This is a genomic window from Microlunatus elymi, from assembly GCF_007362775.1.
Taxonomy (GTDB): domain Bacteria; phylum Actinomycetota; class Actinomycetes; order Propionibacteriales; family Propionibacteriaceae; genus Microlunatus; species Microlunatus elymi.
Map to the genome: position 1 here is coordinate 5059460 of NZ_CP041692.1, position 57671 is coordinate 5117130.

Below are 57671 nucleotides of genomic sequence, written 5' to 3' on the forward strand. Positions count from 1 at the left end.
CCAGACGTACGTCGATGCCTCGGCCTTGTCGTAGCCGGCGATGGTTCCGCCGGCACCGATCAGCGCGGCGTAGAAAACGCTGAACCGGATGAAGCCGAAGATGCTGTTGGTGAAGACTCCGGCGGCCAGCGCCAGCCGATAGGTGCTCTGCCGCCTGAACTCTGCCGAAGCGAGGAGGAAGTAGCGGCGCACAAACGCAAGAACTTAGGACCTGCGGTTCCGGCCGTCAATGGCTTTGGCGTGTTGATGCGTACCACGGGCGTGTCCCCGGGCGGCCGAGCCCGAGAACCAGCGGCTCGGTCCCCGGCCGGGCCCCTAAGATCACCGCCATGCCGACTAGCCGACTCGAGGCGTTCAGCGACGGTGTACTGGCGATCATCATCACCATCATGGTGCTGGAGCTCAAGATCCCGCACGGCCCCACGGCGCACGACCTGCTGGCCGCCGCTCCGGGCCTGCTGACCTACCTGCTGAGCTTCGTCTACATCGGCATCTACTGGAACAACCACCACCATCTGTTCCAGTTGGTGTCGACGGTCAACGGTGCCGTTCTCTGGGCCAATCTGCACCTCCTGTTCTGGCTGTCGCTGCTGCCGTTCACCACCGCCTGGATGGACGACGAGCGACTCGCCCCGCTCCCCACCGCCGTGTACGGGGTGGACCTGCTGCTCTGTGCGATCGCCTGGTACGTCCTGCAGCAGGTGATCTTCCGGGCCGAGGGTGCGGGCTCTCGGCTGCGACGGGTCGTCGGCACGGACCTGAAGGGCAAACTGTCGCCGTTGCTCTACGTCCTCGGAATCGCCGCCGCGGCGTGGCAGACCTGGATCTCGATCGTGCTCTACACGGTCGTGGCGCTGGCCTGGCTGGTGCCCGACCGTCGGTTCGAGCGTGCGATCGCCGCTGCCGCCGATTCCTCCGACGGCGACGGCTCGGACCGGTAGCTCAACCACCTGGCGGAAATTCGACCACCGGTCTAAACTGTCGGTCGAACCGCAAGTCGAGGAGGCTGCTGATGAACGTGCTGATCGTGGGAGCCGGGATCGCCGGCCCGACGCTCGCGTACTGGTTGCTCCGGGCCGGCCACCAGCCGACTCTGGTCGAGCGCGCCCCGGAGCTGCGCCGCGGCGGATACCTGATCGATTTCTGGGGAGCGGGTTTCGACGTGGCCGACCGGATGGGCATCGTGCCGGAATTGCGCCGGCGTGGTTACGTGATGCATGAGGCGCGGTCGGTCGGCCGGGACGGTCGGCTGATCGGCTCGATCAAGACCTCGGCCATCATGGGCGCACTGGACCGATACGTGAGCATCGCTCGTACGGATCTGGCCGCGACGATCTACGCCGCACTCGACGGCGGTGCCGAGCTGATCCTCGACGACACGGTGCGGGCGCTGGATGACGACGGCGATCGGGTCCGGGTCACCTTCGAGAACTCGGCATCGCGGGACTTCGATCTCGTCGTCGGCGCGGACGGCCTGCACTCGCAGATCCGCCGGCTTGCCTTCGGCCCGGACGAGCAGTTCGAGCAGTACCAGGACATGGTCGTCTCGGTGTTCGACATCGAGGGCTATCGCCCGCGTGACGAACTCGTTGCGTTGATGCATGCGGAGCCCGGCTTCCAGGTCGTCCGGGTCTCGTTGCGTGACGACGTCACGATGGTGATCTTCACGGTCCGGCACGACGGACCGGTGCCACTGGGCAGCGTCGCCGAGCAGCAGGCGCTACTGCGCGAGCGTTTGCGAGGCGCGGGCTGGGAGACCTCGGCACTGCTGGACGCCATGCCGCAGGCGCGGAGCTTCTACTTCGATGCGGTCAGCCAGATCGAGATGCCGTCCTGGACGCGGGGCCGGGTCGCGCTGGTCGGCGATGCGGCGGCGTGTCCTTCCCTGTTGGCCGGGCAGGGCTCTGCGCTGGCGATGGTCGAGTCCTATGTGCTCGCCGCAGAGCTGGCGCGCTCTGCCGGTGATCATCAGCAGGCGTTCGCTCGCTACCGGGCGACGCTGGCGACGTTCCTGCAGTCCAAGCAGGCCGCGGCACGGCGGCTCGGCCTGGCGTTCGCACCCAGGAACCGCTTCCAACTGCTGGTTCGGGACACCACGATGCGGTTTATGGGGATCCCCAAGGTGACCGAGCTGGCGATGGGTCGCAGCTTCCGCGATGCCATCGAGTTGCCCGACTTCGCGGCTGTCTGAGGAGTCGATCAGATGGTGCGACCCCGATTCGCCAAGCTCCCTCCCGCGCAGCAGCAGGCCATCCTGTCGGCCGCGTCGGCGGAGTTCGCCGCGCACGGCTTCCACGACAGTTCGCTCAATCGCGTGATCGAGACGGCCGGCATCTCCAAAGGCTCGCTGTACTACTACTTCGACGGCAAGGAAGACCTGTACGCCCATGTCGTACGGGTCGAGCTCGAGCAGGTCTTTGCTCGGGTCGGCCCGTTCGATCTGCCGACCGACCCCGATCCGGACACCTATTGGGCGGCACTGGAGGCGTACTACCTGCAGCTGATGACCAGCCTCGAGGCAACTCCGCAACTGGCGGCGCTGATCCGCGGCTGGCTCGTCGCCTCGTCGACGCCGGCGATGCAGCAACTCCAAACCGAGCTCGAGCGGTCGGTCACCCCCTGGATGGAACGCGTTCTCGCCCGAGGACAGCAGATTGGAGCCGTCCGGACCGACCTGCCGTCAAGCCTGTTGATCGCGGTGGTCGGCGGGATGGGTCAGGCGATGGACGGCTGGCTGCTGACTCAATCAGCCGGCTCTCCCGACGCTGAATCTGCTGAGCGTCTACCCCGGCTGATCAGTGCGCTGGTCGGGATGATCCGTCGAGCACTGCGTCCGTGACCTCTCGGTCCGACTCCCAACGCAGAAGGTCACCCGGTTGACAGTCCAGGACCTCGCACAAGGCAGCCAGGGTTGAGAATCGGACGGCCTTGGCGCGTCCGTTCTTCAGGACGGCCAGGTTCGCCGGGGTGATGCCGATCCGTTCGGACAAGGTGCCGACCGACATCTTCCGCTTGGCGAGCATCACGTCGATGTCCACGACGATCGGCATCAGATCACCTCGTCCAACTCGGACTGAAGATGCTTTGCCTCCGAGTCGAGCGCCACCGCCTGCGCCAGGAGCACACGTAACACCAACACGATCAACGCGACGCCCGCCACCACCAGAGCAAGCCCACAGATGATGGCCACCAGTCCCGGCGCGATCTCGTCCCCGGGCGTCGTCCGGTTGCTGTATGCGGCGACCACCGCGACCCCGAACGTGAGCACCGACGCCGCGGCGATCGCGCCGATCACCACATCGACGTAGCGGAACGCCGCGTGAGAGAAGACCGTGCCGCGCCGCACCATGGTCAGCAGCCGCCAGATGCAGACGGCGGTGACCTGCATCGTGCCGACGCCGAGCACCACGATCACCACGAACGGCACGCGGATGCCGTCAGCCGTTCCTTCCATGTCCCGCCAGATCAGCGGTGCCATCACGCATTGCACCACCAGCGATCCCGCCAGCGCGACGACCAACACGATCCGCAGCGCCAAGATTGCAAGCCTGCCCATTTCAACCCTCGGTTGTCGTGAAACAGTAGTAATCTATCGATATTCGAGAGATTGAACAAGAACTAAGGCACTTTCCAGCTCTTCGACAAGCTCAGGGCCCCTGATCGGGAAGTCCGCTCAGAGGATGTCGCCGGGGCGGTAGGCGGCGGCCTCGGGGTGAGCCGCGGCGATGGCCTCGACCTCGGCGGCCAGGGTACGGATCTGGCTGACGGCGGTGCCGGCGAGCTCCAGCGGGTTGGCCAGCACGGTGTCAAGTTCCTGACGATTCAGACCCAGCCGCGGATCGGCGGCGAAGCGGTCGAGCAGATCGTTCTCACGCTTGCCCGTCTCGCGCATCTCCAGCGCGACGGCGACGGCATGCTCCTTGATCGCCTCGTGCGCGGCCTCCCGGCCGGTACCACTGCGTACGGCGGCCATCAACACCTTGGTGGTGGTCAGGAACGGCAGGTAGCGCTCCAGTTCGGTGTTGATCACCGCGGGGAACGGGCCGAAGTCTCCGAGCACCGAGAGGAACGTCTCGAACAAGCCGTCCAGGGCGAAGAACGCGTCGGGCAACGCGACCCGGCGCACCACCGAGTCCGAGACGTCGCCCTCGTTCCACTGATCGCCGGCGAGTTCTCCGATCATCGACACGTAACCGCGGATCACCACCGACAGCCCGTTGATCCGTTCGCAGGATCGGGTGTTCATCTTGTGCGGCATCGCCGAGGAGCCGACCTGACCCGGCCGGAAACCCTCGGTGACCAACTCGTTGCCGGCCATCAGCCGGATGCTGGTGGCGACGTTGGAGGGCGCTGCGGCGACCTGGGCCAGTGCGCTGACCACGTCGTAGTCGAGCGATCGGGGGTAGACCTGGCCGGTCGAGGTGAACACCTCGCTGAAGCCGAGGTGTTCGGCGATCCGGCGTTCCAGTTCGGCGACCTTGGCCTCGTCGCCGTTCATCAGGTCGAGCATGTCCTGGCTGGTGCCGACCGGACCCTTGATTCCGCGCAGCGGGTAGCGGTTGATCAATTCGGTCACTCGGGCATAGCTGACCAGCGCCTCGTCCGCGGCGGTGGCGAACCGCTTGCCCAAGGTGGTGACCTGCGCGGCGACGTTGTGCGAACGACCGGCCATCGGCAGCTCGCCGTGCTCGGCTGCCAACCGGGTGAGCTGCACGAGAGCGGCAACGATCCGATCGCGGATGATCCGCAGCGCGGAGACGATCTGCAGCTGTTCGACGTTCTCGGTCAGGTCGCGGCTGGTCATCCCCTTGTGGATGTGCTCGTAGCCCGCCAGCGCGTTGAACTCCTCGATCCGCGCCTTCACGTCGTGCCGCGTGATCCGCTCGCGGGCGGCGATGCTGGCCAGATCGACCGTGCCGATCACCTTCTCGTACGCGGCGATCACGGCGTCCGGATCGTCACCACCGAAGTCGACCCCGAGATCGCGTTGTGCCACCAGTACGGTGATCCACAACCGACGTTCGGTGATGATCTTGTTCTCCGGCGACCAGAGCTGCTGCATCTGGGCCGAGGCGTACCGGTTGGCGAGGACGTTCGGGACGCTCATGATCAACTTTCTTCAGATCCGTTGCGGTACGAGGAAATCGCGCCCTCGGCGGCAGCCCGGGCGATGTCGCGACGATAGAACGAGCCGTCGAGTTTGATCTTGGCGATCTCGGCGTAGGCCTGATCCCGGGCAGCGGCAAGATCGTCGCCGAGCCCGACCACGGTCAGCACCCGGCCGCCGGCGCTGACCAATCCGTCCCGGTCGGCGGTGCCGGCATGGAACGCCGGCGCGGCGAGTTGCTCCAGCCCGGTGATTCGGCGGCCGGTGATCGGCTTCTGCGGGTATCCCTCGGACGCCAGCACGACGCCGACGGCGGCACCTGGCTTCCACCGCAGCGGCGGGTGTCCGGCCAACTTGCCGGTGGCGGCCGCGTACAGCAATTGCCCCAGCGGGGTGTCGAGCTTTCTCAACAGGGGTTGGGTTTCCGGGTCGCCGAACCGTACGTTGAACTCGACCACTCGAATGCCGCGGGAGGTCAGTGCCAGACCGGCGTAGAGCAACCCGACGAACGGGCTGCCGCGTCGCGCCAACTCGTCCACGGTCGGTTGCAACACCGTGTCCAGCACGGTCTGCACCAGATCGTCGGGCGCCCACGGCAGCGGGGTGTAGGCGCCCATCCCGCCGGTGTTCGGCCCGGCATCGCCGTCGCCGACGCGTTTGAAGTCCTGGGCCGGTTGCATCGGCAACACCGTGCTGCCGTCGCAGATCGCGAACAGACTGACCTCGGGACCGTCCAGATAGTCCTCGATCACCACTCGCCCGCACTGCGCGGCATGATCAACTGCCGCCTGCAGGTCGTCAGTGACGATCACTCCCTTGCCGGCGGCCAGACCGTCGTCCTTGACCACGTACGGAGCACCGAACTTCTCCAACGCAGCCCGCACTTCGTCTGCGGAACTGCAGGCAACCGAGTCGGCGGTGGGCACGCCCGCGGCGGCCATCACGTCCTTGGCGAACTCCTTGCTGCCCTCCAGCCGCGCTGCTGCGCCGCTCGGGCCGAAGCAGGCGATCCCGGCAGCTCGTACCGCGTCGCAGACCCCGGCGACCAGCGGCGCCTCCGGTCCGACCACGACCAGGTCGACGGCCAACCGGCCGGCCAACTCGGCAACCGCCGAGCCGGAATTCGCATCGACGGGGTGGTTGGTGGCGACCGCGGCGGTGCCCGGATTGCCCGGTGCCACATGCACCGCACTGACCGCCGGATCGCGGCTGAGCGCGAGCGCGATGGCGTGCTCCCGTCCACCGTTGCCGACCACCAGCACCGAGATGCGTTCATCGTCCGTCGCCACGGCCGGAAGCCTACCGAGCGCGCGGGCAGCGGCAGAATCGATCGGCGGTCGGCATCGTCGGTCGGGCCACAGGTCACGGTTGATCACGTCTTGGCCACAAACGTTTGCAGACCCGGCGCTCAATCCGTACAGTCAGCCAGAACAGCAAGGTCTTGGCACACCCTGGGCCCGCTGCCCAGCCGCGCTCCGAGACGGAGCCGCCCGATCACACCGACCAATGGGGGTCGCAACATGAGTGGTTTCAATCGACGCACGCTGCTCTGGTCATCCGCGGTCGTGGCCGGCACGGTCGCCCTGGGGGCCTGCTCCGGCGGCGGATCGGACAACAACCCGACCGGTCAACCCAGCAACGGCAACTCCGCGTCCAACGGATCGGCAACCAAGCCGTTGCCGAAGCCTGCCAAATACCAACAGGCGCCGAGCCTGGACGGCAAAGGACTGCCGCCGGTGGAGGAACGGCTGCCGGACAATCCTTACGTCATTCCGCACAAGTGGGTGCAGCCGGGCAAGTACGGCGGCAACCTGAACATGATCACGTTCAGCAGCTCCGGCGCGGGCTCGGCCGACTCGGATCGGGAGTTCTACTACGGCCACTCGCTGCTGCGCTGGCTGAACGACGGCCAGACGGTCGGTCCGGGCCTGGTCGAGAGCTGGGAGACCAACGACGACGCCTCCGAGTGGACCTTCCACTTCCGCAAGGGTCTGAAGTGGTCCGACGGCGAGCCCTGGACCACCCAGGACATCCTGTGGTGGTGGAACGAGTTCGTCCTCAAGCAGAAGATGGCGGTGTCCCCACCGGACGAGGCCCGGTCCGGCAAGGGAACGCTGGCGAAGTTCGACGCGGTTGACGACGTCACGCTGAAGCTGACCTACGACACACCGGCGCCACTGACGGCCGACCGGCTGGCGGCGTACGTCAACGGCAACATCGGCAAGAACGGTTCCATCTGGATGATGCCGAGTCACTATCTGAAGCAGTTCTATCCCGGCACGGGCAAGAACGTGCCCAAGGACTGGGACGTCGTCGGCGGTCTGATGCAGACCAAGGCCGACTGGCACCGCAACCCCGACTGCCCGACGATGATCGGCTACAAGTGCAAGTCGTTCAACTCCGACAAGGGCGTGGTGCTGGAACGCAACCCGTACTACTGGGCGGTGATGCCGAACGGTGATCAACTTCCGTACATCGACGAGGTCCAGTTCACAGTCTTCTCCGACCCCGAGGCCGGCAAACTCCAACTCCAGCAGGGATCCGTGGACTACTGCCATGGTCCGTTCAACCAGATCACCCTGCAGGACGTCCAAGGTCTGCGCGATTCGGCGGACAAGGCCGGCACCGAGGTGATCTTGTGGGACAGCGGATCGGGCACGGGCTCGATCTTCTTCTTCAACTACGACTACATCGACGACGACCTCCGGGCGCTGATTCGTGAGCCGAAGTTCCGCCAGGCCATCTCGTACGCGTTCGACCGGGACGCAGTGCAGAAGTCCGTCTACTTCAACACCGGGGAGAAGACCACCGGCACCCATGGCACGAAGGCGGCCGAGTTCCTGGTCAACGACACCGGCAAGAAGCTGTATCAGCAGTGGCGGGACGCCTACGTCGCCCACGACCCGGAGAAGGCGAAGCAGCTGCTCGACGAGCTCGGAGTCAAGGACACCGACGGCGACGGGATGCGGGAGCTGCCGAGCGGCAAGAAGCTCAAGCTGCGGATCGACTACTCGGCCGATCAGTCGCCGGAGCACACCGCAAAGGACAACCAGCTCGTCGCCGACCTCAAGGCGGTCGGCTTGGAGATGACCCGCAATCCCGTTCCACCACAGGCATTCAACGACCAGTGGATGACCGGAAAGCTGATGGCACACTCCAACTGGGAGATCTCGAACGTCGGCATCTCGCTGATCCAGCCGATGTGGTTGGTGCCGATCGAGTACACCCGCTGGGCGCCGTTGGAAGGTCAGTGGTACCAGCAACTGGGCACCGGCACCAACGACAAGGAGACCGACGTCGACCCGTGGAAGCGGCACCCACCGCGGATGGAGGCCGAGAAGGACGGCCCGGTGGCCAAGCTGTGGGATCTCTACAATCGCGCCCGGGTCGAGCCGGACAAGCAACGCCAGTACGAGCTGGTCTGGGAGATCGAGAAGATCCACATCTCGGACGGACCGTTCTTCATGGGCTGTGTCGCCAACTACCCGCAGGTCATCGTTGCCAAGAAGGATCTCGGCAACATTCCCCGCAAGGAGAATCTCGCCACCGGCGGCCTGGTGAACCCGTGGGGCCACCCGACCCCGGCGGTGTACGACCCGGAGTGCTACTACTGGAAGACGCAGTCTTGATACGCGGTCGAGTCGCTGCAGCTGCCGCGATCTAGGTTGGCGGCTTGCGTTGCGGGGACAGTCCCCGCACCCCTTACCTCGGGTGCGTCCACAGACTCGTCGCGCCGGCACCTCCGCTACGCTGCGGTGCCGGTCTCGCGCTGGGGCGCTCGGCGGGCGTTCAATTCGACCTTCAAGCGATCGAGGCGCGGCAGCGGGGCCCGGCTTGTCGAGGGACCAGAAGGGTGGCCGAGTTGCGGTCCAAGGCGCGGGCGATGGGCCTGCCGGCGCCGATGAATGTGCCTGCAAGATGGCTGCGAATTTCGCCGGAACGGGTGCTTCTCGCCGGCAGATCCCGGCTGGCTCGGTGAGCGACGGCGCTGAGAGCTAGCGAACCCTGAGATTGAGGCGCCAGTTGGGCATTTCGGCGTTCTGGAGCCCGAATTCGCGAACTGGCGCCTCATCCTCAGGGTCAGAGGCTATACCTCGACCGCGTATTCAGTCAGAGCAGCTCGCGGAGCATCACGACCTCGCCGCGGCCGGGACCTACGCCGATGCCGGAGATCGGGGCGCCGACGAGTTCCTCCAGCCGCTTCACGTAGGCCTGGGTGTTGGCGGGCAGGTCGTCGAAGTCGCGGCAGCCGGAGATGTCCTCGGTCCAGCCGTCCATGAACTCGTAGACCGGCTTGGCGTGATGGAACTCGGTCTGCGTCATCGGCATCGTGTCGTGCCGGACGCCGTCCACTTCGTACGCGACGCAGATCGGGATCTGTTCCCAGCCGGTGAGCACGTCGAGCTTGGTCAGGAAGATGTCGGTGAACGAGTTGATCTTGTGCGCGTGCTCCACCACCAGCGCGTCGAACCAGCCGCAGCGCCGCTTGCGGCCGGTGGTGGTGCCGAACTCGCCGCCGTCGTTGCGGAGCTTGTCGCCGTCGGCGTCCAGCAGCTCGGTGGGCATCGGGCCCTCGCCGACTCGTGTGGTGTACGCCTTGGCAATGCCGATCACCCGATCGATTCGGGTCGGCCCCACCCCGGCACCGACGCAGGCCCCGGCGGCGACCGGGTTGGACGAGGTCACGTACGGATAGGTGCCATGATCAACATCGAGGTGATGCGCCTGCGCGCCCTCGAACAGGACGACTTTTCCGTTGTCCAGTTCATCATTCAGCAGTCGTGCGGTGTCGGCGACATGCGGTCGGATCCGATCGACGAAGGACAACAGATGCTCGGTCACCTCGGCCGGCTCGACCGCCCGGCGGTTGTACACCTTGACCAGCAGGTGATTCTTCTGATCCAGCGCTGCCTCGACCTTCTTGGCCAAGATCGACTCGTCGAAAAGATCTTGGATCCGGATGCCCAGCCGGTTGATCTTGTCCGAGTACGCCGGCCCGATGCCTCGGCCGGTGGTGCCGATCTTTGCCTTGCCCAGAAAGCGTTCGGTGACCTTGTCGATGGTCTGGTGGTAGCTGGTGATCACGTGCGCGTTGGCCGACACCAGCAGGCCCGAGGTGTCCACGCCGCGTTCGGCGAGCGCGTCGATCTCGGTGAAGAGCACGTCCAGGTCGACCACGACGCCGTTGCCGATCACCGGCCGGCAGCCCGGGTTCAGGGTGCCGGACGGCAGCAGGTGCAGGGCGAATCGCTCACCGTTGACGACGATCGTGTGGCCGGCGTTGTTGCCGCCGGAGTAACGCACGCAGTAGTCCGTGCGGTCCCCCAGCTGGTCGGTCGCCTTGCCCTTGCCCTCGTCGCCCCACTGGGAGCCCACCACCACGATGCCCGGCATGTCGTGCCCTTTATCTCTCGAAAGCGTGAAGTCCCGCGAGACGCAGGTCTCGGGGACTCTTGCGGCATCACTCTAGAGGATCACTCGGGCATGGATCGCGACCGCGCGAACCTACCCGGCCAGTTCGCGGTACGCGGTCTCCGACGAGTCGCGCAGGAATTGAGAGCAGCGGTCCTGTTCCTCGGCCTCGCCGATCCGACCGGCCGCCACCGACAACGCCCAGAGCGCGCGCAGGAAGCCACGGTTGGGTTCGTGCTCCCACGGCACCGGGCCGGAACCGCGCCAGCCCGCGCGGCGCAGTGCGTCCAACCCGCGGTGATAGCCGGTCCTGGCATAGGCGTACGCGATCAGAGTTTCGGCCGGGGTATCGGCAGCCAGCGACCGTTCGGCGAGGATCGCCCAGCCCAAGCTGGAGGCCGGATGCGCGCTGACGATCTCGACCACCCGTTCCGGACTCGCCGAGGCCAGTTCGGCGGCGGCGATATCGGTGGGCAGCTCGGTCTGCGGTACGCCGGCCGCGTGGGCCAGCAGGTTGCGATGCGTCGGCTCGGTCACGGGGCCATCCTGCCAGCAGCGTTGGGAAGTCTGGATCCGTGGTTGGGTTGAAGGTCCTTCGACAGGCTCAGGACTCTTGGCCAGATCGCGTCGCGCCGTACTCAGCAGCCTGGTCAGATCCAGGACTTGCGGCGGAAGACGACGTACAGGATCACTGCGGCGACGATCATCAGGGCCAGGTAGACGATGAAGCCGACGGTGGTGTCCTGCAGCCAGAAGTGCACGTTCATGCCGACGAAACCGGTGACCAGGGTGGGCACGGCGAGGATGCCTGCCCAGCCGCTGAGCTTCTTCATCACGTCCGACATCCGGGCGTTGTCCAACGCCAGGCTGGTGTCGAAGATCGTCTGCAGACTGTCGCCGAGGACCGCGACCGTGCTCGCCACCCGGTCGCCGTGATCAAGGATCAGCGTCCACCGCCGGGTGTCGATCTCGGTCATGTCCGCGGCACTGTCCAGCAGGTCCTGCATCGCTTCTCGGGTCGGATCGGCAACCCGACGCAATTCGGTCACCGCGCGCCGCAGCCGGAACGCGTCCAACTTCCCATCCCGGCTGAGCGGATCACCACCGAACAGTTGCTCGGCCAACTGATCGCTGGCCGCCTCCAGCTCGACTGCGATGTCAGCCAGTTGACTGATCACGTAGTCGATCACATGCCGGGCCGCGCCCTCGGCACCCACCGCAGCCAACCGCTTGCTCGCAGCCGCCAGCATCCGGGCCAGTTCGCTGCCGTACTGATCATCGACCAGAACGATCATGATCTGCTCGGCGATGATCAAGGAGACGTCGTTGCCGACCAGTTCCCGGCCCTGCAGCCGAACGGCCCGTAACCGGACCAGTCGAGTGCCGTCGATCTCGGCGAACCGCACCCGGTGGCCGGGCTTCAGCAGCTCGGCGAGGATCAGTTCGTCCAAGCCGAGCATCCGGACCAGTCGGCGCAGATCTCCCGTTTCGGTACGAGGTGCGATCGCCCAGGCCGACGCGTCGCCGTTCTGCTGCAACACGTCGGCCAGGTCGTCACCGTGTACGTCGTGGGCGATGATCCGATCGCCGATCCACACCTGACTCAGATCGACCGGACGACTCGCCAGGACGTCACTCATCTCCAACGGGGCATCTCCATGATCAAGTACGCGATTCCATGATCAACTACGTTCGGTCCCATGATCGCCACGGCCGGGTTCACCGCACGCGACACTGACCGGACGACGCCATGATCAACTGTTCGGCGAGGTGCCGGTGCTGCGCAGGTTCTCACACGCCGCGGCGACCCGTTCGGCCATGCCGGCTTCGGCGGCCTTGCCCCAGGCCCGCGGGTCGTACGCCTTCTTGTTGCCCACCTCCCCGTCGACCTTGAGCACGCCGTCGTAGTTGGTGAACATGTGCGCGGCGGCCGGCCGGGTGAACGCGTACTGGGTGTCGGTGTCGATGTTCATCTTGATCACGCCGTAGTCGACGGCGGCCCGGATCTCTTCCAGGGTTGAGCCGGAGCCACCGTGGAAGACCAGATCGAACGGACGCTGGATGCCGATCTTGGCGCCGACCTCGTCCTGGATCTGCTGCAACACCTCGGGCCGCAGCTTGACGGCTCCGGGCTTGTAGACACCGTGCACGTTGCCGAAGGTGAGGGCGGTGATGTAGCGGCCCTTCTCGCCGGCGCCCAGCACCTCGACGGTACGCAGCCCGTCGGCCGGGGTGGTGTAGAGCTTCTCGTTGATCTCGTTGCTCACCCCGTCCTCCTCACCACCGACCACGCCGACCTCGATCTCCAAGATGATCTTGGCCGCGGCGGTCAACTCGAGCAGCTCGGAGGCGATCGACAGGTTCTCCTCCAGCGGGACCGCCGAACCGTCCCACATGTGCGACTGGAAGAGCGGATTCTCGCCGCGCTGTACGCGTTCGGTCGAGATCGCCAGCAGCGGCCGGACGTAGCTGTCCAGCTTGTCCTTCGGACAGTGGTCGGTGTGCACCGCGATGTTGACCGGGTAGTTCTTGGCCACGGTGTGGGCGTACTCGGCCAGCGCCACGGCACCGGTGACCATGTTCTTGATCTTGGGGCCGGAGGCGTACTCGGCGCCGCCGGTGGAGACCTGCACGATCCCGTCCGAGCCGGCGTCGGTGAATCCCTGCAGCGCGGCGTTCAGGGTCTGGGAGGACGTGACGTTGATCGCCGGATAGGCGAACGAGCCGGCCTTGGCTCGGTCGATCATCTCGGCGTAGACCTCTGGTGTCGCAATGGGCATGGACGATCCCTTCGAGTGTTGCTTCGTTGCTTCGCCGACAGTCTTCCACGGCTGAGCCGCAGACGATGAACGGCGTGTCCTAACTGTCCAGCTCGCCGAGATCGACGCCGAACCGGCCGCCGGAGTAGGCACGCGCGGCAGTGTCCAAACTGGCCGGCCGGACCGGCAACTGCTCCAACGGCAGGGACACACTGGCGCCGTCGTGCCGGGTTGCCCGCAGCACCGGGCCGCCGGGCCAGGAGCCCTTCGCAGCGGCCAGCGATTCCAACTCGGTCCAGGCGATCGACGCGCCCGCCAATTCGACTCCGGTGCGATCGATCCGCAGGGCGAGACCGGTACCGACTCCGGCGGCTGCTCGCTGGGCGGCGCGGTAGCCGATCACCATCGCAACCACCCAGCCGATGCCGGCCAACAGCACCAGGCCGTAGATGATGATCATCGGCAACGGGTTGGCGATGAACCGGTCCCGCTGCCAGATGAAGATCACGATCAAGATCACGATGCTGATGCCGAGGCTGATCAGCCGGCTGCGTACCATCCCACGCCACCGGTCGACCCGCGCCCTGGTCTCGGTGCCGTCGTATTCCACGGACAGTTCGTCGATGACTCCGCTCACCCGGCCCATTCTGACCTACCGAGCCGGTCGGGTCGGCGCGGATCTTCGCGGCGCGCGAGTTCTCCCGACGCGTCAGTTCTCCCGGGCGCCGCGCGGGGTGATCGCCATGTGGATGCGGTACCGGTCGGCGCGATAGGCCGACGACGACATCTCGATCACCTGGTTGCCGGCGTAGGTGACTCGCTCCTGCACGAGCAGCGGGGCCCGCTTCGCGATGCCGAGAATCCTTGCCTGGTGGGCATCCGCGGCTTCGGCACGTACGGTCTGCTCACCGCTGGTGACCACCACCCCGTACTCGTGCGCGAACACGTCGTAGAGCGAACCGAGCTCGCGGTCGAGCAGGCCGGGGAAGAGCGCCGCCGGGTAGTAACCCACCTCGTACGCCATCGGGGTGCCGTCCGCGGTCCGCAGCCGCTCGACCCTGATCACCGCCCGCTTGGGCCGGATCCGCAGCGCGTAGGCGACGTCGTCGGACGCGAACTCCTCGGCCGCCGACAGCACCACCGTCGCCGGGATCAGGCCGCGGTCGCGCATCTCCCGCGAGAACGAGGTCAGGTGCAGCCGAGAGTCGACCTGCGGTCCGGTGACGTAGGTGCCCTTGCCGTGCACCCGTTCCAACGCGCCGGCCTCGACCAGATCGGCGATGGCCTGCCGGACCGTCACCCGGCTCACCCCCAGGCGGGTGACGAGGACGCGTTCGGACGGGATGGCGTCGCCGGGATGCAACTCGGAGTCGATCAATCGCTCCAGGATCTCCCGGACCTGGGCGCGTTTGGTCGGGGCGGGACCGGCCGGCCGGTCGACCCGGTAGCGCTCGACGAATCCGTCGGAGTTGCTGACCTCGCTGAACGACACGTCGTCGGGCACGTCGCTCCCTCCTTTGCTCTGCTCTGCTCGGCGCGTCGCCTGCCGCGTTGCTTGCCGCCGATGCGGGTTTGCGACGGCCGAAGACTCGGTGCTGAGGTCCCATCCGGATCCACCGGAAAGAGCCTGTCGACCCCTGACACCACGACCCGGGTCGACCATTACGATGATGGCGGTCCGCTAGACCAGTCCATACCAGTATGACGGAGGGTATTCGTGCCCAACAACACCGATGCGCCCGACGCTGCAGCCAACACACCTGCAGCCGACCCCACAGCAGACAACGGGGTTGGGCCATCGACGAACGATGCGCAGACGCTGATGTCTGCCGAGATCGGCGAGCAGCCCGCGGCACTGGAGGCGACCCTGGCCGGGTTGCTGCCGATGCGCCCGCGGATCGCGCAGTTGGCGGGCGGCCGCAAACGGGTGTTGCTGGTGGCGCGAGGCTCCAGCGACAACGCGGCCATCTACGGCCGTTACCTGGCCGAACTGCATGCCGGCATCTCGGCCTCGTTGGCCGCGCCCTCGGTGGCCACGCTGTACGACGCCCGGGTCGATCTGTCGGACACGCTGGCCATCTGCGTCAGCCAGTCCGGTTCGACCACCGAGATCGTCGAGACACTCGAATGGACGCGGCGCTGCGGAGCGATCACGATCGCGATCACCAACGTGGAGGACTCGCCGCTGGCCAGTGCTGCGGATCTGGCGTTGATCACCCGCGCCGGGATCGAGCGCGCGGTGCCGGCGACCAAGTCGTACACCACTCAGGTGGCCGCGTTGGCAGTCGCGATGGACGCGCTGGCCACTTCGGCGGGGAAGAAAGGCTTGCTGGACAAGGAATTCAGCCAGATCGGTGATCATGCTCGGGCGATGCTGGCGACCCCGGCCGAGACGCTGGACGCGATGGCCGGCGCACTGGCCGAGGTGGACGAAGTGCTGACCAGTGGCCGGGGCATCGCCTTCGGCACCACCCTGGAGACCGCGCTGAAGCTGGAAGAAACCTGCCTTCGGCCGGTACGAGGGTTGTCCTATGCCGACCTGAAACACGGCCCGATCGCCATTGTTGATCATGAACTGCTGACCGTCCTGGTGGCCGGTCCGAGCGGTCCGACCGTGCCCGGGCTGACCGAGCTGGCCGGAACCGTACGGGAGAAGCACAGCATGGTGCTCGGCATCGGCGGCGACGAGGAATTCCGCTCGGCTTGCGATCTGGCCGTTCCGGGCCCCGACGCCAGTGAGATCTTGGCGCCGCTGACCCTGATCATTCCTGCCCAGCTGATCGTCGAACGCCTGGCCCACAAGCTCGGCTTGAACCCGGACGTCCCGCGCGGACTGCGCAAAGTCACCCAGACCGACTGAGCCACCTGCGTACGCCCCTGCGACTCCCCCGCAGCCTCAGCCGCGCGCAACAGTTACCCCCGCGCGCGGAATATCCGGTGCGGGAGAAGGTTTCGCGCGCGGCCGTGTGGAGGCCCGGAGATTTCGCGCGCGGCTGTTCGGGGCGCGTTGGCTAGCGGGCGGTCTGCAGTTCTGCCCAGACCTCGCGGCGTTGCCGTTGCTCGTCCGGGTCGGCGACCGGTACGGCGGCCAGCAGCCGTTGGGTGTACGGGTCGACGGGCGAACGCAGCACGACGTCGGTCGGGCCGGACTCGACCTCTCTGCCGTCCTGCAGCACGACCACGGTGCGGGTCATCTCCGACACCACGGCAAGATCATGACTGATGAACAGCCAGGCGAACCCGTACTCGGCCTGCAGACTGCTGAACAGTTGCAGGACTTGATCTTGAACGGAGACGTCCAGCGCACTGGTCGGCTCGTCGGCGATCACCAGACTCGGCCGCAGTGCCAGCGCCCGGGCGATGGCGACACGCTGCCGCTGACCGCCGGAAAGCTCGTGTGGGTAGCGATCGGCGAGCTTGCCGCCCAGTTGCACCGCGTCCAGCAACTCGGCCACGCGGGTGGCCCGACCGGCCGACGAAGTGTCGGAGTGCAGTCGGATCGGTTCGCCGATGCTGCGGCCGATGGTGTGCCGCGGATTGAGACTCGAGGTCGGGTCCTGGAACACCATCCCCAGCCGGGTCCGCAACCGGCGCAGCTTCCGGCCGCGCAGACCCGACAGATCGATGCCGTCGATCCGGACCGTGCCGGCCGCGGGACTGATCAGCCCGGCCAGGGTACGGCCGATGGTCGACTTGCCGGAGCCGGATTCTCCAACCAGGCCTAGGGTTTCGCCAGGTTCGATCCGCAGCGAGACATCCCGGACCGCGGGCAGACCGCTGCCCAGTCCCCGACCGTGATAGACGACGCTGACATGATCAAGTTCCGCCGCCGGAGCCGCCGGGACGGTCTCGGCTGTCGGTGCGGCTGCCGATTCGGCGACCGGTGCGGCCCGCCTCCCGGTCTCGTCGATCCGCAGACTGGCCAACCGGGGCACGGCATCCAGCAGCCGACGGGTGTAATCCTGCTGCGGCCGGGCGAACAGCGCGACGGCCGGCGCCGCCTCGACGATCTCGCCGGATCGCATCACCGCCACGTCATCGGCCACGTCCGCCACCACGCCCATGTCGTGGGTGATCAACAACACCGAGGTGCCGAGCCGCTCGGTCAGGCCCCGGATGAGTTCCAGGATCTGCGCCTGCACCGTGACGTCCAGCGCGGTGGTCGGCTCGTCGGCGATCAACACGTACGGATCATTGCCGATCGCCATCGCGATCATGGCCCGTTGCAACTGACCGCCGGATGCCTCGTGCGGGTAGGCCCGAGCGATCCGACGCGGGTTGCGGACCTCCACCGATTCGAGCAACTCCAGCACGCGTTGCTCGGCCTGGGCACGGGTCAGGTCCCGGTGATGGGTCCGCAGCGCCTCGGCGATCTGGTTGCCGATGGTGAACACCGGGTTCAGAGCGTTCATCGGCTCCTGGAAGATGGTGCCGACCCGGCCACCGCGAACCGAACGCAGGGCGGCCGGATCCGCACCCAGCAACTCCTGGCCGGCCAGCCGGATGCTGCCGGTGACCCGAGCCGTACCCGGCAACAGATCGAGCACCGACATCGCGGTGACGCTCTTCCCGGAACCCGACTCCCCGACCAGCGCCAGCACCCGACCCGACTGCAGCTCGAAGTCGACACCGTGCACGACCTCGCGGGCCGGCCCCGAACTGCCGGCCCCCGCGGCGAACTCGATGTGCAGATCGGAAACGGCGAGCGTCGGGTCGTCGACCGGGGTGCGTTCCGGCCCTTCGACAGGCTCAGGACCCTGCTCGCGCTCAGTCACCTTCGTCGTCCGCTCTGCGCTCACTCATGATCAACTTCACTGCTGCTTCAGGGTCACCTTGAGGTAGTTCGGGTAGGCCGGGAAGGAGCCGATGAAGAAGTTCTGCACGTCGGAACCTCGCAGGAACGAGTTCTTGGCGTAGCTGATCGGGATCACCGGGGCGTCCTGCATGATCTGCTTGTCGATCGCCGCCCAGTCCTGCTGCGCCTTGGCTTGATCAACTTCTCCGGTCGCCTGCTGGATCGCCTTGTCCACCGCAGGATTGTCGTAGCGCGAGGTGTTGTAGCCTCCGCCACCGATCTGGCTGGAGTCGAACAGCGGCTGGATGTTGGCGTTCGGACTCGGGAAGTCCGGCTGCCAGCTGCCCAGATACATGTCGTAGTCGCCCTTCGATCCGGTGACCTTTTCCGACACCGCATTCGAGTCCAGCGACTGGATCTTGATCTTGACCCCGGCGCGCTCCAGGCCCTGCTCGACCGCCTGCGCCTGCGAGGTCGACATCGAGGTGTTCGAAGTGACCAGGGTGAAGCTCAGATCGGAGGCGTGCCCGGCTTCCTTCAGCAATTGCTTGGCCTTCGCGATGTTGCCGCTGTCGCCGGCCGGGTACAGGTCGTACTCCTGCCGACCCTCGATCCCCGGCGTGATCAGGGTGGTGGCCGGCGAGCCGGAGATGGCACCGCCGGAGGCCGCGATGAACGCCTTCCGGTCGATCGCGTACTGCAGTGCCTGCCGGACCTTGACGTCCTTCAACGCACCGCGCTGCGTGTTCATCGCGACGAAGTTGACGGCGCCCGGCTGCGAGGTGACCAGCCGATCCTTCACCTGCGGATTGTTCTGCGCCTGCGCCAACTGCGCGGCCGGCACGAAGTCGGCCCCGAACGAGGTCTTGGCGTCGCCGTTGTCACCGATCAACGCCTGCGCCGCGACCGTGTCGTCCTGGCCGAGTTTGAAGATGATCTTGTCCGGACCGCCGGTCCGCGCGGTGTCGGTGGAGGCTTTCCACTGCGGGTTGCGGACCAGGGTCATCTGCACGCCCTGCTGGTAGGAATCGACCTTGTACGGACCGGAGGCCGCCGGATCCTTGCCGTACTCTGCGGGCTTGGTGTCCTTGGACTTCTCCACCGGCGCGAAGGCCGGCATCGAGACGATCCACGGCCAGTCACCGTACGGAACCTTGAGCTTGAAGACGATGGTCTGATCATCCGGCGTCTCGATCGAGTCGAGTTCCTTGCCCGAGTACGGGCCCTTGTAGCTGTCGCCGCCGATCAGCAGTCCCTTGTGATATCCGAGGCCGCCGGACAACTCCGGCGCGAACGAACGCTCGACGCCGTACTTGATCGCCGCACTGGTGATCGGAGTTCCGTCGTCGAATTTCAAGCCCTGCTTGAGTTTGTACGTCCAGGTCTTGCCGCCGTCGCTGGGCGTGCCGGTGTCGGTGGCAAGGTCACTGACCACCTTGGACGGCTGTCCGGGGCCATTCTGCCAAGCCGTCAGCCGGCGGTTGACCAGGCCGTTGGAGGTGATCGCCAGGCTCTGGCTGGTGGCCGGATCGAAATTCATCTCGGTGCCCGAGGACAAGATCGTCAGCGTGCCACCCTTGGTCGACGCGGCGGTGTTGCCGCCGGACGAGTTCGACTGTTCGGGGTTGGCATTACACGCGGCGACCGCCAGCACGGTTGCCACTGCGGCGATACCGATGGCGATGCGTTTCATCGTGGTGGATCCTCTCGGGTTGAGCGGTGCGGAAACAACAGATCGGTGATCACGAATCGATCACCTTGACGCGTGGGTCGAGCAACCCGTAGGTGACGTCGACCACGAAGTTGGCGATGATGATCAAGAACGCGGAGAACAGGGTGACTCCGACCAGCACCTGCAGGTCGAGATTGCCCACCGCGTCCAGCAGCAGGGATCCCAAGCCCTGCATGGAAAAGACCTTCTCGGTGATCACCGCACCACCGAGCAGTCCGCCCAGGTCCAGGCCGAACACGGTACTGACCGGGATCAGCACATTGCGGAGCGCGTGCCGGCCGATCACCCGGCGTTCCTTCAGGCCCTTGGCCCGGGCAGTTCGGATGTAGTCCTCGCCGAGCACGTCGAGCATCTGGCCGCGGGTCAGCCTGGTGTAGATCGCGGCGTTCAGTAACGCCAACATGATCCAGGGCAGGATCAGGTGCCAGAGCCAGTCGACCGGGCTCTGGCTGAACGGCACGTAACCGCTGACCGGCACCATGTTGAGGGTGAAGCCGAAGATGAAGATGCCGAGCAGTCCGACCAGATAGGACGGCGCCGACACACCGGCGACGGAGATCGTGGTCAGGGTCCGATCGACCACAGTGCCGCGTTTCAGGGCCGCGATCACCCCGGTCGACACACCGAGGATGAGCCACAGAATCGCTGCCCCGATGGCGATCGAGAAGGTCACCGGAATCCGGGTCAAGATCAACTCGGTGACCGGTTCGTTCAACCGGAACGAATAGCCGAAGCACGGTGCCGAACACTGCACGGCGGCCGCCCCGGAGCCGAACGTGCGACCGGCGACGATGCCGCCGAGGAAGGTGAAGAACTGTCGCCACCAGGGCTCGTCGTATCCCATGAAGGCCCGTGCCTGTTCCAGCCGGTCGGGTGTGCAGGGCCGGCCGCAGGACAGCTGTGCCGGGTCGGACGGCAGCACGTAGAAGATCAGGTAGCTGATCACCGCGATGATCAACAACACCAGCAGCATGCCGCCGAACCGGCCGACGAAGAATCGTGCGTACGCCCACGCGCGGCGACCGGAGGTGATCGCCGGGGCGGTCGTGCGGGACCGTTCGGCCGGATTCAGGCCGGTCGAACGGGAATCGGTCGAGTTGGGCGCGGTCATCGGCCCGCCCCCGAACTCCGCGGATCCAGTACGTCGCGCAGCCCGTCGCCGAAGATGTTGAAGCCCAGGGTGACCAGGAACAGCGCGCCGCCGGGGAAGACCAGGAACATCGGGTCGACCGAGATCCAGTTGATCGCCTCGCCGATCGACCGGCCCCAGGCCGGCGTCGGCGGCGGCACTCCGACGCCGAGGAAGGACAGCGCCGCCTCGGTGCCGATCTTGCCCGGGATGGAGATGGTGGCGAACACGATGATGGTCGCGGTCAGGTTGGGCAGCAACTGGACCCAGAGGATGTGGCCCGGACCCGCGCCGGACGCCTGGGCCGCCACCACGTAGTTGCGTTCCCGCAGGCTGAGTGTCTGCCCGCGGACGACCCGGGCGATCGCCGGCCAGCCGAAGAAGCCGATCACGATGATGATCAACAGCGACTTGGGGAACGACGCCGGCACCACCGCCCCGAGGGTGATCATGAAGATCAGCCCAGGGAAGCCGAAGACGACGTCGGTCACCCGGCTGATGATCCGATCGGCCCAGCCGCCGAAGTAGCCGGCGATGATGCCGATGGCGACACCGAGGATCAGCGACACGACGGTCGCGGCGACGCCGACCAGCAACGACGTCCGGGCGCCGTACACGACGATGGAGAACAGGTCCCGGCCGGTCAGCGGCTCCACCCCGAACCAGTGATCGGCACTGATGCCGCCGAATCGTCCCTTCGGTGCGGTGTCCGGGCCGAGCTGGTCCAGGTGATAGGTGTACGGATCCTGCCCGGCCAGCTTGGTCAGCAGCGGCGCGAAGATGGCCGCCAGCACGAAGATCAGGATGATGATCCCACCCGCGACCACCGATGAGTCGGCCATCAACCGGCGCACCAGCGAGCGGCGCGTCGGCTCGGCTTCGACCACAGCAGTCGTCACGAGATGCGATCCTCCCAACAGTTCGGTGCCACGGCAACGGGTTCTCAGCCGCCCGGCGAGCCATGTTGACACCCGCCGACGGCATCGGCGGACAACAGCCAGCAGCCGGACAGCTATTCCCGGCCGGCGGAAAATGATGCTAGAGCCCGATCATCCAGAGCTCGACACGAACCCTACGCCAGGGGTAGGGAATGCGGCGATCCCGGACAGCCGCCGTCGCACCCATCAGCCGCGCGCGAGATCGACCGCCGCTCCCGAAGTATCGGCTGCGGGAGCCGGTTTTGCGCGCGGCTGTTCGGACAACCCGCGACCGGGCGATCAGTGGGCGACCACGACGGCACGGTCGATGCGGACCGCGTAGGCCAGCAGGGGTATGGCGACCAGGACGGCCATCAGCGACAGGCCGCCGAAGCCGACCAGGGCGAACAGCGGTCCGGAGATCAAGGCCGCCAATGCAGCGAAGCCGTTCATCGCGGTGTCGACCATGCCCTGAGAGGAGGTACGGACGTCGGCCGGCACCGACTCCGACAGCAGGATCGAGCCCGGCACCGTACCGCAGGACCAGCCGAGCCCGAGCAGGAACAAACTGATCATGGTCCAGCCCTCGTTGCCGCCGGAGATCATCGCCGCGACCGAACTGCCGATGAAGATCAACTGGCCGAGCATGATCACCCGCACCGGCCCGACCCGATCGCTGGCCCAACCAACCAGCGGCGACAGCGCGAACATGCCCAGAACGTGAATGCTGATGGTGATTCCGACGATCGTCAGGCTCGACCCGTGATGATGCATCTGTACCGGCGTCATCGTCATCAGGCTCACCATCGACAGGTGTGCGCCGATCACCACCACCAAGGCGAACCGCGCCGGCCGGATCGACCACAGCGTGCCGAACACCTGCCGGATCGAACGCCGCTTGATCGGCCGTCCGTCGCGATGCTCGTGCTCCGTGGCGGTCAGCAGCGGATCCGGCCTCAGAAAGATCAAGATCAACAAGCCGGCGATGATTAACATCACCAGCGCGATCACGAAGGCGCCGGCCAGCGGCGGCAGCCCGAGCCGGCGGGAGACCACCGTGCCGGGTTCACCGAGATTGGGCCCGAGAACCGAGCCGAGAGTGCCGCACCAGACGACCAGCGAGAGCGTACGTCCTCGGTTGAGCGGCCGGGCCAGGTCGGTCGCCGCGAACCGGGACTGCAGCATGGCCGCGGTGCCGGCGCCGAAGAGCAGCATGCCGCCGATCAGCAGCGCGATGTTGTCCGTCACCGTCGCGCAGATCAGGGCGACCGCGCCCAGCGCTGCCAGGAACCAGCCGGCCGAGAGTGCGATCCGGCGGCCGCCGCGGGTGGCCAGCAACGCCAGCGGGATGCCGAGCAGCGCCGCGCCGAGCGTGGCCGACGTGCGCGCCAGCCCGGCCAGCGTCTCGCTGCCGGTGACCTCCTCGGCCAGCAGGATCCCGACCGACGGTGATGCTCCCATCCCGAACGAGCCGAGCACCTGACCGACGATCAGCAGCACCAGGCTGCGCCGTTGCAGCGAGACGATCCGCGGCTCGTTCTGCCATTCGGAGAGGGAGCTGGATTCGGCGACAGAGCTGCCGGCCGGGGCGCCGGACTCGCTGGACTGATGCACGGTGAGTTTGCTGCCTGTTCTGCTGAGCGCGCGAATTTGTACTGGCAAGGAAGGAATCCGGGGGCAGCGTATCCGTTCCCGAGGCGCGGACGCAGTTCGATATCCGGGCGGTCGCGGCGCCGTCGGGCGGTCGATATCGTGGCCAGGTGAGTGACTCGCCCTACCCCGACAAGATCGACTTCGACACGATCGACGTCGACCGACTCCGCCGGATCGGCAGCGTCAAGTGGACGGCCAACGGCGACCGGCTCGGCGCGTTCATCGCCGAGATGGACTTCGGCGCCGCACCGCCGATCACCGAGGCGCTGCATCGAACGGTCGACGACGGCCTGTTCGGGTATCTGCCCGATCAACTGGCCGCGTCGATGTCGCGAGCCTGTGCCGGGTGGCAGGCCGACGCGTACGGCTGGCAGGTCGACCCGGGGCGGATCCATCCGCTGCCCGATGTGCTGAAGGGGTTGGAGATCGCCATCCAGCACTTCTCCCGGCCGGGCTCACCGGTGATCATGCCGGTGCCCGCCTACATGCCGTTCCTGCTGCTGCCGCCGGCGCTCGAACGGGAGATCATCCGGGTGCCGCTGCTGGAGCAGGACGGTCGGTACGGCTTCGACCTGGACGCGCTCGGCCGGGCTTTCGAACAGGGCGGCGATCTGGTCGTGCTGTGCAACCCGTACAACCCGGTCGGTCGGGTGTTCAGCGCCGAGGAGTTGACCGCGTTCAGCGAGGTGGTGGCCGCGCACGGCGGACAGGTGTTCGCCGATGAGATCCACGGTCCGTTGGTCTACCCGGGTGCCCGGCACATCCCGTACGCGTCGATCTCGGAAACCGCCGCCGGGCACACGCTGACCGCGACCGCCGCGTCCAAGGCCTGGAATCTGCCCGGGCTGAAGTGTGCGCAGTTGATCATCAACAACGATGCCGACGCAAAGATCTATGCCGGCATCAGCCCATTCCTGACCCACGGCGCCAGCAACCCCGGCGTGGTCGCGACCATTGCCGCCTACACCGCCGGAAAGCCCTGGCTGGACAGCGTTGTGGACTATCTGGACGGCAATCGCCGGTTGCTCGCCGAGCTGCTGGCCGACGAGCTGCCGATGATCAACTTCACCCCGCCGGAGGGCACCTACATCGGCTGGTTGGATTGTCGTGATCTTGGTCTGGAGTCCAGCCCGGCCGAGTTCTTCGCCGAGCACGCAGGCGTCGCACTCACCGACGGCGCAGCCTGCGGCACCCCCGGCTTCGCCCGGATGATCTTCGCCACTCCGCGCCCGATCCTGACCGAGATGGTCCACCGGATGGCCGACGCCGTCAGAACGCACCTCCGCTGACCCACGACGGACCTGCGCACGGCGAGCATTCCGCCGCCCACCGACCCGCCGCACCGACCCGCCGACCCGCCAGATTCCGTTCCCGCGCACCTGCGGTACTCGCGCGCAAGTACGAACCTGCGCGGCAGCGCCGCAGGTGCGCGGGAAGCGATGTTGGAGGGTCGGGCGGAGGCATGCCAGGACGACAGCGGGCTCAACTCCAGGAAAGGGACCAGTGGTACATCGCGATCGCGGCGGCGGCGCCGGCGTTGATCGAACGGGTGGATCCGTACTGGCTGATCGCGACCAACTGCTCACACTGCGCGACCATCTCGTCGGTCAGTCCGGGGCCCTCGGAGCCGAAGATCAAGCAGCTTCGCTCGGGCAGTTTCGCGGTCTCCAACGGCACCGAACCGGGCAGGTTGTCGACCCCGATCGGATGGTACTCCTGCTCGGCCAGGAAGTCGGTGAAGTCCGCGACAGTCGGGTGACGGTGGACGTGCAGATACTTGTCGGTCACCATCGCACCCCGCCGATTCCAGCGGCGGCGGCCGATGATGTGCACGCCAGCCACGTTGAAGGCGTTGGCTGTCCGCACGATCGAGCCGATGTTGAAGTCGTGCTCCCAGTTCTGGATCGCGATCCGCAGCGGGCGGCGACTGCGATCCAGGTCGGCGACGATCTCGTCCAGCTTCCAGTAGCGGTAGCGGTCGACCACGTTGCGCCGGTCGCCCGCGGCGAGCAGCTCCGGATCCAGCCGGGGGTCGTCCGGCCACGGCTCGGGATGCGGTCCGACGCCCGGTTCGGTGTCCGGTTGGGCGGCCCGCGCCAGCTCATCTTCGCTTAGGAAACCCACGGACAGCGACGGTACTCTCGCAGCTGTGATCCCAACCATTGACGCACCTGTCCAGCAGATCGCTGCGCTGGCTCCGATGCTGCTGCCGTCCTGGCTGGATCCGGAGAACCTGATCCATTGGTTCGGCCCGTACGCCCTGTGGGGTGTCGCCTTCATCATCTTCGCCGAGTGCGGACTGTTCGCGATCCTGCCCGGCGACTCGCTGCTCTTCACCGTCGGCATGTTCGTCGGTGCCGGTGTGATGCATCAGCCGCTGTGGTTCGTGATCGTGGTGCTGACGGTGTGTGCAGTGCTCGGCAACGCCTGCGGTTACTTGATCGGCTATCTGGTCGGGCCGGCCCTGTTCAAACCACGTAAGGGATTGATGGGCAAACTGTTCCAGCAGAAGCACGTCGATCGCACCCACACCTTCATGGAGCGGTACGGCAGTCGGGCGTTGATCCTGGCCCGGTTCGTACCGATCATCCGCACCTTCGTCACGTTCGTCGCCGGGGTGAGCCGGATGAGCTTCCGCAAGTTCATCGTCTACACCGCGATCGGCGGCGTGATCTGGGCGCCGGGCGTGACCCTGCTGGGATATTTCCTGGGCAACAACGTCCCGTTCGTTCGCCAGCACATCGACCTGGTGCTGGTGCTGGTCGTCTTCGTCTCGCTGATCCCGATGGGGTTGGAGTTCGTGCACGCCCGCCGCAGGCTGAAGTCGGCGCGGACGTCGACCGAGGAGCCCGTCGCCTGACCCGGGTGCCGGGCTTAACTCAGGAATCGACACACTCGTTGGGATTTCCGCGACCGCCGACCGCTCAACCCGGCGGATTCGGCCGAACGAGTGTGCCGGTTTCTGAGTTATTCGCGTCTCCCGAGCCCGGCTGAGCTGAGGTAGCCGCACTCCTGGGGTGCGATGGCGTGAGTTATCCACACAGTGTTGGACGGCCGAAGCGTCATCCACAGGGCCCGGCCACTTGGTGCTCGTCCGGCCCAATGTCCAGGTATGAGGCAGTTGTCGCGCACGCGCCTGAACGAGATCGCCCTGGCCATCCAAGCGGGCGGTGGAGTGATCCGGATCCGTGACCATCCGCAACTCGAAGGAACGATCCGATGGCTGGCCCGCGATGACAGGCTGGTCGCGATCCTTCCGGGGATCTTCACCACACCGGACACGCTGCAGGATCCGATCGTTCGGATCACCGCGGTGTGCGCCTGGGCGTCCGATGGAGTGATCGTCGGGCCTGCGGCCGCCCGGATCAGTTTCTGGCCGACGATCCGGGTCGACGACATCGGGGTTGCCCTGCGATCGGGTCGCGCGCATCGTGCCGGGATCCGGATCGAGCGCCGGACGATACCGCCGGACTTCGTTCGGAGGACAGGTCCGTTGGCCTACACCTGCCCGGCGCTCACGGCGATCGATCTGGTGCGGGCGACCGGGGTCGCCGATGCCTTCGACATCGTCCTGCGCGAACGATCGACCACCCTGGCCGAACTCCGGGAGGTCTTCGATCAACTGCCCAACCGTCGCGGCAACCAGCTGTGCGCCGAACTCATCGAGGACTCCCGGGACGAGCCTTGGTCGCCGCCGGAGCGAGACCTGCACCGGCTGATGCGCACAGCGGGGATCACCGGCTGGGTCGCGAACAGGCGCTCGCGGATCGGCACCCACACCTACGCCGCCGACCTCCGGTTCTCCAGGCTCAAGCTGGCTATCGAAGTGGACGGGTACGAGGTGCACAGCCGCCGAGACGTGTTCGAGAACGATCGTGCCCGCAACAACGACTTCGTCCTCGAAGGCTGGACCGTGCTGCATTTCACCCCTCGGCAGATCGCCGACCGGCCCGACTGGGTGATCGGTCAGATCCTCCGCGCGATCGAGATGCTGGCCGCGGCGTGGACGAGCGGAATCAGGCGGTGAGCCGGACCAACTCGTTGAGGTCGTCGTCAGTGGGCTCCCAGAGGCCGGCGGCGACGTTGGCCTCGATCTGCTCGACCTTGGTCGCGCCGGCGATCACCGACCCGACGGTCGGCATCGTCGCCAGGCCGCCGATGGCCACCTGCAACAGGCTGATGCCGCGGTCGTCGGCGTACTTGTGCAGCGCCTCGATCTTGTCGAAGTCCGCGGCGGCGAGCCGACCGGGATTGCCGGCCAACCGGCTGCCGTCGGGCGCCGCCTGATCCCGCTTGTACTTGCCCGTCAGCAGCCCCGAGGCGAGCGGGAAGTACGGCAGCAGCCCCTGGCCGGTGTGCTCGAGGGCCGGCACCACCTCGGCCTCGACCCCTCGCTTCAGCCAGGAGTACTCGTTCTGGGCGGAGATGAACGGCTCGTAGCCGCCGGTGTCTGCGGTCCAGTCGGCGTCGATGATCTGCCAGCCGGCAAAGTTGGACGAGCCAATGTATCTGATCTTGCCCTCGGCCACCAGCTCACTGAGCGCAGCCAGGGTCTCCTCGATCGGGGTGTTCGGATCGGGCCAGTGCAGCTGATAGAGGTCGATCCAGTCCGTGTCCAACCGTCGCAGGCTGTTCTCCACGGCGATCCGGACGTAGCGGCGCGATCCGCGCGCGCCCCAGTCCGGTCCGTTCTTCCCCTTCATGTCACCGCCGAACTTCGTGGCGACAATCACCTCGTCCCGTCGGCCCGCCAACGCCTTGCCCAGCAGGGTTTCCGAGCCGCCGCCTCCGCCGTACACGTCGGCGGTGTCGAACAGCGTGATGCCGGCGTCGATGGCGGCGTGCACCACCTTCGGCACATCCTCGTCGGGCATCCGGCCGGCGAAGTTGTTGCAACCCAACCCGACGGTGGAGACGGCCAGCCCGGACTTGCCGAGCTGCTGGTAGGTCATATCCGACACGGCACACTCCTGCAGAAGTTGATCATGAACGACCAAGATCGACTTCGCGATCGCGGCCACCCGATGATCCTAGGCCGCGCCCTTGGTGTGCCGACGAGGGCCGTCCGGCAACCGGACGAACGTGCCGACTACTGCCCCTGGTGGGGCGGCTGTTGTCCCTGCTGCGGCGGGTACTGCTGTTCGGTCTGCGGGTACGGCTGCTGCGGCGGATACTGCTGGCCCGGTTGCGGGTACGGCTGCTGCGCCGGTTGTTGCTGATAGTTCGGCGCCGTCGGCTGCTGCGGCGCGGGAGTCTGGGCCGGATTCGGTGTGCCGAAGCCCGGCACGGGATTGGACTGCTGCTGCGGCAGTTGCTGCTGGCCCTGCTGCGGCTGGACCTGCGGATCGCCGCGATAGGCGATCTCGCCGAAGTTGACACTCGGCGCGGTACGCGCCTGGGGATCGGTGACCTCAAAGTAGGTCGCCTTCTCGAAATGGAACAGCCCGGCGATCAGGTTCGAGGGGACGCTCTCCACTCGGGTGTTGTACTGCCGGACGTTGGCGTTGTAGAAACGCCGCCCGTTGGCGATCCGGTCCTCGGTCTCGGCCAGCGCGCGCTGCAACTCGAGGAAGTTCTGGTTGCTCTGCAGATTCGGGTAGGCCTCGACGCTGACCATCAGACCGTGTACGGCGCCGGTCAGCTGGTCCTCCACCGCCGCCCGCTCCGGGGTCGGGTTGCCGCCCTGGGCCAGCGATCGCGCCTGACCGCGGAGCCGGGTGATGTCCTCCAGGGTGTTGCGCTCGTGCGCGGCGTAGGCCCGTACGGTCTCGATCAGGTTGGGCAGCAGCTCGTACCGCCGATTCAGCTCGACGTCGACCTGCCGCCAGGACTCCTGGATCCGGTTCCGGTCGCGGACAAACCCGTTGTACGACGTGACCAGCAGCACCGCGACGATCGCGAGCACGATCAACACGATGATGATGACGATGGCGGCGTTCATCAGCTCATTCCTCGCAGTTCGACGACTCCCGGACCCGCCCGGGTGGTCTTGACCCTATGTGATCAAGGGTGATGTCAAGCCCAACTCGATCAGGCCAACTCGATCGGGCTCGATCAGGCCAGCCCGAGTTCGCTCGCGCTGATCGCGTAGCGGTACTCCAGCCCCTCGGCCGCGATCTTCTCCGCGGCGCCGGTGTCCCGGTCGATGATCACCGCTACCGCGACCACCTCGGCACCTGCCTGGCGCAGCGCCTGGACCGCGGTCAACACCGAACCGCCGGTGGTGCTGGTGTCCTCGACCGCGAGCACCCGCCGCCCGGCCACGTCGGTGCCCTCGATCAACCGCTGCAGCCCGTGCGCCTTCTGCGACTTGCGCACCACGAACGCATCCAGCCGTCCACCCGCCGCGGCCGCTGCATGCAGCATCGAGGTGGCGACCGGATCGGCGCCCAGGGTCAGCCCGCCGACCGCGTCGAAGTCAAGATCACGGGTCAGCTCCCGCATCACCCGGCCGACCAGCGGAGCCGCTGCCCCGTCCAACGTCACCCGGCGCATGTCGACGTAGTAGTCGGCCTGCCGTCCCGACGACAGGGTGACCTGCTGACGCACCACGGCAAGGTTCTGGATCGCCTCGACCAACTCGGCCCGATCCTGCTCGATCGTCATAGCCGAACCCTAACGGCTCTCAGCTCTTCTTCCTGCTGTCGATCAGATGGCCGAAGCCGACCGAGCGATCCGGCGAATGGAACAGGTCCTGGCAGGTGGTGAGCGTGATCAACTTCTTCGTCGGCTCGGCGTTCGGCTTGCCCGGCACGGGATCGAGCACCCAGCTGTCGGTGTCGGTGACGGTCAGCTTCTTCGGCGCATTGTCGATGGCGTAGGTGTAGATCTTGGTACGAGTTTCCACCACCACCTGATCGCCGCGGTTCAGTTCCAGCAGCTTGCTGAACGGCTCGCCGTGGGTGATCCGGTGCCCCGCAACGGCGAAGTTCCCGACCTGCCCCGGATCCGCGGTCTGGGAGTAGTGCCCGATGCCACGCGCCAGCACGTCGTCGGAAGTCCCTTCCAGGACAGGGATCTCGTGCAGACCGATGGCCGGGATGGACAGCAGCGCGATCGCATCGCCCGGGATCACGGTGTCCTTCTTCGACGTTCCCCCCTGCTGGGGATCGGCCGATGTCGCTGGCTGCTGCCACTGCCGTTTGAGCTGCTCGCGTTCGGAGTCGTACGCGTGCCGGGAGGTGATGTTGGTCCCGTACAACTGGTAGCCGACATAGCCGAGCACGCCGACGCCGAACGCGATCAACAGCACCCCGACGACGGTGAGGATCCGGCTGCCGCGGCGCCGCGGTCGGTCGCGCCGAGACGGCGTGGTCGGGTCGGCTGGAGAACTCACCCGGCCCATTTTGCCTGCTCGGCCTGATCTTGCCTGCTCCGCATGGCCCGCGGCGGACGCGGTTAGGCGGTTCGTCAGCCGGGGACGTCGGCCGGCCGCGTGCTGGTGCACCACTGGCTGACCGCCGGCGTCCACAAGATCAAGCAGGCGAAGGCGATGTAGGCGGCGCCGGGCAGAATCCAGATCAGTTCGTTGCTCAGCAACGCACCGGCCAGCACGATGCTGACCACGCCCACCGCGGAGATCACGATCCGCGGCCACGGTGCGCGTTTGAGCAGGAAGAAGCTCATCACCACCGCAACCGCAGGGGCCCCGAACAGCACCGCCGCCAGGCCGTTGATCATCCGCAGATGAAAACTCTCCAGCATGTGGTAGATCGCACCTTCGGCCCCGCCGTAGGCGAACGAGCCGCGGGCGACGTAAGCGAAGATCCAGGTGAAGCCCAGCGCCGCCATCCACAGTAGAGAACCGGTGATGATCATCACCAACGACAAGGTGATCATGGCCGGTCGTTGATCAACCTGGCGAATCGGCTCGGCGACCCGATACGGAAATCCGGCCACCCCGGGTCGCTGCGGTTGTTGCCGGGGCTGCTGCTGCATGCCCGGTTGCTGGATGCCCGGCTGCTGAGCACCGACCGGGCGCGGCCCACCCTGCGGAGCCGGGGCCGGGTAGCCCTGCGAGGGTGTGCTGCCCGTCGGCGGGCCGAAGTACGGTCCGGCACCCAGTCGGGAACCGGCGCGCGGATCCTGCGGGGCAGCGAACTCGGGATGCGGCTGCGACCCGTACTGTCCGCCCGTCTCGTCGGTCACCTCGCCCAGGCTAGTCTGACCGGCGCCCTCCTACTGCATCCCGATCCACAGGCTCGTCTCACCCTGGGATCGTGATCTCACCGCGCTGAAGGTCGCCGCCCGAGCGCCGCGAACTCAATGCAGCAAGGCGTCCAGCCGGTGGCCGGCAAGATCAAGTACGAGTTCGCACATCATCGCGTTCGCCCAGGAGAACCAGGCCCTGCTGAAGCGGGTCGGGTCGTTCGCGTCGAACGACTCGTGCATCTGGCCGGTGCCGCCGGTTGTCTCGACCAGCAGCCGTACCATCGCGAGCTTCTCCTCGCGATCGGTCGCGGTCAGTCCCTGCACCGCCAGCGCGATCGGCCAGACGTAGCCGGGAAAGGTGTGCGGGCTGCCGATGCCCTGGGCGTACCTGCCCGCATAGAAATACGGGTTGGCCGGGCTCAAGATCATCTTCCGGGTGCGCAGGTAGGCCGGATCGTCGGCGGCCAGGTAGCCGGACAGCGGCAGCGACAGCAGGCTCGGCATGTTGGCGTCGTCCATCAGGACGTGGTGGCCGAGCCCGTCGGTCTCGTAGCAGTAGACGTCGCCGAACTCGGCATGATCAACAACGCCGTACTTCTCGATCCCGGAGCGAATCGAGTCGCCGAGACGGGCGGCCCGCTCGGCCAACCGCGGATCACCGAGCAACTGATCGGCGATCGCCTCCAGGTAGCCGAGCACGACCACGGCGAACATGTTCCCGGGAACGTTGTAGTTGTACTGGCAGGCATCATCGCTGGGCCGGAACGCACTCCAGCTCATCCCGGTCGGACCGACCGGTTCTCCCCTGCCGCCGCGGGACAGCGTCTCGCTGGCCTGTTCATGATCACGTTCGAAGAAGTAGACCGAATTCTCATGATCGAGTTCGAGCTCCCAGACGTCCAAGATCAGCTTCGCGATTTCGGCGAACCGCCCGTCCAGGTGATCGGTGCGGCCGGTGATCCGCCACAACGCATAGCCCAACTCGATCGGGAAGCACAGCGAGTCGATCTCGTACTTGCGCTCCCACACCTGCGGCGGCGCGTCCGACCGGTCGGCAGCATGCGGGCTCGGCTCCGTTCCCCGCTTGAAGGAATTGGCGTAGCGGTCGATCGCGATGAACTCGACCTGCCGGCGAAACACGCCCACCAACGTCTCGGCCAGTGCCGGATCTTCGCCGCACAAGATCAAATACGGCCTGATCTGCGCGGCCGAGTCACGCAGCCACATGGCCGGGATGTCGCCGGTCAGCAGGTAGGTGGTGCCGTCGGCCGCCAACTCGGCGACCGCGGGCAGGTTGTCGGCCATCACCGACCGGAACAACCCGGTCACGGTCGCATCCCCGACCGCCGCATCGACCTCGGCGGTGATGGATTCCAACAGCACCGGGTCGATGCGAGCAGACGGATGGGCGGTGGAGATCATGCAGTGTTCCTCGGGAATGGTTTGGCTGGGGAGAGTCAGCCGGCCAGCAGGACGGCCGGGTTGGTGGAGAAGGTGTGGTCGAGCACCAGACTGGCGGCGCCGACGGCACCGACGTCCTCGCCGATCCGAGTGCCGGAGACGGTGATCGGCTGAATTGATTGCAAGGCGTGCCGGCGGTAGAGCTCGGAAAATCGTTCCTCGGTGAAGAACGGAGACAGGGTGCGCCAGTGCGGTCCGCCGAAGACGATCCGATCAAGATCAAGAAGCAGGGTGATGTCCTCGCAACCCTTCAGGATGCCGCGGACCATCTCGTCCATCACCCCGATCGCCTCGGCCCGTCCGGTCAGGGCGTTGTCGGCGAGTTGAACCAGCGCGGCCTCGACCTGCAGCCGGTCGTCCAGATCGACGTCGTCGTCGAGCGCGCCGACCGCCAACCCGTGCTGGACCAGCCGTCGCGGATGACTTCCCTCGCCGAGGCAGCCGGTGTAGCCGCAGGAACAGGGCAGACCGTCGTTGCTGACGATCATGTTGCCGATCTGGCCCGAGTTGTGGGTCTTGCCGCGGAAGACCTCGTCGTTGAGCACCAGTCCGGCTCCGACACCGGTGCCGAGATAGAAGAAGAGGAAGTTGCCGCCGCCGCCCTGCCACTTCTCCGCGCTGGCCGCCGCGGTGACGTCCTTGTCCAGCAGCACCGGCAGGTCGACGGCATCGCGGACCGCATCGCGCAACGGCACCGACTGCCAGCCGGACAGGTTGGGCGGGTCGACGAGCACGCCCCGATCGACGTCGATCGGGCCCGGGGCCGCCATTCCGACCCCGACGATCTTGCCCCGGCTCACCCCGGTCTCGGTGATCAACTCCTCGATCTGCGCGACGATCTCGCGGGTGGTGAGCTCCGGATCCGGGTCCGCCGGCGTCGGCCTGCTGGCGTGGGCCAACGTCTCACCGACCAGGTTCAAGATCACGTAGGTGATCACGGCCGGATCCAGATGAACGCCGATGGCGTACTGACCGTCCGGGTTGAGGTTGAGCATCGTACGAGGCTTGCCGCGGGCGATAGGTGCTCGGCGGCCCTCGGCGATCAAGCCGGACGCCAGCAATTGGCGAACGATGTTGGTGACCGCCTGAGCCGACAGCCCGGTGGCTGCGGCGAGTTCGACCCGGCTGACCCCGTCGGGGCTGCGACGGATGGCGTTGAGGATCACCGTCTGGTTGAAGTCGGCAATCCGACCCTGACTGGCCGCACGGCGGGTCGCCACTGACGAGCTCATCGGCCACTCCTTCCGTTCGCGAGCCGGACAGGGTGAGCCTGGATCCAGGCTCACCCCGAATCCAGGTTCGACCTGGTTCAATCTGCCTCATCCGGGTCCTACTGACAGCCGGATTTCGGGACCGTAATGGGCACAGGTTAGTCAAACGGATTGATTAATGTGGCCCGATATCAGATTTTGTCTGGATCGGCGGGTAGATCGCCGTCAGCGGAAGTGCGTGTCGGGCGGTTCGGGCGAGGGAGCGCTGTCGGCGTCGGTGAAGGGCGCGGCGCCGCCGATCAGCTGAGACAGCCGATCGCCGGTGACGACGCGGTAGGGATAGGCCGACTGGGCGGACCGGCGGGCCAACGCGTCCACCGGCAGCCGGTGATCGGCGGCCGCAAGCACGATGTTGCCGAACCGCCGCCCCTTCAGAGTCGAGGACTCGGCGCTGAGAGTCAGCTCGGTGAAGGACTTCGCCACCGCCGCGGCGACCCGACGCGCGTACTCCAGGCCCTTGTCGGTCAGATTGATCAGCAGCACACCGTCGTCCAGTACTCGGCGGACGTCGGCGAAGAATTCGGCGGTGGTCAGCTCGGCCGGCACCTGGGAGCCGGCGAAGGCGTCGATCACGATCGCGTCGGTGTAGTTGTCGCGCAGTGCGGCGATCCCCTCCCGGCCGGCGACGCCACGGACCTTGATCCCGCTGCGTTTGGGCAGCGGCACGTGTTCGCGGACGAACTCGGTCAGTTCGGTGTCCGGCTCCAGCACGATCTGGGCCGACTGCGGCCGGGTGGCGGCGACATAGCGCGGCAGGGTCATCAGCGCGCCGCCGACATGCACGACCCGGATCCGCTCGTTGGCCGGCGCGATCTCGTCGATGGTCTCCGCCAGCCGCTGGACGTAGTCGAACTCCAGACGCAGCGGATCGTCGAGGTCCACGTACGACTGATCGGTGCGGCCCATCCGCAGGGTGAACGCCCGCTCGTATGCGGCGTCCGGCACCAGGAACACCCCTGCGGCCCCTCGCCGCAACACCAACTCGTCCACCGTCACTCCCCTCTCCGGGCCCCGGAACCCTACCGCCGCCCACACAGCCGCGCGCAAAATCTGCCGCCGCGCCCGGAATACCCGGTGCGGCGGACGATTTTGCGCGCGGCTGTGGGTGGTCGGCCCCGGACGGCGGCGAACAGTAGGCTCGGCGGCATGTCTCGACCCCTGGTACTGATCGTCGGTCGATGGTCCGATCGGATCGGCAACGACACGCGCGGTTGCTACGTCCCGCAGAAGATGATGGACGCGGTGGCGCGGGCCGGCGGCGAGCCGATCATGGTCTGGCCGGACACCGACGAACGAGCCCGGCGCTTGGCGGACCTGGCCGACGGGGTGGTTCTGCCCGGCGGTGTTGATCTTGATCTACGTCCGTTCGGGATTGCCGAGGTGCATCCTCGAGAGACGCATGCGCCGAAGGAACAGGACGCGGCCGATCTCACCGTCGCCCGCGCCGCATTGTCTGCAGAGCTGCCGATCCTGGCGATCTGTCGCGGCATGCAGGTGCTCAACATCGTGCTCGGCGGCACCATCCACCAGCACTTCGACGAGACCACCGTCAGCCACACGAACAACCCGCATGAATTCGACGTGGTGCCTGGAACGCTGACCGAAACGATCATGGGCGGCCCGCGGATCAGCGGCTTCAGCAATCATCATCAGGCCTGCGACCGATTGGCGGACCGGCTGATCCTCAGCGCCAGCAGTGACGACAAGATCATCGAGGCGTTCGAGTCGACCGACGGCCGGATCCTCGGCCTGCAATGGCATCCCGAGGTCGACGCCGCGACGGACCCCGCCCAGCAGAGTCCGTTCGACTGGCTGGTGCGTGCCGCATCATGATCAAACTCGAGAACGTCGGCATCGCGGTACGCGACCTCGAAGCGACCATCGCATTCTTCACCGACCTGGGGCTGACCGTTCTCGGTCGGGACACGGTCAGCGGCGAGTGGACCGACACCGCGGTCGGCCTGGACGGCAATCACGCCAAGATCGCGATGCTGCAGACTCCCGACGGCAGCGGGCGGCTGGAGTTGTTCGAGTATCTCCATCCGGGTGCGATCGAGACCGAGCCCACCCGGCCGAACGAGATCGGCATGCACCGGGTCGCGTTCTCGGTCGACGACCTCGACGAAGCCCTTGCGATCGCCGCCCAACACGGCTGTTATCCGTTGCGCGGTGTGGCGACGTACGGCGACCTCTACAAGCTGACCTACCTTCGCGGCCCGAGCGGCATCCTCGTGATGCTCGCCGAGGACCTGACGCAAGATCGCTGATCTCGCCGGCGACTGAGCTCCCGGGACACTGATCAGCCGTGCCCTCTTTTGGTCGGTGGTTCGAGTACCCACCGCGGCCCAAAATCCCGCACGTGCAGGGACATCGGCGCACGATCAACCGCGGCCCCAAAATCCTGCACGTGCTGGAGAATGTCACCCGGTCGTCGACGCGTGACGGCCCGGGATCAGCGTGGATCCCGGGCCGTGTTGCGATCAGTTGATCTTGGTCAGATCGTGGCGACCTGCCGACTGGGCACGATCACCAGTCCGTCGGATTGATCTTCGACGTCAAAGGTGACGGTGTCGCCCTCGGCGATCCGACCTGCCAGCACCTCGCGAGCCAGTTGATCTTCGATCGTGGTCTGGATCAGCCGACGCAACGGGCGAGCGCCGTAGGTCGGATCGAACCCGGTGAGCGCCAGCCAATCACGGGCACCGTCGGTGACGTCCACCTTGATCCGCCGATCCGCCAACCGCTCGTTCAGCCGGTTGATGTTGATGTCGACGATCTTGGACAGTTCCTCGGTGCCGAGCGCGTCGAACAGCACCACCTCGTCCAGCCGGTTCAGGAACTCCGGCTTGAACGAAGCCCGGACCACGTTCATCACCGCCGTCTCCTTGGCCTCGGCGTCCATGGTCTGGTCGGCCAGGAACTGCGAGCCCAGGTTGGAGGTGAGGATCATGATCACGTTGCGGAAGTCGACCGTACGACCCTGGCCGTCGGTCAGCCGTCCGTCGTCCAGCACCTGCAGCAGGATGTCGAAGATCTCCGGGTGTGCCTTCTCCACCTCGTCCAGCAACACCACCGCGTACGGCCGACGCCGTACGGCCTCGGTCAGCTGACCGCCTTCCTCGTAACCGACGTAGCCCGGAGGAGCACCGACCAGCCGAGCGACCGAATGCTTCTCGGAGTATTCGCTCATGTCGATCCTGATCATGGCGTGTTCGTCATCGAAGAGGAACTCCGCCAGCGACTTGGCCAGCTCGGTCTTGCCGACACCGGTCGGACCGAGGAACAGGAAGGAACCCGTTGGCCTGTTGGGATCCGAGATCCCGGCCCGTGACCGACGAACCGCATCGGAGACGGCGCGAACGGCCTGCTTCTGGCCGATCAGCCGCTCGCCGAGTCGATCTTCCATCGACAGCAGCTTCTCCGATTCTCCTTGCAGCAAACGACCAACCGGGATGCCCGTCCAGTTCGACACCACCTCGGCGACGTCGTTGGGTCCGACCTCCTCGGAGACCATCGGCCCGTTGCCGGACTCCTCGGCCACCTTTTCTTCCTCGTCCGCCTTCTCCAATTGCTTTTGCAGGGCAGGGATCCTGCCGTACAGCAGCTCGCTGGCCCGACCAAGATCACCTTCGCGCTGCGCACGTTCGGCCTCGCCGCGCAGCTCGTCGATCTGCTTCTTCAGATCGCCGACCTGGTTCAGGCCTTCCTTCTCGGCCTCCCAGCGCTGCTCCAGGCCGCGGAGTTGTTCCTCGGAGTTGGCCAGATCCTCGCGGAGTCGATGCAACCGTTCGGCACTGCCCGGGTCGGTTTCCTTGGCCAGCGCGAATTCCTGCATCCGCATCCGTTCGACCTGACGGCGAAGTTGATCAATCTCCTCCGGTGAGGAATCGATCTCCATCCGCAGCCGGGACGCCGCCTCGTCGATCAGGTCGATCGCCTTGTCAGGAAGTTGACGCGAGGTGATGTAGCGATTGGACAGGCTGGCCGCGGCGACCAGGGCACCGTCGGTGATCGCGACCTTGTGGTGCGCCTCGTACCGCTCACGCAGCCCGCGCAGGATCGCGATGGTGTCCTCGACGCTCGGCTCGCCGACGAAGACCTGCTGGAAACGTCGTTCCAGGGCAGGATCCTTCTCGATCCGTTCCCGGTATTCATCCAGCGTGGTGGCGCCGATCATCCGCAGCTCGCCGCGGGCCAGCATCGGTTTCAGCATGTTCCCGGCGTCCATCGCACCCTCACCGGTCGCACCGGCTCCGACGACGGTGTGCAACTCGTCGATGAAGGTGATCACCTGACCCTCGGCGTCGCGGATCTCGGTCAGAACCGCCTTCAGCCGTTCCTCGAACTCGCCGCGATACTTCGCACCGGCCACCATCGAAGCAAGATCAAGAGAGATCAGCCGGCGACCCTTCAGCGAGTCCGGAACGTCGCCGGCGACCAGGCGGTGCGCCAGCCCTTCGACCACGGCGGTCTTCCCGACACCGGGTTCGCCGATCAGCACCGGATTGTTCTTGGTCCGGCGAGCCAGCACCTGGACGACCCGGCGGATCTCGGTGTCCCGGCCGATCACCGGGTCGAGCTTGCCCTCGCGGGCCTGCTCGGTGAGATCGACGCCGTACTGATCAAGGGCGGACGAGGTGCCTTCGGCCTCGGCGCTGGTCACCCGCTTGGAGCCGCGGGACTCGTTGAACGCAGCCACCAGCTTGTCCGCATCGACCCCGTCAGCGGAGAGGATCCGCTTGGCTTCGGAGTCGACCGCGGCGAGCGAGATCAGCAGGTGCTCGGTGGCTACGAAGGAGTCGCCGAGCTGCTCGGCCCGGGACTCGGCGTCGGCCAGCACGCGGGCCATCGAGCCGGACAGGCCGGGCTGGCTGACCGAGTTGCCCTTGGCCGACGGCAGCTTGGCGATCGCCTCCTGGGCCGATGCGTTGATCTTGGCGGGGTCGGCTCCGACCGCACTCAGCAGCGGTCCGACGGTGTTCTGCGGCACCGACAACAAGGCGCTCAGGAGGTGCTCCGGCTCGGCGTTCGGATTGCCGGCCAGCAGGGCGCTCCGCAGTGCAGCCGAGACGGCGTCACGGCTCTTCGTGGTCAGTTTTTCAGCTTCCATCTCTGGTCTTGGTTCCTCCGTTGGCGTCGATGGCGTGGTTGAGTCTACTGTGCTCAACTTTGATCCGTACGCCCGTATTCCAACTTGAGCGCACCTCGCTCAACTCTTCGGTGGACCGCGACAGCCGCACGAGCTGGCCACGCCGAGTGGTCGCCGGACGAGATGCGCTCCGGCACTTCTCCAGGCGACGGATTGCAGGAGGGTTAGCACCCATACCGGGCCGTTGAACGACCGGAGCCTCCTGAAATCCGGGATCCAGGTCGCGTCGGCTCCAAGCAATCAACCGCCGGGCCGCATCGCAGGAGGGTTCGCACCCATACCCCAACCCGAATGACCGCAAGCTCCTGAACTTCCGATGCCGGGTGCATTCGGGGTCTTACCGGCCCACCTGTGCGGCGCGCAGCCCCATCCGCGCCGCTCCGACAACGAGATTCCAGGAGGGTGTGCACCCATACCCGGATCCGAACGACCGGAACCTCCTCGAATCGTGTGCCGAGTCCTCCGGTCCACCCGACCTACCTACTGGCCGGTCACCAGTCCTGACGAGTCCATCGGGGCGAACTGCGGCGGGGCGTCACCGAACAACCCCGCCGCCCACAGGGTCCCCTCGGCCACCGCGCCGGCCCGCCCGGCACAGCCGCGCGCAAGACCGACCGCCGCACCCGATATTTCGCGCGCGGCGGCCCACTTCGCGCGCGGTTGTGGTGCCGGGCGGGAGATTTCGCGCGCGGCGGTAGGTATTGGGCGCGGCGCGGCTACGCGTGGCCGCGGAAGAAGCGGAAGTAGAAAGCACCGACGAGCAGGACGATGCCGATGTTGGCGGCGAGCCGGGGCCAGAAGTAGTGCCGGAAGAACACCACGTCGACGAAGATGATCAAGACGGCGACCACCCCGACGAACAGCAACGTTGCCGGGAACTTTCCCATGATCACCGTCATACCACCGCCGCTCATCGGGGTGGGCGGATGCTGAGCGCCCGTTCAGGATCGCGGCGACCTGACACCCTGCCGCAACCCGTTCTTCAAATGTCTACAACTTCGGCGACGCGTCCTTGTAGGTGTCCGACAGGCACAATCTGGCCCCGGCGTGAAAGGGTCGGGGCGTGTCGAGCTTGAGCAGAATCGCCATCGTGAATCGCGGCGAGCCCGCAATGCGACTGATCCACGCCGTACGCGATCTGAACGCACGCAGTCGACCCGACGGCCGGGCGATCCGGACCATCGCCCTCTACACCGATGTCGATGCTGGCGCCGCCTTCGTCCGCGAGGCCGACGAGGTGTACCTGCTCGGAGCCGCGGCCGACCGCCCGTACCTGGACCTGGCCGGGCTCGAGCGGGCCCTGCGGGAAACCGAGGCGGACGCCGTCTGGGTCGGCTGGGGCTTCGTGGCCGAGGACCCGAACTTCGCCGAGCTGTGCGCCCGGCTCGGCATCACGTTCATCGGACCGAGCGCGGAGGCGATGCGGCGACTGGGCGACAAGATCGGCTCGAAGCTGATCGCCGAGGAGGCCGGCGTCCCGGTGGCACCGTGGAGCCGCGGCCCGGTCGACACCCTGGAGCAGGCGCTCGAGGTCGCCGGCCGGATCGGCTACCCGCTGATGCTGAAGGCGACCGCCGGTGGCGGCGGCCGCGGCATCCGGATGGTGCAGCGGCCCGAGGAACTGGTCGACGCCTACCAGCGGACCCGGGACGAGGCCGAACGCGCCTTCGGCAGCGGCGTGGTGTTCATCGAGAAGCTGATGACGGATTCCCGGCACGTCGAGGTGCAGGTGATCGCCGACGGGCAGGGCACCGCCTGGGCCATCGGGGTCCGCGACTGTTCGGTGCAGCGGCGCAACCAGAAGGTGATCGAGGAGTCGGCGTCCCCGCTGCTCGCACCGGAGCAGGTCGACGAGCTGAAGTCGGCCGCCGAGCGGCTCGCCTTGGCGGTCGCCTACTCCGGGGCCGGCACGGTCGAGTTCCTCTACCAGCCCGGTACCCGGTCGTTCGCGTTCCTGGAGGTGAACACCCGGCTGCAGGTCGAACATCCGGTCACCGAACTGGTCACCGCGGTTGATCTGGTCGGTCTGCAACTCCAGGTCGCGTCCGGGGAGCCGCTGACCGGTGACCGCCCGGTCGAGCGGGGTCATGCCGTCGAGGCCCGGCTGAACGCGGAGGATCCGGACCGCGGCTTCGCGCCGGCACCGGGCCGGATCAGTCGGTTGGAGTTCCCGTCCGGCCCGGGCATCCGGGTCGACACCGGCGTCACCGAGGGCGACACGATCCCGGGCGATTTCGACTCGATGATCGCCAAGATCATCGGCTACGGCCGGGATCGGGACGAGGCCCTGGCGCGGCTGCGCCGGGCGATGGTGGAGACCACCGTGGTGATCGACGGCGGCGCCACCAACAAGAGCTTCGTGCTGGAACTGCTGGACGCCGGCGAGGTCAGCCGCGGCGAGCCGGCCTGGGCCGACACCAACTGGATCGACCGGACGATGGCCGCCGGCGGCCTGGTCGCCGACCGCTACGCCGGAGTGGCGCTGGTCGCGGCCGCGATCGAGACCTACGCCGAGCAGGAACGTACGGAGATCGCGCACTTCCTCAGCACCGCTCGGGGCGGGCGGCCGCAGCTGTCGCACGAGGCCGAGCAGCGGATCGAGCTCAAGCTCCGCGGCGTCAGCTACACCCTCGCGGTCGGCCGGATCGGGCTGGATCGGCATCGGGTCACCGTCGTCGACGGTGACGAGACCCGGTCGGTGGTCGCCCAGTTGGACCGGATCGACGACGTGCACAGCCGGCTGCGGATCGGCGATCAGCAGTACCGGCTGGTCACCGCCGGGCACGGACCCACCCGGCTGGTCGAGGTGTACGGAGTGGCTCACCGGATCAGTCGCGACGAAGGCGGCGTGCTGCGGGCGCCGAGCCCGGCGCTGGTGGTGGCGACCCCCGTCGCGGTCGGCGAGGAGGTCGAGGCCGGCGCGCGGGTGATCGTGCTGGAGTCGATGAAGATGGAGACGGCGATCACCGCCCCGACCGCCGGCCGGCTGAAGGAGTTGCTGGTCCGGACCGGCACGCAGGTCGAGGCCGGCGAGGCACTGGCCCGGCTGGAGCCGACCGGCGATCAGCCGGCCGCCGAACCGTCCTCCGGGCCGGCCGTCGAGCTGCCCGCCGATCCGATCCTGGAACTGGATCTGGCCGGCCGGTCCGCGCTGGTGCTGACCGTACTGCGCGATCTGGTGCTCGGCTACGACGTACGACCGGAACGGACCGCGCGGCTGCTGGAGGTCTATCTGGAGGGTCGCGACGCGCTGGCGAAGACGGGCGTCGACGTGCTTGCCCGGGAGATGGCACTGGTCGAGCTCTTCACCGACATCGCCGAGCTCACCCGCAATCGGCCGGGCGACGAGGAACTGCGTACCGAACTGCGGGTGCACAGCTCCCGGGAGCATTTCCACACCTACCTGCGGACGCTGGATCTCGAACGCGGCGGGGTGCCCGACCACTTCCGGGACAAGCTGCTGCGGGTGCTGGCGCACTACGGTGTCACCGAGTTGGACCGGACACCGGAACTGGAAGCGGCGCTGTTCCGGATCTTCCTGGCCCAGCAGAGCAGCTCCGACGTCGACGTCATCGTCGGCATCCTGCAGCGCTGGCACACCCTGCCGGCGCCGGAGGAGGACGTGGCCTGGCAGGCCCGCGCGCTGCTGGAGCGGATGGTCCGGGCGACCCAACGCCGGGTCCCGGCGATCGGCGACCTGGCCCGGTCGATCCGCTTCGGCTGGTTCGATCAGCCCCAGGTCGACGACCAGCGCCGGCAGGTGCTCGACCGGGTCGCCGGCGAGGTCGCCGCGCTGAGCGACCCGAACGCCGCGGACCGGGAGGCCCGGATCGAGGCGCTCACCGACATCCCCGAGCAGCTGGTCGGCTTCCTGCGTGATCGGCTCGCCGAATCGATCCCCGAGCACGAACCGCTGCTGGAGGTGTTGCTGCGCCGGCACTACCTCGAATACGACCTGCACGACCTGACGGTGATCAATCACCACGATCCGGCGACGAAGCAGACCCGGCCGGTCGTCAGCGCGGAGTATCTGAGCCAGGAGCACGGGCCGACCCGGGTGGTGTCGACCATCGGAACGTACGAGGAGCTCGCGCCGGGCGGACCGCTCGGGGCCGCGATCGCCGCGCAGCAGCCGACCGATCACGCAACCGTCACCGAGCTCTACCTGCGCTGGGCCCAACCGCCGTCCGACCGCGACGAGGTCTCCGACGAGCTGAACCGGATCCTGACCGGGCAGCCGTTCGTGACCGCGTCCCAGCGGGTGACGGTCGCGGTCTGTGCCGACGGCGCCGAACCGGTCGGCTACTACACCTTCCCACCGGACGGTGCCGGTGGGCTGGTCGAGGACAAGCTGCTGCGGGACATGCATCCGATGGTCTGGCGGCGGCTCAATCTGTGGCGGCTGCAGGACTTCGAGGTGACCCGCCTGGACGCCCCGTCGGATGTGCTGCTCTACGAGTGCGTGGCCAAGTCGAACCCCGACGACCGCCGGCTGGTCGCCGCGGCCCAGGTCCGGCAACTCGCGGTGGTTCGTTCCGAGGACGGCAAGCTGGTCGATCTGCCGCACGCCGAGCGGGCGGTGGAGAACTGCCTGGAGGCGATCCGCCGGGTGCGTACGGCACGGGGCCGGGCCGGTTCGCGGCTGGAGATGAACCACGTCTGGATCACGGTCTGGCCGCCGATCCGGGCCGATCTGGATCAACTCTCCGCGCTGCAGGAGAAGATCACCCCGCTCAGCGACGGCACCGGGATCGAGGAGGTGCTGGCCCAGGGCCGGGTGATCGACGAGCACGATCAGGTGCATCCGATCGCGATCCGCTTCCGGGCCCGGCCCGACGGCGGCACCAAGGCCGACGTGATCGCGCCGCCGACCAAGCCGCTGCGGCCGCTGGACGACTACCAGACCAAGGTCCGGCGGGCTCGGCGCCGCAACATGGTCTATCCGTACGAGCTGGCCGAGTCGCTGACCCGCGGCGGCAGCGTGGTGGAGTACGACCTGGACGAGTCCGGTGGGCTGGTCCCGGTGGACCGGCCGCGCGGCCGCAACAGCGCCGGCATGATCGTCGCGGTGGTGTCCACGCCGACCGAGCTGCATCCGCAGGGCATCACCCGGGTGGTGCTGTGCGGTGACCCGACCAAGTCGCTGGGAGCGCTGTCGCAGGCCGAGTGCAGCCGGGTGATCGCCGCCCTCGATCTGGCCGAAGAACTGCAGGTCCCGGTCGAGTGGTACGCGATCTCCTCCGGTGCCCGGGTGTCGATGACCAGCGGCACCGAGAACATGGACTGGGTAGCGGCCGCGTTGAAGCGGATCGTCGAGTTCACCCAGGACGGCGGCGAGATCAACGTGGTGGTCGCCGGCATCAACGTCGGCGCGCAGCCGTACTGGAACGCCGAAGCGACGATGTTGATGCACACCAAGGGAATCCTGGTGATGACACCGGACAGCGCGATGGTGCTGACCGGCAAGCAGACGCTGGACTTCGCCGGCAGCGTGTCGGCCGAGGACAACTTCGGCATCGGCGGCTACGACCGGATCATGGGCCCGAACGGCCAGGCCCAGTACTGGGCCCCCGACCTGGCGGGTGCGCTGGACATCGTGCTGGCTCACTACGAGCACAGCTACGTGGTCCCGGGCGAGACCGGGCCGCGCCGGGCGACGACCGACGACCCGGTCGATCGTGACGTCAGCGCGTACCCGCACCCGGGTGGCGACTTCAGCACCGTCGGTGAGATCTTCTCCGCCGTCCACAATCCCGACCGCAAACGGCCGTTCGACATCCGTACCGTGATGCGGTCGGTCGCCGACGCCGACCATCGACTGCTCGAGCGCTGGGCCTCGATGGCCGACGCGGAGACCGCCGTGGTGGTCGACACCCGGATGGGCGGGCACCCGGTCTGCTTGATCGGGATCGAGTCGACCCCGGTGCCGCGGGCGGGCTTCCCGCCGGCGGACGGACCGGACACGTACACCGCCGGCACGTTGTTCCCGCGGTCGTCGAAGAAGGTCGCGCGGGCGATCAACGCAGCCTCCGGCAACCGGCCGGTGGTGATCTTGGCCAACCTGTCCGGCTTCGACGGGTCACCGGAGTCGATGCGCAACCTGCAGCTGGAGTACGGCGCCGAGATCGGCCGGGCGATGGTCAACTTCGACGGCCCGATCGTGTTCTGCGTGATCTCCCGGTATCACGGCGGCGCGTTCGTGGTGTTCTCCAAGCGACTCAATCCGCAGCTCACCGTGCTGGCGGTGGAGGGCTCGTACGCGTCCGTGCTCGGTGGTGCACCGGCAGCGGCGGTGGTCTTCGCCTCGGAGGTGGCGAAGCGGGCCGCTGCCGATCCTCGGATCGCCGAGTTGGAGCAGCGGATCGCCGACGGCCCGCAAGATCAACGCGGCGCCCTGACCGTCGAGCTGGCGGACCTGCGCGCCGCGGCCCGGGCGGAGAAGATCTCCGAGCTGGCGGCCGAGTTCGACGGCATCCACAACATCCAGCGGGCCGTCGAGGTGGGCTCGGTGGACGAGGTGATCTCGGCCGCCGAGCTGCGGCCCAAGATCATCTCCGCGATCGAACGCGGCTTGTCCCGCTGATTTCCTCCGAGTTGTCAGCGTTAAAACGCGTTATAGCGCCTTCTAACGCTGACAACTCGGGTTGATTCAGCTCTGACAGAGACAGAACGGGTGGCCGGCCGGATCGAGGAAGACCCGGAAGGTGGTGCCGGGTTGATGATCATGCTTGGTCGCGCCCAGCTCCAGCACCGCCTGCTCGGCGGTGTCGAGGTCGTCGACCACGACATCGAGGTGGAACTGCTGCGGCTGTTGCTGACCGGGCCAGTCCGGCGGCGTGTAGTCCTTCACCTGCTGGAAGGAGATGCCCTGCCCGTAGTCGGCGCGGATGTCGACCCAGTCGTCGCCCGGCTCGACCTTCCAGTCGAGCATGGCGGCGTAGAAGTCGGCGAGTGCGGCCGGATCGGGACAATCGAGGACGACGGTTGGATAGCGTGCGATAGCCATGCCCAGCACCGTACGACCGGTTCCGGACAATTCGCGTCCGATTACCGGCGTCGCTCGATCACGGCCGCAACAACACCATGATCGCCTCCCGGTCGTCCATCGCCCGATAGGCGGCGGCGACGTCGGTCAGCGGGAGTTCAAGATCGAAAACCTTGCCCGGCTCGATCCGGCCGGTCAGTTCCATGATCATCTTCACCCCGTCGTCGTCGCGTTCGGCGACGATGTCGGTGGCGCCGAATTCCCGCGCCGGCTGCTGCCGCGATGCGTGCCGGCTCATCGCGATGATCTTGCCGGCGCCCAGTTCGCGGGCCGCCAGCACGGCCGACAGGCCGACCGCACAGTCGCCGACCCCGCCACGGTCGAGCCGGGACGTACTCCGGCGGTGACCGCCGCAGGCCAACCCGTGCTCATCACGTCGGAGACGGTGAGCAGGCTCGGGATCATCGCCGGATCGGGCTGCTGCGGGGTGGCAACCGGGTTCTGCCAGTACTCCACCCGGTCGACCGGTCGGCTCCGACGGGTACTGACAGGGCCTCCTTGGCGCGGCGCCGGATCCCTACAGTTGGCCGCATGCACACAAGGACTTTGGGCCAAGGGCTGACCGTATCGGCGATCGGACTTGGCTGTATGGGCATGTCGCAGAGCTACGGCCCCAACCCGGGCGACCGGGACGACATGATCGGCGTGATCCGCTACGCAGTTGATCAAGGAGTCAGCTTCTTCGACACCGCCGAGGTGTACGGGCCGTACGTCAACGAGGAGCTGGTCGGCGAGGCGCTGCGACCGGTCCGTGATCGGGTGGTGATCGCGACCAAGTTCGGCTGGAACATCGTCGACGGCCGGATGCAGGGCACCAACTCGCGTCCCGACCAGATCAAGGCGGTTGCCGACGCATCCCTGCGACGACTGGGCATCGACGTGATCGACCTGTTCTACCAGCACCGGGTCGATCCGGACGTGCCGATCGAGGACGTCGCCGGTGCGGTCGGCGAGTTGGTGCAGGCCGGCAAGGTCCGCCACTTCGGCCTGTCCGAGGCCGGCGCCGGCACCATCCGACGAGCGCACGCGGTGTTTCCGGTGAGCGCCGTACAGAGCGAGTATTCGTTGTGGACAAGGGATCCTGAGGCGGAGGTCCTACCGGCGTGCGCCGAGCTGGGGATCGGGTTCGTGCCGTTCAGCCCACTGGGCAAGGGATTTCTGACGGGCACGGTCAATTCGTCGACCTCGTTCACCGACGGTGACATCCGCACCCGAGTGCCACGGTTCAGCGTGGACAACCGGGTCGCCAACGAGGCATTGCTCAACCAGGTCAGGGATCTTGCCGAGTTGAAGCAGACCACGCCGGGGCAGATCGCCCTCGCCTGGCTGCTGGCCCAGCAGCCCTGGATCGTACCGATCCCGGGCACCCGGCGACGCGAACGCATCGACGAGAACAACGGCGCGACCGCGGTGCCGTTGTCGGCCGACGAGGTCGCGGAGTTGAACGGGCTGGCCGCCCGGGTCGGCGTCCACGGCGACCGTTACAACGAGGCCGGGATGAAGATGGTCGGTCTCTGACCGGTCGGCCTTCATCAGGACAACTCGTCCGAGGTTCTGCGGAGTGGGCCGACCCGTGGAACCTCGGACGAAGTCCGAGTCGAGTCCCTGACCGAAGTCACCGATCGAAACGCCCCGGCCCCCTTGCGAAGTGTGAGCCCGATGCCGTACCTTCGTGCTCGTATACGAAGTACGGAACACGGAGGCACGATGGTGAGCCCATCCGCAGGCAGCACCGCGGCTCAATCCCGCAGGCTGGTCGTCCCGCCCAGCCTGGCCGAGTTGGCGACCGACCAGCTGAAGGACATGATCTTCAGCGGCGAGTACCTGCCCGGTGACCGGCTCGTCGAGGACCGGCTGGCGGAGCGGATGGGCGTCTCTCGGCCGCCGTTGCGAGAAGCGCTCAAGAACCTGGAGCACGACGGTCTGGTCGAGCGTCTCCCCCGCGGCGGCACCGCCGTACGATCCCTGAGCCATCACGACGTCTACGAGATCTACACGCTGCGCGAAGATCTGGAGACGCTCGCGATCCGGCTGGCGCTGCCCACTCCCGACCCGGTACGGATGCAGCAGTCGGTCGCGGCCCTGGCCGAGATGCGGCAAGCGGCAGAGCTCTCCGACGAGGCGGCGATGACGCGCTGCGGTCTGGAGTTCCACATCCGCCTGGTTGCGCTGGCCGGCCACCGGCGAGTCGAGCAGACCTACCGTTCGATGGCTCTGCAGATGCAGTTGTGCATGGTGATGAACAACGACGCCCGACGTGATCTGGAAGACCTGCACGAGCACGTCGATCGGCACCAGCACATCCTCGACGTGATCGAGACCGGCGACGCCGACGCGGCGATCGTCGCACTCCGCGATCACGGCCACGACACCTTCCTGCTCGACGTGGTCGATCGGCTGGACGGTGCCACCGACGCGTCGGTCGCCTGGTTCGAGGCGCTTCGACGTCGCCACACGACCCAGTAACCCGGCCGCACAAACTGCTGCGATCACGGCTCACCCGGCCCCGAAAACCTCACCCATAAGACACCGCACCCAACACAAATCATCCGGCCGGACGGCCGCGAACCGGGACTGCTGCGCCGTCACGCGGCCGCACCAACCCGGATTTCATCGAATGGAGACCCCGTGACCCGCAAACCGCGCATAGCCCTCACCCTCGGCGACCCGTCCGGGGTCGGCCCCGAGCTTGCGGCGAAACTGCTCGCCGAACCGGAGACCACCGCGATCGCGGACGTCCTGGTGGTCGCCAGCCCCGACGAGCTTCGCCGCGCGGCCGGCCAGGCCGGCGTCGAGCTGAAGGTCACCGACGATCCGTACGACGCTCAGCCGACGCTGGTCGATCCCCAGCGGCCGGGCACGCTGCCGAGCGAGATCGGTGCCGCGAGTGCCGAGGCCGGCGAGTGGGCGCTCAGCGGGCTGCGGCACGCGCTCGCGCTGACTGCCGACGGGCAGGCGGACGCGATCTGCTTCACCCCGCTGAACAAGACCTCGCTGCATCTGGCCGGCATGCATGAGGAGGACGAGCTGCGCTGGTTCGCCAAGACGCTCGGCTACCAGGGCCGGACCTCGGAGTTCAACGTTCTCGACGGGTTGTGGACCGGCCGGGTCACCTCGCATATCGCGTTGGCCGATGTCCCGGCCCGGATCACCGCGGACGCTGTCGCCGAGACCGTTGCGCTGCTCGACCGTGCCCTGCGTGGTTCGGGTATCGCCACGCCGCGGATCGCGGTCGCGGCGCTCAATCCGCACGCCGGGGAGAACGGCAGCTTCGGCCGTCAGGAGATCGACGAGATCGCCCCCGGTATCAAGCGCGCACAGGACGACGGACTGACCGTCGACGGCCCGTTCCCTTCCGACACGGTCTTCCTCAAGGCCAAGGACGGTCTGTACGACGGCGTGGTCACCATGTATCACGACCAGGGCCAGATCGCCATGAAGATGATGGGCTTCGACCGCGGCGTCACCGTCCAGGGCGGTCTACCCGTCCCGATCACCACCCCGGCGCACGGCACGGCCTTCGACATCGTCGGCCGGCGCAAAGCCGACCTCGGCGCCACCCGCAACGCCTTCCGGCTGGCGGTCAGCCTGGCGCAGCAGGACCGCTGAACGACTGTCGGCCTACCCGGCCGCTGCCTGCCCGACCAACACCATTCGTTTCCTTTCGCTTGTGACAAGGGAGTCTTCGTTGTCCACCTCAGCCAGCACAGCCGACCCTCGGCGCACCCGCCCGAGCACGTCGGCGCGATCCTCTGTCCGCATCCGCGTCTTCGCCGTCCTGTTCGTGTTGATCTTGATCAACTTCCTGGACCGGACCGCACTGACCGTCGCCTTGCCGTACATCGGCAAGGAGATCACAATCACTCCTCAGTTGAAGGGCTGGATCCTCGGTGCCTTCTTCTGGACCTATCTGATCTTCCAGATCCCCGGTGGCTGGCTGCTCGACCGCTTCGGCCCGCGCAAGATCATCGGCATCGTCGGGACCGCCTGGGGGCTGGTCGAACTGGCCACCGGCTTCGTCACCGGTGCCTTCGGACTGCTGCTCTTCCGGCTCGGCCTGGGAGCATTCGAAGCGCCGGTCTACCCGGCCGGCGCCAAGATCAACAGCGCCTGGCTCCCGGCCAAGGAGCGAGCCCGCGGCGCAACCATCCTGGACGCGGCATCCCCGCTGGGCGCAGCGTTCGGCGGGCTGCTGGTGACCTTCCTGATCGGGATCTTCGGCAGCTGGCGTTGGGCCTTCTTCGCCACCGGCGCGCTGACCGTGCTGGCAGCGCTCGCCTGCTTCGCCTACCTGCGAGACAAGCCGGAACAGCATCCTGGCGTCTCGGAGTCGGAGCTCGATCACATCCGAAGTGATCAGCAGGAGGTCACCGCCGAATCCGGCCCGCTGCCGAAGATCGGCGACTACCTCCGGTCACTGTCCTTCTGGGGCATGATGTTCGGACGCCTGGGCTGGGCCTTCACCTGGTGGGGCATCATCTCCTGGACCCCGTCCTATCTGGTCGACTCGCTGCACTTCGACCTGGCCCAGGTCGGCTGGGGCACCTTCTTCGTCTACGGCATGGGCTTCGTCGGCGAGGTGCTGTCCGGCTTCCTGACCGACTATCTGCGTCGCCGGACCGGCCGACTGAATCTGGTCACCAAGATCATGCTGGTCGGATCGGGTGCTGCCGGCGCGGTGTCGATCTTTCTGATTCCTCTGACCAGCAACGGATATCTCGCCCTGGTCTGGCTGGGCATCGCGGTGTTCTTCATCCTCTTCGGCGGCATCTACTGGGCCGTGCCCGCCTGGCTGGCACCGCGTCGGCAGGTCGGCACGGTCGGCGGCGTGATGAACGTCGCTTCCGCCGCCGGCGGCGCACTGGCCCCGGTCGTGATGGGCTACGCCATCGCCGCCGCATCAGGCAGCTATTCCGGTGCATTCCTGTTCCTGGCCGGCGCAGCCGTGATCTACCTGATCGGCTCTCTCCTGATCAACTTCGAGAAGCCGCTCGCCGGCAGTGCGGGGACGGTGCGGGTCGGCACCGAGGAGCTCTGACCTCGTGCCACGCTACGACGGTCCGATCATCGATGCTCACCAGCACTTCTGGCGGCCCGGCAACGGACGTATCCCCTGGCTGAGGCCCGAGGCCAGGATCAACTTCCGGTACGGGGACTACGCGTCGATCAAGCGCGACTACCTGCCGCCGGATCTGCTGGCCGACGCCCACGGTCTCAAGATCGTCGGGACCGTATGGATGGAGACCGAGTGGGATCGCTCTGACCCGGTCGGCGAGATCGTCGACCTGCTGCGTACGCGAGAGCAGTTCGGGCTGCCGGACGCTGCAGTCGCCCACGCGGTGCTACGGGATCCCGCGGTGGACGAAACCCTCGCAGCCCTGGTTGAGACCAGCAGCCTGGTCAAGGCCATCCGCAACAAGCCGGGGCAAGCCCCCGGTCCGGAACAGGCCCATACGCGACCGACCCTGATGACCGATCTGCAATGGCAGCAGGGATATTCCCGGCTGCAGGAACACGGACTGGGATTCGAGTTGCAGACCGCCTGGTGGCACCTCGACGAGGCGCTGACGTTGGCCCGGACCTTTCCGGAGATTCCGATCATGATCAATCACGCGGCACTACCTGCAGACCGCAGCGCGGAAGGGATCGCCGGTTGGTCCGCTGCGCTGCGCCGGATCGCCACCGCAGAGCAGGTTTCGATCAAGGTCTCCGGCATCGGATTGCCGGGCCGGCCCTGGAGTGTCGTCGATCACCGAATCATTGTCGACACCATCGCCGAGATCTTCGGACCGCAGCGCATGTTGTTCGCCAGCAACTTCCCGGTGGACAGCCTGGTCGGCAGCTACCGCGACATCTACGACGGGTTTCTGGCCATCACCGCGGACTGGTCGGCGCAGGAACAGCAGGCAGCCTTCTTGGGCAACGCGATCCGCTGCTATCACCTCGACCCCGCCATCGCCGACCGCACCGGTCCCGATCCGCGCTGGTCGCGACGCTGACGCCGGACGGGCGAGTCCCGTCCGGCGCCCTGAGCCTGATCTGGGGCCCACGCTGTCCCCGGATCCACGCTGGATCTGGATCCACGCTGAGAGTTCGGCCGAGCCACCTGCCGACACTGGCCGATTCCGTTCAGAGAGCGAGACAGCTCACCGAGATGTTGCCGATTAGCATATGTTTCCTGCTGTTCCAGTAGGTTTAATCGGCAAGAGAAGCGTCGGGCTTCCTTGGTGACCTCGAGGGGTGGAGTCGGATGAGCAGGTCCAGAAATCGTCACGGGCGTCGGGAGCGTGGTCGCAGAATCGGCGTTCGAGGTGCGCTGATCACCGGCGTGGTTTCCCTGTCGGTCGCCTTGGCCGGATGCGTCGGAGGTTCGGCGTCGGGCTCGGACTCCGGGACGGCGGATGGAGCGGGTGGAACCCAACTGCACCTGGTCGGATACTCAACCCCCAAGACCGCCAACGACGCCGCCGAACAGGCATTCGCGGCCACCGACGCCGGCAAGGGTGTGACCTGGCAGGAGTCCTACGGCGCCTCCGGTGATCAGAGCCGTGCCGTTGCCGGAGGGCTGGCGGCCGACTATGTGAACTTCTCCACTCCACCCGACATGACCCGGCTGGCTGATGCCGGAATTGTCAACGCTGATTGGGATTCCGGACCGACCAAGGGGATCGTCAACGACACCGTCGTGGTCATGGTCGTCCGCCCCGGCAACCCGCAGCACATCACCGGCTGGGACGATCTGGTCAAGCCGGGGATCAAGATCGTGACACCGAATCCCTCGTCGTCCGGATCGGCCCGATGGAACATCCTGGCCGCCTATCAGCAAGTGATCACCTCGGGTGGCAGCAAGGCCGACGCCGAGGCGTACCTGAAGAAGTTCTTCAAGAACGTGCAGTCGTTGCCGACCAGTGGCCGGGAGGCCACCAACGCCTTCCTCAAGGGCGACGCGGATGTTCTGCTCAGCTACGAGAACGAGGCCATCCTGGCCCGGCAGTCCGGTGAGAAGCTCGACTACCTCGTGCCGTCCAGCACCTTGCTGATCGAGACGCCGGGCGCGGTGACGAAGAAGGCCAATGCCAAGGCCACGGACTTCCTGCACTACGTGCTCAGCCCGGCAGGTCAGGCGATCTACCAGCAGTACGGGTTTCGGCCGGTGATCTCCGATGCGGAGAAGGTGACGGTCAAGGGCGCCAACGATCCGAACGATCCGTTCCCGAAGCCGGATCACCTCAGCACTGTTGCGGACATGGGCGGCTGGCCCACGGTGTCCAAGGCCTTCTTCGACCCGGACACCGGCCTGGTTCCCAAGATCCAAGCCGAGACCGGCAAGACCCAGTGAGCCGACGCGCGACTGCGGACCTGCTCCGCGGGAGGTGATGATCGTGTCGGATGCGCTCATGGACACTCGCCCGGCGAAGGCTGTGCCGGCGTCGGGCATCGTCGGCCGGCGCCGGGCCCCGACCGGGCAACGCCTGGCCCTGACCCGTGCCTCCGGCATCGGTCTCGGCATCGCCATGGTCTGGTTCAGCCTGCTCGTGCTGATCCCGTTGATCGCGGTGGTCGTGCAGGCGTCGGCCGCAGGCTGGGCCGGATTCGCTCGTACCTTGGCCAACCCGCAGACTGCATCGGCCGTTCTGTTCACCATCTGGGTGTCCGTGCTGGTCACCCTGATCGACGTCGTTGTCGGTACGGCTGTCGCCTGGGTACTGGTCCGCGACGACTTCCCCGGCAAACGACTGCTGGAGATCGCCATCGACGTGCCCTTCGCACTGCCCACCATCGTTGCCGGTCTGGCACTGATCGCGATCTACGGACCGACCTCGGCGGTCAACATCAGCAACACCCGCGTCGGCGTACTGGTGGCCCTGCTGTTCGTCACCCTGCCATTCGTCGTACGGACCGTCGAGCCGGTGTTGAAGGAGCTCGAACCCGAGGTCGAGGAGGCCGCTCAGTCGCTCGGCGCGGGCCGGTTCACGGTGTTCCGCCGGATCCTTCTCCCGACCCTCGCACCGGCCGTCGCCTCCGGTGCGGCCCTGTCCTTCGCCCGGGGCGTCAGCGAGTACGGCTCGCTGGTCCTGGTCTCGGGGAACCTGCCGTTCCACACCGAGGTGGCATCCGTGCGGATCATCGCCTACATCGAAGGCGATCAGCGGACGAACGCTGCCGCGGTGGCGGCGATTCTGCTCGTGGTCGCCCTGATCGCCATCGTCAGCCTCGACCTGATCGCCCGGCGGGTGGCCCGATATGACCAGTAACACGTCCCGCCGATCGCATCGCGGACCGCTGCGGTACGTGCTGCGGTACGGAGTTCTGAGCTACCTGCTGTTGCTGGTCGGGTTGCCGATCGCGATGGTCGTCTGGCACACCTTCGGCGACGGGCTCCGGCCGGTTCTGAACTCGCTGACCAACCCAGCCCTGATCTTCGCCTTCGAGTTGTCCGTGCAGACGGCGGTCCTGGCCGTCACGGCGAACACGATCTTCGGAGTCGGCATCGCCCTGCTGTTGGTGCGATACCGCTTCCCCGGGCGGCGGGTCTTGTCGGCCCTGGTCGACCTTCCGCTGGCGGTTTCTCCGGTGGTCGCGGGGCTGGCGCTGCTGCTGGTGTACGACCAGCAGACCGGTTGGTTGTCCGGGCTGGTCGACGCGATCGGCATTCCCATCATCTACGCGCCGGCCGGGATCGTCCTGGCGACCACCTTCGTCGCGCTGCCGCTGGTGATCCGCGAGGTCGTCCCGGTTCTCCAGGAAGCGGGCTTCGACGCAGAGCAGGCAGCCTGGAGCCTCGGCGCGAACGGCTGGCAGACGTTCTGGCGGATCACCCTGCCGACGATTCGTTGGGGCGTCGTCTACGGTGTCGCGCTCTCGCTCGCCCGCTCGCTGGGCGAATTCGGTGCCGTCAACGTGGTGTCGGGCAATGTCGCGCTGCGGACCCAGACGGCGACCCTGTTCGTCCAGGAAAGCTTCAACCAATTCGGTGCGCAGAGCTCCACCGATGCGTACACGGCTGCGTTGATCCTGGCCGTGACAGGGGTGATCGCGCTGATCATCGTCGCCGTCGTACAGCCGAGGAACAGGACAGGATCATGAGCATCGAGATCAAGGGTGTGACCAAGCGGTTCGGTGACTTCATCGCCCTGGACAGCGTCGACCTGACCGTGCCCGGAGGGGAACTGACCGCCCTGCTGGGACCCAGCGGAGGGGGCAAGTCGACACTGCTGCGGATCATCGGTGGACTGGAGACCGCCGACTCCGGTTCGGTGGCGATCGGCGGATCTGATGCGACCGCACTGCCGGCCCGCAAGCGCAACGTCGGGTTCGTCTTCCAGCACTACGCAGCGTTCAAGCACTTGACCGTGGCGCGCAATGTCGCCTTCGGGCTGGAGATCTGCAAGCGGCCGAAGGCGGAGGTCCGAGCACGAGTTGATCAGATGCTCGAACTGGTGCACCTGGAACAGTTCGCCGATCGCCTGCCCTGGCAGCTGTCGGGCGGCCAGCGGCAGCGGATGGCGTTGGCCCGCGCCTTGGCGATCCAGCCTTCGGTGTTGTTGCTGGACGAACCGTTCGGGGCACTGGATGCCAAGGTACGCAAGGAACTGCGAGATTGGCTGCGACGCCTGCACGACGAGGTCCACGTGACCACGGTGTTCGTGACCCACGACCAGGAAGAGGCCCTCGAGGTGGCCGACCGCATTGTGGTGATCAACAACGGCCGGGTCGAACAGATCGGCACGCCGAGCGAGCTCTACGACGCGCCGGCGAACGAGTTCGTGATGAGCTTCCTCGGGCCGGTGACCACTCTGCAAGGGCAGCTGGTACGCCCTCACGACATCGCGATCGAGACCGGTCCTCTGCCCGGACACGTCCCCGGCAAGATCGTCAGGTACCAGCGGATCGGTTTCGAGGTACGCGTCGAGGTCGCCACCGAGCAGGAACACCACCCGGTGCTGGTCACGCTGACCCGCGGCGAGGCTCGCTCACTGCGCCTGGCCGAGGGTGCATCGGTGTGGATCTCTGCGTCGGACAACGCGCCCCGGATGCCGGCCGAGAACGTCGCCTGAACGGCCGACCGGCGTGCCATCGTCGTCGCCGACCGGCGTGCCATCGTCGACGCCCGGTGGACCCTCTTCAGATCGAACTCGGGACCGGCAGGTTGTCGGCCGCGACCTTCGTGGCGTCGGTGATCGCGCCGTCGCTGCCGACGATGATCTTGTGCTGGATCAGGTCGGTGCCGCTGACGGTCCACAGGGTCATCGCATAACCACCCGACTCGGCGACGGCCTCGGGCGGCGCGATCTGATCCCCGTACTTCTTGATCAACTCGTCCCGGCGGTCGGCCTGGAGGTCGGTCGGCTTCGGCAACCATTTGATCACCTCGACGCTCTCGACCCGGTACGACCAGCTGCCGGTGTCGCGGGTGAAGTCGAGGAACGTCTTGGCGGCGTCGACTGCGGAGTCGGCGGTCAGCTCGCCGAGGTTGGCACGGACCACGGCGTTGAACGCGTCCGGATCGCCCGACAACACCTTGCCGTCACCGGAATCCGACAACGCCACCGCGACCCGGCGCGGATGTGGCGGCCGCAGATTCTGTACGTCGACCAGCGTCCAGCCGGTCAGCCCGGCCAGCTTGATCTCGTTCAGCTTGGTGTCGGCATCCTTGATCAACTCCGCTGTCTGCGGGCTGCTGGACTCGAACGCCCGGGCGAGCTTGGACTGCATGTCGGTCCCCTGAGTGCTGGCGGTGGTGGGCGTCGCTGTCGGCAGCCCGGACGGACCGGACGTCGTCGCGTCGCAACCGGCCATGGCGAGCAGCAATCCCAGCACAGCCACCGGTGCGGCCTTCTGAACGAATCTCACCGGCTTCATTGTTCCATCGCCTGACAGGACATCAGTTCACGCTGTCCCAGTAGGAGCCGTAGTAGTCCGGGTAGGACTCACCGGTGGTGGAGGTGACGAAGCTGCCGTTGTAGAACAACTCGCTGACGGCGTCGGCCCCGGCCGACTGCGCCTCGGCCTGCGACTTGCCGTCCTTGATCGCCTGATCATAGGCAGCGGTGTAGGCGGACTCGCCCGGTTGCTGATCGACCTCGTGT

General features: G+C 66.9%; 50 protein-coding genes and 1 pseudogene (2 of these 51 running past the window's edge). 20 read left to right on the forward strand and 31 right to left on the reverse strand.

Annotation, left to right across the window (positions count from 1 at the left end):
• On the reverse strand, nt 1-192 hold the start of the coding sequence (locus tag FOE78_RS23195) for an ABC transporter permease (RefSeq protein WP_143988362.1). Its footprint begins 603 nt before the window's first position; only the first 192 of its 795 coding nucleotides appear in the window; its start codon is at nt 190-192; its stop codon lies off the left edge, out of view.
• A 137-nt stretch (nt 193-329) separates the two neighbouring features.
• Between FOE78_RS23195 and FOE78_RS23200 the strand changes: the two genes are divergently transcribed.
• From FOE78_RS23200 to FOE78_RS23210, 3 genes are all read left to right on the forward strand, one after another.
• Nucleotides 330-941 (forward strand): TMEM175 family protein, encoded by a 612-nt coding sequence (locus FOE78_RS23200; protein WP_143988363.1) that lies wholly within the window; start codon nt 330-332, stop codon nt 939-941.
• A gap of 71 nt (nt 942-1012) precedes the next feature.
• Complete coding sequence (locus FOE78_RS23205) at nt 1013-2191, forward strand: FAD-binding domain (RefSeq protein ID WP_143988364.1); 1179 nt, start codon at nt 1013-1015, stop codon at nt 2189-2191.
• 12 nt (nt 2192-2203) lie between these two features.
• Nucleotides 2204-2839, forward strand: coding sequence for a TetR/AcrR family transcriptional regulator (locus FOE78_RS23210; RefSeq protein ID WP_143988365.1), 636 nt, complete (start codon nt 2204-2206; stop codon nt 2837-2839).
• On the opposite strand, the gene FOE78_RS23215 is transcribed toward FOE78_RS23210, so the two are convergent.
• From FOE78_RS23215 to purD, 4 genes are all read right to left on the reverse strand, one after another.
• Nucleotides 2796-3050 (reverse strand): helix-turn-helix domain-containing protein, encoded by a 255-nt coding sequence (locus FOE78_RS23215; protein ID WP_143988366.1) that lies wholly within the window; start codon nt 3048-3050, stop codon nt 2796-2798. The two genes, FOE78_RS23210 and FOE78_RS23215, sit on opposite strands and share 44 nt — an antisense overlap.
• Nucleotides 3050-3556: a DUF2975 domain-containing protein gene (locus tag FOE78_RS23220; protein ID WP_143988367.1), complete on the reverse strand. Its 507-nt coding sequence runs from the start codon at nt 3554-3556 to the stop codon at nt 3050-3052. The genes FOE78_RS23215 and FOE78_RS23220 overlap by 1 nt, the downstream gene beginning before the upstream one ends.
• 117 nt (nt 3557-3673) lie before the next feature.
• Nucleotides 3674-5107: an adenylosuccinate lyase gene (gene purB / locus FOE78_RS23225; RefSeq protein ID WP_143988368.1), complete on the reverse strand. Its 1434-nt coding sequence runs from the start codon at nt 5105-5107 to the stop codon at nt 3674-3676.
• A 2-nt stretch (nt 5108-5109) separates the two neighbouring features.
• Nucleotides 5110-6375, reverse strand: a complete 1266-nt coding sequence (gene purD / locus FOE78_RS23230) for a phosphoribosylamine--glycine ligase (protein ID WP_143989040.1) — start codon at nt 6373-6375, stop codon at nt 5110-5112.
• Between the two features lie 252 nt (nt 6376-6627).
• Between purD and FOE78_RS23235 the strand changes: the two genes are divergently transcribed.
• Nucleotides 6628-8736: an ABC transporter substrate-binding protein gene (locus FOE78_RS23235; protein ID WP_143988369.1), complete on the forward strand. Its 2109-nt coding sequence runs from the start codon at nt 6628-6630 to the stop codon at nt 8734-8736.
• 481 nt (nt 8737-9217) lie between these two features.
• Here the strand turns inward: FOE78_RS23235 and FOE78_RS23240 are convergent, their stop codons facing one another.
• The 6 genes from FOE78_RS23240 to FOE78_RS23265 all read right to left on the reverse strand — a co-directional run bounded on the left by FOE78_RS23240 (nt 9218) and on the right by FOE78_RS23265 (nt 14782).
• Nucleotides 9218-10501 (reverse strand): adenylosuccinate synthase, encoded by a 1284-nt coding sequence (locus FOE78_RS23240; RefSeq protein ID WP_143988370.1) that lies wholly within the window; start codon nt 10499-10501, stop codon nt 9218-9220.
• Nucleotides 10502-10612: 111 nt separating this feature from the next.
• Complete coding sequence (locus FOE78_RS23245; RefSeq protein WP_228265967.1) at nt 10613-11056, reverse strand: DUF3151 domain-containing protein; 444 nt, start codon at nt 11054-11056, stop codon at nt 10613-10615.
• A 113-nt stretch (nt 11057-11169) separates the two neighbouring features.
• The gene (locus FOE78_RS23250; protein ID WP_143988371.1) at nt 11170-12159 is read right to left on the reverse strand and encodes a magnesium transporter CorA family protein; all 990 of its coding nucleotides are present in this window, start codon (nt 12157-12159) and stop codon (nt 11170-11172) included.
• Between the two features lie 114 nt (nt 12160-12273).
• Complete coding sequence (gene fbaA, locus FOE78_RS23255; protein ID WP_143988372.1) at nt 12274-13299, reverse strand: class II fructose-bisphosphate aldolase; 1026 nt, start codon at nt 13297-13299, stop codon at nt 12274-12276.
• 79 nt (nt 13300-13378) lie between these two features.
• Nucleotides 13379-13915: a hypothetical protein gene (locus FOE78_RS23260; protein WP_143988373.1), complete on the reverse strand. Its 537-nt coding sequence runs from the start codon at nt 13913-13915 to the stop codon at nt 13379-13381.
• A gap of 72 nt (nt 13916-13987) precedes the next feature.
• Nucleotides 13988-14782 (reverse strand): GntR family transcriptional regulator, encoded by a 795-nt coding sequence (locus tag FOE78_RS23265; RefSeq protein WP_228265968.1) that lies wholly within the window; start codon nt 14780-14782, stop codon nt 13988-13990.
• Between the two features lie 318 nt (nt 14783-15100).
• On the opposite strand from FOE78_RS23265, the gene FOE78_RS23270 reads away from it, so the two are divergent.
• Complete coding sequence (locus FOE78_RS23270) at nt 15101-16138, forward strand: SIS domain-containing protein (protein ID WP_143988374.1); 1038 nt, start codon at nt 15101-15103, stop codon at nt 16136-16138.
• Nucleotides 16139-16289: 151 nt separating this feature from the next.
• On the opposite strand, the gene FOE78_RS23275 is transcribed toward FOE78_RS23270, so the two are convergent.
• The 5 genes from FOE78_RS23275 to FOE78_RS23295 form a co-directional block, all read right to left on the reverse strand.
• Complete coding sequence (locus FOE78_RS23275; RefSeq protein WP_143988375.1) at nt 16290-18053, reverse strand: dipeptide ABC transporter ATP-binding protein; 1764 nt, start codon at nt 18051-18053, stop codon at nt 16290-16292.
• 36 nt (nt 18054-18089) lie between these two features.
• Nucleotides 18090-19766 carry an ABC transporter substrate-binding protein gene (locus FOE78_RS23280; RefSeq protein ID WP_143988376.1) on the reverse strand — a complete coding sequence of 559 codons (1677 nt, stop codon included), beginning with the start codon at nt 19764-19766 and terminating at the stop codon, nt 18090-18092.
• Between the two features lie 49 nt (nt 19767-19815).
• A complete protein-coding gene (locus tag FOE78_RS23285; RefSeq protein WP_143988377.1) occupies nt 19816-20916 on the reverse strand; it encodes an ABC transporter permease in 1101 nt (366 codons plus the stop codon).
• On the reverse strand, nt 20913-21833 hold the full coding sequence (locus tag FOE78_RS23290) for an ABC transporter permease (RefSeq protein ID WP_228265969.1): 921 nt from the start codon (nt 21831-21833) through the stop codon (nt 20913-20915). The genes FOE78_RS23285 and FOE78_RS23290 overlap by 4 nt, the downstream gene beginning before the upstream one ends.
• 318 nt (nt 21834-22151) lie before the next feature.
• A complete protein-coding gene (locus FOE78_RS23295) occupies nt 22152-23465 on the reverse strand; it encodes an MFS transporter (RefSeq protein ID WP_143988378.1) in 1314 nt (437 codons plus the stop codon).
• Nucleotides 23466-23611: 146 nt separating this feature from the next.
• On the opposite strand from FOE78_RS23295, the gene FOE78_RS23300 reads away from it, so the two are divergent.
• Entirely contained in the window at nt 23612-24793 is a 1182-nt protein-coding gene (locus FOE78_RS23300) for a MalY/PatB family protein (protein WP_210414728.1), read from the forward strand.
• Nucleotides 24794-24986: 193 nt separating this feature from the next.
• Here FOE78_RS23300 and FOE78_RS23305 read toward each other — a convergent pair whose 3' ends face one another.
• On the reverse strand, nt 24987-25604 hold the full coding sequence (locus tag FOE78_RS23305) for a TrmH family RNA methyltransferase (protein ID WP_228266259.1): 618 nt from the start codon (nt 25602-25604) through the stop codon (nt 24987-24989).
• Nucleotides 25605-25704: 100 nt separating this feature from the next.
• Between FOE78_RS23305 and FOE78_RS23310 the strand changes: the two genes are divergently transcribed.
• Both FOE78_RS23310 and FOE78_RS23315 read left to right on the forward strand, forming a co-directional pair.
• The gene (locus FOE78_RS23310; RefSeq protein WP_143989045.1) at nt 25705-26364 is read left to right on the forward strand and encodes a DedA family protein; all 660 of its coding nucleotides are present in this window, start codon (nt 25705-25707) and stop codon (nt 26362-26364) included.
• A 261-nt stretch (nt 26365-26625) separates the two neighbouring features.
• Complete coding sequence (locus FOE78_RS23315) at nt 26626-27531, forward strand: endonuclease domain-containing protein (RefSeq protein WP_168207647.1); 906 nt, start codon at nt 26626-26628, stop codon at nt 27529-27531.
• Here the strand turns inward: FOE78_RS23315 and FOE78_RS23320 are convergent.
• From FOE78_RS23320 to FOE78_RS23355, 8 genes are all read right to left on the reverse strand, one after another.
• Nucleotides 27521-28525 (reverse strand): aldo/keto reductase, encoded by a 1005-nt coding sequence (locus FOE78_RS23320; protein ID WP_323125704.1) that lies wholly within the window; start codon nt 28523-28525, stop codon nt 27521-27523. The two genes, FOE78_RS23315 and FOE78_RS23320, sit on opposite strands and share 11 nt — an antisense overlap.
• A gap of 68 nt (nt 28526-28593) precedes the next feature.
• Nucleotides 28594-29445, reverse strand: coding sequence for a LemA family protein (locus tag FOE78_RS23325; protein WP_143988381.1), 852 nt, complete (start codon nt 29443-29445; stop codon nt 28594-28596).
• 113 nt (nt 29446-29558) lie between these two features.
• Nucleotides 29559-30110, reverse strand: a complete 552-nt coding sequence (gene pyrE, locus FOE78_RS23330; protein ID WP_143988382.1) for an orotate phosphoribosyltransferase — start codon at nt 30108-30110, stop codon at nt 29559-29561.
• 19 nt (nt 30111-30129) lie between these two features.
• On the reverse strand, nt 30130-30840 hold the full coding sequence (locus FOE78_RS23335; RefSeq protein ID WP_228265970.1) for a class E sortase: 711 nt from the start codon (nt 30838-30840) through the stop codon (nt 30130-30132).
• Nucleotides 30841-30914: 74 nt separating this feature from the next.
• Nucleotides 30915-31652 carry a hypothetical protein gene (locus FOE78_RS23340; protein WP_143988384.1) on the reverse strand — a complete coding sequence of 246 codons (738 nt, stop codon included), beginning with the start codon at nt 31650-31652 and terminating at the stop codon, nt 30915-30917.
• A gap of 114 nt (nt 31653-31766) precedes the next feature.
• On the reverse strand, nt 31767-33077 hold the full coding sequence (locus FOE78_RS23345; RefSeq protein WP_143988385.1) for a glycoside hydrolase family 125 protein: 1311 nt from the start codon (nt 33075-33077) through the stop codon (nt 31767-31769).
• 35 nt (nt 33078-33112) lie between these two features.
• The gene (locus tag FOE78_RS23350; RefSeq protein WP_143988386.1) at nt 33113-34348 is read right to left on the reverse strand and encodes an ROK family transcriptional regulator; all 1236 of its coding nucleotides are present in this window, start codon (nt 34346-34348) and stop codon (nt 33113-33115) included.
• A gap of 204 nt (nt 34349-34552) precedes the next feature.
• Nucleotides 34553-35293, reverse strand: coding sequence for a spermidine synthase (locus FOE78_RS23355; RefSeq protein ID WP_143989047.1), 741 nt, complete (start codon nt 35291-35293; stop codon nt 34553-34555).
• A gap of 240 nt (nt 35294-35533) precedes the next feature.
• On the opposite strand from FOE78_RS23355, the gene FOE78_RS23360 reads away from it, so the two are divergent.
• The gene (locus FOE78_RS23360) at nt 35534-36220 is read left to right on the forward strand and encodes a gamma-glutamyl-gamma-aminobutyrate hydrolase family protein (RefSeq protein WP_143988387.1); all 687 of its coding nucleotides are present in this window, start codon (nt 35534-35536) and stop codon (nt 36218-36220) included.
• Nucleotides 36217-36654, forward strand: coding sequence for a VOC family protein (locus FOE78_RS23365; RefSeq protein WP_228265971.1), 438 nt, complete (start codon nt 36217-36219; stop codon nt 36652-36654). Before FOE78_RS23360 ends, FOE78_RS23365 begins: the two co-directional genes overlap by 4 nt.
• Before the next feature lie 227 nt (nt 36655-36881).
• Here FOE78_RS23365 and clpB read toward each other — a convergent pair whose 3' ends face one another.
• The gene (clpB, locus tag FOE78_RS23370) at nt 36882-39497 is read right to left on the reverse strand and encodes an ATP-dependent chaperone ClpB (protein WP_143988388.1); all 2616 of its coding nucleotides are present in this window, start codon (nt 39495-39497) and stop codon (nt 36882-36884) included.
• Between the two features lie 755 nt (nt 39498-40252).
• Nucleotides 40253-40450 carry a hypothetical protein gene (locus FOE78_RS23375; RefSeq protein WP_143988389.1) on the reverse strand — a complete coding sequence of 66 codons (198 nt, stop codon included), beginning with the start codon at nt 40448-40450 and terminating at the stop codon, nt 40253-40255.
• Nucleotides 40451-40599: 149 nt separating this feature from the next.
• On the opposite strand from FOE78_RS23375, the gene FOE78_RS23380 reads away from it, so the two are divergent.
• On the forward strand, nt 40600-46119 hold the full coding sequence (locus FOE78_RS23380; protein WP_143988390.1) for an ATP-binding protein: 5520 nt from the start codon (nt 40600-40602) through the stop codon (nt 46117-46119).
• A 66-nt stretch (nt 46120-46185) separates the two neighbouring features.
• On the opposite strand, the gene FOE78_RS23385 is transcribed toward FOE78_RS23380, so the two are convergent.
• Nucleotides 46186-46542, reverse strand: coding sequence for a VOC family protein (locus FOE78_RS23385; RefSeq protein ID WP_143988391.1), 357 nt, complete (start codon nt 46540-46542; stop codon nt 46186-46188).
• 58 nt (nt 46543-46600) lie between these two features.
• Nucleotides 46601-47001, reverse strand: a pseudogene (locus FOE78_RS23390) (zinc-binding dehydrogenase); the annotation flags it as partial.
• 174 nt (nt 47002-47175) lie between these two features.
• Here FOE78_RS23390 and FOE78_RS23395 point away from each other — a divergent pair.
• From FOE78_RS23395 to FOE78_RS23435, 9 genes are all read left to right on the forward strand, one after another.
• On the forward strand, nt 47176-48099 hold the full coding sequence (locus FOE78_RS23395; RefSeq protein ID WP_323125705.1) for an aldo/keto reductase: 924 nt from the start codon (nt 47176-47178) through the stop codon (nt 48097-48099).
• Between the two features lie 189 nt (nt 48100-48288).
• Nucleotides 48289-49047, forward strand: a complete 759-nt coding sequence (locus FOE78_RS23400; protein ID WP_143988393.1) for a GntR family transcriptional regulator — start codon at nt 48289-48291, stop codon at nt 49045-49047.
• 162 nt (nt 49048-49209) lie between these two features.
• Nucleotides 49210-50190, forward strand: a complete 981-nt coding sequence (locus tag FOE78_RS23405) for a 4-hydroxythreonine-4-phosphate dehydrogenase PdxA (RefSeq protein WP_143988394.1) — start codon at nt 49210-49212, stop codon at nt 50188-50190.
• A gap of 79 nt (nt 50191-50269) precedes the next feature.
• Nucleotides 50270-51619, forward strand: coding sequence for an MFS transporter (locus FOE78_RS23410; protein ID WP_168207648.1), 1350 nt, complete (start codon nt 50270-50272; stop codon nt 51617-51619).
• Nucleotides 51620-51623: 4 nt separating this feature from the next.
• Nucleotides 51624-52580 (forward strand): amidohydrolase family protein, encoded by a 957-nt coding sequence (locus FOE78_RS23415; protein WP_168207649.1) that lies wholly within the window; start codon nt 51624-51626, stop codon nt 52578-52580.
• A 329-nt stretch (nt 52581-52909) separates the two neighbouring features.
• Entirely contained in the window at nt 52910-53920 is a 1011-nt protein-coding gene (locus tag FOE78_RS23420) for a sulfate ABC transporter substrate-binding protein (RefSeq protein WP_228265972.1), read from the forward strand.
• 58 nt (nt 53921-53978) lie between these two features.
• Complete coding sequence (gene cysT, locus FOE78_RS23425; RefSeq protein ID WP_143988398.1) at nt 53979-54836, forward strand: sulfate ABC transporter permease subunit CysT; 858 nt, start codon at nt 53979-53981, stop codon at nt 54834-54836.
• The gene (locus FOE78_RS23430) at nt 54826-55668 is read left to right on the forward strand and encodes a sulfate ABC transporter permease subunit (RefSeq protein WP_143988399.1); all 843 of its coding nucleotides are present in this window, start codon (nt 54826-54828) and stop codon (nt 55666-55668) included. Before cysT ends, FOE78_RS23430 begins: the two co-directional genes overlap by 11 nt.
• Nucleotides 55665-56639 (forward strand): sulfate/molybdate ABC transporter ATP-binding protein, encoded by a 975-nt coding sequence (locus tag FOE78_RS23435; RefSeq protein ID WP_143988400.1) that lies wholly within the window; start codon nt 55665-55667, stop codon nt 56637-56639. Before FOE78_RS23430 ends, FOE78_RS23435 begins: the two co-directional genes overlap by 4 nt.
• A gap of 67 nt (nt 56640-56706) precedes the next feature.
• On the opposite strand, the gene FOE78_RS23440 is transcribed toward FOE78_RS23435, so the two are convergent.
• Nucleotides 56707-57435 (reverse strand): hypothetical protein, encoded by a 729-nt coding sequence (locus FOE78_RS23440; RefSeq protein ID WP_143988401.1) that lies wholly within the window; start codon nt 57433-57435, stop codon nt 56707-56709.
• Between the two features lie 31 nt (nt 57436-57466).
• On the reverse strand, nt 57467-57671 hold the final stretch of the coding sequence (locus tag FOE78_RS23445) for a DUF6782 family putative metallopeptidase (protein WP_143988402.1). Its footprint extends 701 nt past the window's final position; only the last 205 of its 906 coding nucleotides appear in the window; its start codon lies beyond the right edge, outside the window; the stop codon is at nt 57467-57469.

Bases quoted from the DNA above. Each gene is read 5' to 3' on its own strand.
- FOE78_RS23360 (WP_143988387.1), top strand. From the start codon at position 35,534: ATGTCTCGACCCCTGGTACTGATCGTCGGTCGATGGTCCGATCGGATC.
- FOE78_RS23310 (WP_143989045.1), top strand. From the start codon at position 25,705: ATGCTGCTGCCGTCCTGGCTGGATCCGGAGAACCTGATCCATTGGTTC.
- FOE78_RS23205 (WP_143988364.1), top strand. From the start codon at position 1,013: ATGAACGTGCTGATCGTGGGAGCCGGGATCGCCGGCCCGACGCTCGCG.
- FOE78_RS23285 (WP_143988377.1), bottom strand. From the start codon at position 20,916: ATGACCGCGCCCAACTCGACCGATTCCCGTTCGACCGGCCTGAATCCG.
- FOE78_RS23365 (WP_228265971.1), top strand. From the start codon at position 36,217: ATGATCAAACTCGAGAACGTCGGCATCGCGGTACGCGACCTCGAAGCG.
- FOE78_RS23200 (WP_143988363.1), top strand. From the start codon at position 330: ATGCCGACTAGCCGACTCGAGGCGTTCAGCGACGGTGTACTGGCGATC.
- FOE78_RS23400 (WP_143988393.1), top strand. From the start codon at position 48,289: ATGGTGAGCCCATCCGCAGGCAGCACCGCGGCTCAATCCCGCAGGCTG.
- FOE78_RS23375 (WP_143988389.1), bottom strand. From the start codon at position 40,450: ATGAGCGGCGGTGGTATGACGGTGATCATGGGAAAGTTCCCGGCAACG.
- FOE78_RS23210 (WP_143988365.1), top strand. From the start codon at position 2,204: ATGGTGCGACCCCGATTCGCCAAGCTCCCTCCCGCGCAGCAGCAGGCC.
- FOE78_RS23235 (WP_143988369.1), top strand. From the start codon at position 6,628: ATGAGTGGTTTCAATCGACGCACGCTGCTCTGGTCATCCGCGGTCGTG.
- FOE78_RS23325 (WP_143988381.1), bottom strand. From the start codon at position 29,445: ATGAACGCCGCCATCGTCATCATCATCGTGTTGATCGTGCTCGCGATC.
- FOE78_RS23250 (WP_143988371.1), bottom strand. From the start codon at position 12,159: ATGAGTGACGTCCTGGCGAGTCGTCCGGTCGATCTGAGTCAGGTGTGG.
- FOE78_RS23430 (WP_143988399.1), top strand. From the start codon at position 54,826: ATGACCAGTAACACGTCCCGCCGATCGCATCGCGGACCGCTGCGGTAC.
- FOE78_RS23395 (WP_323125705.1), top strand. From the start codon at position 47,176: ATGTCGCAGAGCTACGGCCCCAACCCGGGCGACCGGGACGACATGATC.
- FOE78_RS23435 (WP_143988400.1), top strand. From the start codon at position 55,665: ATGAGCATCGAGATCAAGGGTGTGACCAAGCGGTTCGGTGACTTCATC.
- fbaA (WP_143988372.1), bottom strand. From the start codon at position 13,299: ATGCCCATTGCGACACCAGAGGTCTACGCCGAGATGATCGACCGAGCC.
- purB (WP_143988368.1), bottom strand. From the start codon at position 5,107: ATGAGCGTCCCGAACGTCCTCGCCAACCGGTACGCCTCGGCCCAGATG.
- FOE78_RS23350 (WP_143988386.1), bottom strand. From the start codon at position 34,348: ATGAGCTCGTCAGTGGCGACCCGCCGTGCGGCCAGTCAGGGTCGGATT.
- FOE78_RS23270 (WP_143988374.1), top strand. From the start codon at position 15,101: ATGTCTGCCGAGATCGGCGAGCAGCCCGCGGCACTGGAGGCGACCCTG.
- FOE78_RS23385 (WP_143988391.1), bottom strand. From the start codon at position 46,542: ATGGCTATCGCACGCTATCCAACCGTCGTCCTCGATTGTCCCGATCCG.
- FOE78_RS23355 (WP_143989047.1), bottom strand. From the start codon at position 35,293: ATGGGCCGCACCGATCAGTCGTACGTGGACCTCGACGATCCGCTGCGT.
- cysT (WP_143988398.1), top strand. From the start codon at position 53,979: ATGGACACTCGCCCGGCGAAGGCTGTGCCGGCGTCGGGCATCGTCGGC.
- pyrE (WP_143988382.1), bottom strand. From the start codon at position 30,110: ATGACGATCGAGCAGGATCGGGCCGAGTTGGTCGAGGCGATCCAGAAC.
- FOE78_RS23220 (WP_143988367.1), bottom strand. From the start codon at position 3,556: ATGGGCAGGCTTGCAATCTTGGCGCTGCGGATCGTGTTGGTCGTCGCG.
- FOE78_RS23345 (WP_143988385.1), bottom strand. From the start codon at position 33,077: ATGATCTCCACCGCCCATCCGTCTGCTCGCATCGACCCGGTGCTGTTG.
- FOE78_RS23240 (WP_143988370.1), bottom strand. From the start codon at position 10,501: ATGCCGGGCATCGTGGTGGTGGGCTCCCAGTGGGGCGACGAGGGCAAG.
- clpB (WP_143988388.1), bottom strand. From the start codon at position 39,497: ATGGAAGCTGAAAAACTGACCACGAAGAGCCGTGACGCCGTCTCGGCT.
- FOE78_RS23280 (WP_143988376.1), bottom strand. From the start codon at position 19,766: ATGAAACGCATCGCCATCGGTATCGCCGCAGTGGCAACCGTGCTGGCG.
- FOE78_RS23215 (WP_143988366.1), bottom strand. From the start codon at position 3,050: ATGCCGATCGTCGTGGACATCGACGTGATGCTCGCCAAGCGGAAGATG.